Raw genomic sequence first — 57,671 nt, forward strand, 5'->3', positions numbered from 1 at the left:
ATTCGTAATGGCTTAAGCTCTAATCTCACCCGCATAGCGGGTGGTTGTTAAAGCCGATGCTACGCATCGGCTTCTTACCTAAAGGACTTAATAAAAAAGGCTCGACATTTGTCGAGCCTTTTGCACACTTGTAATTAAATTACCTTCCGGCAGCCTTGCGAAGCATTTCCTTGCGCTGGGCTTCGGCAAACATCTTGGCCATTTCCATGCGGTTGTCAAGGATTTCCTTTTTCTTGGTTTCTTCCTTGCAGTTCACGCACTTAGTTGCGGTCGGCACAGCCATGAGTCTTGCCTTCGGGATCAGCTGTCCGCAAATCTTGCAGACACCAAACGTTCCGTTCTTGATGCGCTTGAGAGCTTCTTCGAGATAAACAAGGTATTTACCTTCGCGAGCCGCCAGCGAGAGGTTGGTTTCGAGCGAATTGATATCCGTTGCAGAATCAGCACCTTCAGAATCGCCACCATCACCGGACTGGTTTTTCTGGTCTAAAAACACGTTAGCCTTTTCGGACTCGCTCTGGGCGGTCACAAGCTCACGTCTCTTTTCCAAAAGCATATCTTCAAAAAACTTAAGATCAGCATCGCTCATCTTTACGGGTTTCTTCTCAGCCATATTAAACTCCTTCTTTGTGAGTTACACTGTGATAAGCACCGCTTTAAATTATCTTTTTTTTACAAAAAAGAACAATTTAAATAATATTTTTTCAAAAAAATTGTTGATAAATCCAGTAACTACTCTAAAAAATATCCACATTGAGCTTGAGACCATTCTTTTTCAAGTCGCTGAGCATGGTATCAAAATCGTTTCGCAAAGCATCAAAGTCCACTTTCAATTTAGAAGCCTCATCAAGGAACATCTTTGCCGAACCTTCGCTTTCGTCAAATTTAGTCACAATCGCTACAGCCGCTTCTTTCGAAGCGTTTGCACGTTCCATAAAGGCTCGTGCTCGATCTATGAATTCGCTTGCCTTTGAAGCGCTCTCGCCGCTACGGTCAGAAAGTTCCTGCAAGGAGCGTTCCATCTTATCGGTAACTTCGTTGTAACCGTCAACCAATTCATCTACGTAAGATTTCCACTTGCGAACATCGGCTTTTGTCACGCGAACAAGTTTTTTGGCCTTGTTTGCAATGCGGTCCATTTGCTTGCCCGTTTCACCCACAGTAATCGAATCCACAAAACTGGTAATCATTCTCTGTGCATCGCCAATGTCATTAACGGCGTCGGTCAAGTTCTTTGAAATTCCAGAAGTTCCCTCGTCATAGAGACCATTAACGGTATCGCCCTCGGCAACCAGCTTGCTAGAATTCCCCGTTATAATACTCATCTCGCGTTCGCCCATGAGCCCGGCCGTCACCAAGCGAAATTCCGAATTCACAGGAATTTTTGCTTCGGCGAGCACTCGCGCCTTCACATAGACAGCGTCATCCGTCAATTTAACATCGACGATTTCGCCCATGGAAACGCCACGGACACGTACAAGATTTCCCGGAGAAAGCGTACCAATGGTCTCGTATTTAACAACAAACGTATAGCGCTTGAAGTACGGGCTTGCCGGATGATAATAATAAGCAGCCATGCCGCACAGCACGACGATTACAACAAAAACAAAAATTGCAACAAAGTTTTTCTTGATTTTAATCCACAAACTATTCATAGAAAGACCAGCTCTGTGGATTGAAATCTAGTAAATCATCTGTAAATTCGCCTTTCGCCTTAGCCTTAATCTTTTGCAACAACGACTCATTGAACTCTTGAGCCACGTTCTGCCCGCTCATTTTCATGAGGGCGTTCATCGCAATGACTTCAGAAATCACGGTCATGTTCTTGCCAGGAGCCACAGGCAATACCACCTTCGGGATATTCACGCCCATGACGTTCTCTTCCATTTCGTTAAGGCCGGTACGTTCGTACGATACATCCTGGCGCCACTGCTGGAGTTCGACAATCATTTCGATCTTTTTCACCTTGCGAATGGCATGGATACCAAACATCGAGCGAATGTCCAAAATGCCTACGCCGCGGATTTCCATGTGATGCCGAATTAGCGGATCAGGGCGACCAATAATAGACTTACCCACATGGCTAATGTGAACAACATCATCAGCAACCATGCGGTGCCCGCTTTCGACAAGGTCAAGCACACATTCGGACTTACCCACATTGCTATCGCCCACATAGAGCATGCCCACGCCATAAACATCCACAAGGCTTCCGTGAATTACAGCATGCGGAGCAAAGAACTCGTCGAGAATTCTCTGGCTCATCTTGAAAAATTCAAAAGTATGGAGCGTTGTCGAGAATATCGGGATATGCAAACGATTGCACATCGCCTTGAGTTCATCATGCGGAGTCTGAGCGTGAGTCACCACCCACATCGGCGCACGGAATACAGACAAATTTTCAAAGATTTTTGTTCGCGCTTCAGGACCTACCGATTCCAGATAATTCCATTCCGTATGGCCAATTACCTGTATTTGCGTCGAACTATATACTTTGGTATAACCCGCCATGGCAAGACCAGGGCGGTGGATTCCGCCTTCTTCGATGCAAGCGTCCATGTCCTCTTCAGGACAGTGCGGCAGCATCTGCAAATCCTTGCCGTAGCGGATAAAAAAGTCCCGCACCGGGAAACGTTCCCGGTGCAGGATCTTTAAGTCTTTCAATCTATCAGCCATTACGTGAGTTCAGAAATGGGCTGTGCTCTATGATCGTTCTGCTTGTCGTTGGCCTTCTTGAGCTGGACCTTGATACGTTCAAGCGTTACATCGACTGCCTTACCCATGTTCTCTTCGTCGGCAGAAGCGACAACGACGGAACCTGTAATGTTGACAGAAATTTCGCAATGACGCTGGTGTTCGACTTCGTGGTCAAGAATAACAGAGGCACTAGTGATATTCGGGTAAAATTTGGCCAATTTGTCCATTTCTTCCTGAATGCGGTCCTGAAGACCTGCCGATGCGTTAAAATGACGAGCAGAAAACTGAATATCCATGATGAACCTCCGTATGTTAATGTTAACATTTATTAACGTTTAAAAACACTTTGGAACTTTCGTTCCGCAATTAAAGTATATACATCTTTTTATTTGAAAAATCCACAACTAATTTGAATTTTAATCAAATAATCGTTCCATTTTGGAATATTTACTAGGGCAAATTGCCCCAAAAACGTTTTTTTGGCGATTTTATCGTTTTCTTTGGTTTTTGGGCAATATTTTGAGTTCTTTTTCGCGGTATTTTGCCACTGTACGGCGTGCCACCTTGATTCCCTGCTTCAAAAGTTCATCACTGATGTCCTGATCGGAAAGCGGAGAAGACTTGTCTTCTTCATCAATGAGCGTCTTGATGGCATCGATAATCATCGCAGAGCCCACTTCTTCGGCATCCGGGGCTGTGCCCTGCTTCACACCAGAAGTAAAGAATTGTTTAAGTTCATAGATGCCATAAGGCGTTTCCACGTACTTCTGGTCGGTCGCGCGCTGCACCGTGCTCACCGCCAAATGGACATCGTCTGCCACATCCTGGAGAATCATCGGCTTGAGGAATGCGGGACCGTTTTCAAAGAACCCGCGCTGGCGCTTGACAATCGCACGCATCACAAGTTCAATCGTCGAGAAGCGGTTATCGACCGCCTTGATAAGGTCTGTCGCCTTCGCGAGTTGCGCCTTTACATATTCCTTGTCTTGCTTGGAAGCTGCCGGATCCGTTAAGATAGCCTTATACGTTTGATTGATGCGCAGCGACTTTTGCATTTTCGTCTTGAAGCAGACAACTTCATAATGGCCCTTCTTTTCGACAACTTTCAAGTCCGCATTAATAATATGCGAATACGAATGCGAAAGCTGGAAGCCCGGGTGCGGGCGTAATCGCGAGAGACTCGCGATTGCAGTCTTGACCTCATCGGCGGAGACGTTGAGGGCCTTTGCAATTTTGGCATAACGGAGCTGCAAAAGATTCTCGTATTCCTCTTCGAGAATGCGAATCGCAAGACTCGGGAAATTCGGAATCGCGTACGCCTGAATCAAGAAGCATTCACGCTGGTCGCGGGCGCCAATGCCGCTCGGCTTGAACGACTGCAAAACGTGAACCGCTTCACGCACTGGGAGGCTTGCCTCTTCAAGCACAAGTTCTCCACGAAGCACACGCTCGATTTCGTCGATGTACGTGTCATCGGACTTTACAATCATGGCTTCGGATGCGCTGTCGCGATTGGTATCGCACAGGAAGCCGTCATCGTTAATCGAGTTGATAAGATACTGGACCAACTTGCGGAAATGCTCTTCGGTCACACCGCATTCTTGCAACTGTTCCTGCAATTCGCGAGTGCCGTTCCAAAGGCGGAGCTGATCTTCGAGCTGTTCTTGCAAGCTTTTGCCTACATCCTTGATGGGGCGATCCCAATCTTCGTCCGGATCCTTGGAGCCCGAATTCAAATCGTTAAAGGGAGCATCATCGTACGATGTTCCATCGCCCAAATAGCTATCCCAATTCACGTCAGAAGAATCGCCGTCGAGATAACTGCTATCCACTTCAGCGGTATCGTCCAAGGAACCGCGAGCCATATCTTCGATATCTTCCGGATAATCCTCAGCATCTTTCGAGCGCGGGTCAAGTTCTTCCGGATCCTTATCGACGGGCGCTTCCAATTCATCAAAGTCGCCATCGTCCACTTCCAAAAGCGGGTTGACTTCAACTTCTTCCTTGATGGCGGTCTCCAATTCCTGCGAAGTTTTCTGAAGCATTTTCACGGACTGCAAAAGCGCAGGCGATAAAGTCTGCTCCTGCGTTTGTCCGATATTCGCTTGCATCCCGAGATTCATAAATCGCTCCTAATCCAAGCGGAAAGAATCGCCAAGGTAAATGCGACGCGCTTCCGGGTCTTCGGCCAGATGTTGCGAAGAACCTTCGGTAAGCACTTGGCTCTTGTACATAATGTAAGCGCGGTCCGTAATCGAAAGCGTTTCGCGCACGTTATGGTCAGTAATCAAAACGCCCATGCCGCGATCCTTGAGTTCCGAAATGATGGACTGGATGTCAGCAACAGCAATCGGGTCAATACCCGCAAAAGGTTCGTCGAGCAAGAGGAACGACGGATCGCTAGCAAGCGCACGAGCAATTTCAAGGCGGCGGCGTTCGCCACCAGAGCAACTCATGGATTTCGTCTTGCGGATGTGCGTAATCTTGAATTCTTCGAGAAGCTGTTCCAATTTCTTTTTGCGTTCGGCACGCTTCATGTCTTGCGTTTCGAGAATCGCCATGATGTTGTCTTCAACGGAGAGCTTGCGGAAGATGGAAGCTTCTTGCGGGAGGTAGCCCACACCCAAGCGGGCGCGCTTGTACATCGGCTTGTCCGTCATTTCGATATCGTCCAAGAAGATGTGGCCTGCATCCGGGCGGACCATACCCACAATCATATAGAACGTGGTTGTCTTTCCGGCACCATTCGGGCCAAGCAGCCCAACGATTTCACCTTGCGAAACTTGAATGGAGACATCACTCACCACCTGGCGGTGGCCATAAATCTTGCGCAGCTTGTCGGTGCGTATCGTGCTGACCAAATTTTTCACTGTGCATCCTCCGTTTTCACAGTTTCGTCCGCCGGCTTTACTTTTTCTTTCCGGCGATTGAAAAGACCTCTCAGCTTTCTTTCGTTCAAAGACTTTTGGATATAGGCCGAATCCGCTTTAGTCTTGGCCTTTTTCATATCCAGTTCTTTGCCAAAAAGCGAATCGAGTTTTGCCAAGGAATCTCTCTTAGCGTTTTCCTTGATGCGGTTCGCCTTTTCCAAATCGATGTATCGCCCGCTCGCGTTCGTCTTGTTGCCCATAAGCCTGAGCGACTTCACAGCATTTTTCTGAGCATCGAACAAGATGTGGATGGTATCACCGGTCGCTTCGTTTTTGCCAGAAACTGTCCTATCTTTTTTCACATAGAAATAAGTGCTCTGCGCCTTACCCGAAACAACCGCGCGGTCCATTCGGCCTTTTTTAAAATACAAATCGAGGCGGTCGCCGTCCATCAAATTTCGATATTCCTTCAAATCCGTTTCGTAGAAAAATCCCTTAGCGTTCACATTCACGTAAAGGCGTTCAATTTTACCTTTTTTAAATTCGCAATAGAGCGTGTCGCCAAAGGCTTCGGTCACGTTGCCGGGATTGCCGCGTTTGGGTTCTTCGTTCTGGACGCCGTGAGCGTTACGGATTACAAGTGCGGACTTGAGCATTTTGCCCGTCTCGTCAAGCACGAGGAAAATGGAATCGCCCGTGAGGTGGTAATTCTTCATGTCGCAAGTCGGGTGGCCCTTCATGCTAAGCCAGTTATCTTTGCGATTAAAGTAACCCGTATCGCAAGTGACGACCAAGTCTTTTTGCGTGAGCTTCACGTCTTGAAAGGCTTGCGCAAAACTATTCTTCTTGTCGAAAATGAGGGAACGCGATGAAATCGTTACCGTATCAATCGTACCATTCTTCTGCTTTTCGTACTGATAAAGTTTCGGCGCCATCGGAATTGTCACGATGTCTTCTTTGCGGTCGTACTTTAAATACTGACCGGTCATGAGATAATTACCTGCGGAATCGCCAGCGCTCACTTCGCCGGAGGCAATTGCAATTTCGCTCTTTCTCTGATAAGAGCCGTTCCGCGCGCGCACGAATCCAGACGGATGCGTGAAGAGGAAACCACCGCCACATTCGACCGTTTCGGTGTTGCGGTTCCAGGAAGCGCGCTGAGTCTTGAAGGCTACACTGTCATGGACAAAGTGGACATTGCCAGTCAAGAGGAGAGTTCCGCGCTTGCGGGACACATCGAGGTTATCGGCGTGATACATGATCAACGGCGAGGACTGCGCAAAAGCGAGAGTCGATGCAAGGAAGGTCGCGGCGATGAAGAGGAATGCGCGGAAATTCATCACGGGTTCCCTGCCTTTGGCTTGAGCGGGAGACCGCGTGGCGGAACATTCGGCTTCGGATTCTGGGAAGGAGACGAAGTAGGCTTGGCCGAATTTGGTTTTGCAGCCGGAGCAGGCTTAGCTGCTGGAGCCGCCTGCGATGACGAGGACGGCGGATTGTTCAGACGTTCCGCCTCAGCCTGTCGTTTGTCTTCATCCTTCATGCGCTTTGCCGCATCCTGAAAAATACCCGTCACATTCGAAAGAATTTTCCAGTTGTCGAACTGCGCATCGCTTTCAAAACCGACTCCCTGCAACACGTCGCCATCTTCGGAGACAACGCGTACATAGCTTGCAGTTCTGACCAAATTATCTTTCTTGTTCCAGAGGAGCGAATCAGCACGGACCGAGGCGCCCTTGGGAGTCAGCGCATAAACGTGACCGTAAGCGTAAACGTACGTGAATGTCATGTCGAGACTGCCGGAGTCCGCGCGCAAGAACGCCACGCGCTCGCCGATGGAATCGTAAATGTCCACGAACACCGGACGCACCGTCACAATTTCCTTGTCGGCCCAGCGTTCCAAATAAGCGGTTTTCAGGCGCCAGTTGAGCACGCCCTTGTCGTAGCTGTCGAGAAGCGTCGTATCGGTAAAAAGCATCTGCGGGCGCTCGACGCGAATCCAAGGCTTGGGTTCCTCGATTTCTTCGCAACCGAGGAAAAGCATGGCGCAAAGGGCACAGGCGAAAACCCCGCAAAGACGGGTCGCCGAGAGGATGTTCCATGATATGTTCTGCAAAAATTGTGCCACGAATACAAATTACAAATAAAAAGGGGCAGGAATTGGGAAATTATGCTTATTTTGCGTTGTTTTAGCCCTTAAAAACGAAAAAAAGTAAAATGACTTTCAATTTCAAATGTACATCATGCGGGAGGGGCCCAAGCTCGGAGTTGCGAAGGCCGCACGGGCCCCTCCCTGCACCCTCCCCATCCTTGGCCGACGCTTTTGAGTTTCAGAAATTATTTAGTAGAAAAATTATTTTTCTACTAAATAATTTTAGATATATAATAAAGGTCTAATACTAATGGCATATTCGAAAGGAGTGTAGTACAATGTTATCCGTAATAGCAATTGCACAAATCGATGCTCTTTATCGAAAATTGCTCTCATATTCAAATGCATCAGACGATCTTATACAAAAGCACAATGAATATGTAAACAACAAATACGGAGACATTAGAATCACACAAAAAAATAATAACAACAATGATGTTGATTTACCGTTTTAAATAAGAGGTCTAGTATGTCCACTTTGCAAACGAAAACAGACAATAAATCAAACAATAACGCAATTGAATTATCTCTTGAAAAAGCAATCGACGATACAAGAAAGCTAGAGAATTTACATGGGCCTTTTTCTTCAGCAAAAGAAGCCCTAGCCTCTATGCTAGAAGATTAATCTTGTACGACAACGCAATCATATTCAGGATGACACACAAAAAAAGCGAGGAACATCCTCGCCAAAGATGGACCTGGGTCTTTCGACCAGCCCACTTGTAATTTACCAAATTCTTTGCTAAAAATCAACATAGAGAGCATATTCCAACTTGGAATACCGTCTGGCGTTCCCCAATGGGAAGTTTTTGCATTTTTTCGCACAAAAATAGCCTGCTTTATAAACTTTTTAAGCGGAATGCTCTTTTTTGAGTTATTTTTTAAGCGAAAAAGAGTTTAGCTCTTGTTCTCTAAGCGAAATCTGCAAATTTCAAGTATTCGAGGACAAGGCGAACGCTCACGCAGATATGCCGTTTTGCGGTGTATCTCGGTTTGCTGTACCGACTTCTTAGTCGGTCTTTGGTCGTATGACCAAAGGGCAACAGCCCTTTTGGGGCGTGGGGCGTTTGCGTTTATCGAATACAGGCATTGCAGAGCCTCGCTTAGGTAAATTGCAACGATCTACGCCTTTTTTGTATATCTGCATAATTGGCGCAAATCTTTGACGAACAGGGGAAAAACTCTAGGCTATACGCCTAGTGGACTTTTGCATATGCAAAAAACATCGTGCTGAAACCCGCGCGGCATGGTGTTTTACAACCTGCGGGGATTTTATAAGGAGAAATAATATGGCTATTGCGCTTGTGAAAAAAAATGGTGCTTACTACGAGGTAATCGATGAAAATGGCTATGTACTTTTTTCATGGGTGAAGGATGGTCTGCATGGATATACAAGTTCGACTGTCACCTTTAAAAATGGAGCTTATTTGGAGACGTATAACGCAGAGGGTGAACTCATTAATAGCGTTTTGGAGTGAGTTCTGGTGAAAAAAAAGAGCTTAATTAACATGACTCTTTTTTTATTGTCTAATAAACGGTTAAAGCCCTGCACTTTCTGTGCAGGGTAGTTCATTCAAAACAATTTACCATATCCGTAAAGGAGTAAAAATGAATGGAATACTTACCTTAAATGGAGTAGAAAAAGCTTCCGTTTCAAATTTGGAATTTGAAGATCTCGGTGTTCCTAATACCAAAATAAAGGGGGTAATAAATTCTCCACACCCTTTCAAATCTTCATCAGATCTTTTGAGGAAAGATGGATTCAATATAACTGGCATCCAGCTGGTCTTTTCATCTGTAGTATTCGTGAATATTCAAATAAAAGATGAAGTCTGGTATTTTGAATCTATTGGTTCCTTTAATATACAGTCTGAATCCAATCCGAGAGCAACTTTGAAAGACATACAAAATAATGTACAAAATTCTGAAAATGCATTTAGATTAAATTCGGAACAGAAAGATCCCCGTCGATTAACCAACATTGATTGGAGTAAAGATACTCCTAAAACAGTGGAGGCATGGAAAGCTCTTTCTCCTGAAGAAAAACTTGACTGGTCGATTTGGCATGAAATCAAACTTCAACATTTATTTGCTTCGATTGCCATTCTGTTAGAAATTATTTTGGCAATTGTAGCGATCGTTTGTTTGGAAACTGGTGTAGGCATGTCAATACTGATTTGCTTGGCAACCTTGGCTCTTGCTATCGTTACAGGCGTTTTCAGTAGTTTTTTGTATCGTGCCCTGCGCGCTTGTGTAGCAGGTGGTTTGATAGGCTCAGTAGTTGCCTTTATTGTTTTGGCGGCGACATCTGAGGGAACTCTTCGTACGCTGCTAATAATTTTAGGCTATATTGGAAGCATTGCTCTTATGGGTTCTATGGAAGCGAAGGGTGCCATTGGAAAAAAGATTCCTGATTTTCCTGGGCCAACGGAACCCAGTCTTATAGAAGACATGAAAGAACTTCGTAAGCAATTTAAGAAAAATATGCCGAAAAGAACTAAGAAACCGAAAAAAAGTAAACCATCTGAAAACTTTGGACAGTATATGGATCGTCAGGTAAAGAGCGCCGAAAAGATGAAAGACACTTTCGGTTGGTAAAAAATGCAACAGGTGGTAGCTTGGTTTGGGTGGGGTGATGGCATTGGCGCCCTAGCGGGTGTCAGTGCCGTTTTAACTATACTCGTTGTTATTGTTCCTGTTGTTATTGGAATGTTGCTTTCTAGTTTGAAACGACTGGAAATTAAAATGATTGCTGTGTTTAGTCACAGTCTAGTGCGCTTTTTCATGCGTTATGTCACGTTCCCAGGAATCGTTATTCATGAATTATCGCATTTTATTTTTGCCGTAATTACGGGTGCTGAAGTTCGGGATATAAGCTTTTTCGAAGACGATGACGGTCGGCTTGGACATGTAACAACTCACGCTCGTGGGCCTTGGTTTATTGTTGCAATTCAATATACTCTAATTGCTATAGCTCCAGTGGTTGTGGGCCTGACTTTAGGATTTCTTTTGCTGCGGTATATTTTTGCAGAACAACATTCTTTGGGGATGAATATCGGTTTGTGGTATTTGGTTGTTTGTCTTATAAATCATTCTACCATGAGTAAATCCGATATTGAAGGATATTTTCGAGGCGTGTGGATTTTTATAGTTCCTTTTTTCACGCTGTTTTTGATGATGGGAATATATGCTTAAATTGCAGGTTATGACAATAAAACTATTGACAATTGTTTTCTTACTAGTGATTCCTCTTTGGGCTGTTGTTATTAAGCCGCCCTTTTCGAATAGAGATATTCTGATTTATCTTCAGAATTCAACAAGGACCAGTACTGTAGCGGTTCTCAGTACGATGCCCATGGTTGTTGACGGGAAATACAAATGCCCTTACATTGGTTCTGTGTATGGTCCTATGGACAAAGATTTTACCTGTGCCGATGCATTTGTCTATCATCTAGTAAGAGTAGCTGCAAACAATAAAAAAACTTTAGACTGTTACTATGATTACGACCAACTTAGCGGCGGTCATCCTGTTTCAGTCCCAAATCAAAAGGAATGTCCCGACATTCTTGTCAGCTATGCTGGAATGAAATTTTTTGCAGCCGTTTACTTCGATGAACTTGATGATTACCGACTGTATTACTACGATATGGAAATTCCGAAACAAGTTTTTCAAGGAGATCTTGAAAAATTCCCTAAAGTACAATCACAAATACTGTATCGGCAAAAGCACATGCAAAAAGATAAGCCTAAGAAAGAAATTGTTTTTTAAGTGCATTAGGATTTATCTTCCCATAGGGGGAACACACATAAAAATGAGACCCCGGCACGGTGGCCGGGGTGACAATGTAATTCGAGAATTTACTGGGTCCTTCCGCCTACGGCGTCAGGATGACGCTATAAAAAAGGCGACCCCGGCATGGTTCGGCAGGCTCACCAACCTTAGGCCGGGGTGACATTGTAAAGGCGATCCCGCAACAAGTGCGGGATGACAATGCTAATTAGCCTTCGCGGCCAAGCATGAACGCCTTCTTGTTGCCTTCGTGGAACTTTTCAGCGAAGAGCTTGTTCAAAGCGACGGTCCACTGTTCGACGGTGAAGTCGAAGTACTTGGAGAGCTTGCCGAGCATGGCGACGTTCAAAGCCTTCACGTTTTCGAGCTTGGAAACATCGATGTCAGCCGGCGTGAGGAGCACGCCACCCTGCTTCATGTAGGCTTCGTTCACGACAACCTGCGTTTCGTCAAAGACGACGAGGTAGTCGGCTTCGCCGGTCGGGATCATCGGGGACTGAACTTCTTCATCCTTCGCAAAGCGGACGTCAGAAGCGATGGAACCGCCGCGCTGGCTCATGCCATGGACTTCGGCCTTCTTCACGTCATAACCTTGTTCGAAAACAAGTTCGGCCATCACGTCACTAGCCTTGATAACACCTGTGCCACCGAGGCCTGCAAATTTAACGTTAATTACGCTCATAATTATTCAACCTCTCTATTAAATGTTTCCATTCTTCTTGGCAGCGGCTTCTGCTTCGGCGAGGGCCTTTTCTGCCTTTTCCTTGTTAGCCTTGTCCCAAGCGAGGATGCTCTTGAGAGCGAGAATGCACGGGCTCTTCGCGACGATGAGCGTGAGTTCGTCCTTTTCAAGGGATTCCTTCACGAGGCGCTTGAATTCTTCCGGTTCCTTGACCTGGTTCACTTCGTAGACGTTGTCGAAACCGGCGGTCTTTGCAATGGCACCGTAGTCGAGCTTGTATGCCGGAGAGTGGTCGAGGTGACGGCCCGTACCCGGATGTTCCTGCTGACCGGTCATAGCGGTGATGCTGTTGTCGAGAATGATGACGACGTGGCCGGTTTCCGGGCGGTTGTAACCCGCTTCCACAAGACCAGTAATACCGCTGTGAACAAACGTAGAGTCCCCAATCACGGAGACAACGCGCTTTGCCTGTTCGCGCGGGAGCACGTTGCGGAGGCCGATACCCATACCGATAGCGGCACCCATGTCAATCATGTAGTCCATGGCGCTAATCGGCGGAAGAGCGGCGAGCGTGTAGCAGCCGATGTCACCGGAAACGATGCAGTCGAGTTCCTTGAGAACTGCGAAGGAGCTGCGGTGCGGGCAGCCCGGGCAAAGCATAGGCGGCTTACCCTTGACCGGAACCGGATCCGGGCTCTTGTCGCCAGCGATAATGCGGCGGACGCGATTCACGTCGAGTTCACCAAAGCGGAAAATCGGGTCAAACTTGCTTTCGCACTGGATGCCTGCGGCCTTGATGTTTTCAGCAAGCCACGGGTCGTTTTCTTCGATGACCATGAGGCGCTTGCCTTCGAACTTCTTCGCGAAATCCTTGATGAGCTGCATCGGCAGCGGGTAGGTCATGCCGAGCTTGAGGATACTTGCTTCCGGAGCGGCTTCACGAACGTGGTGGTAGCTGATGCCGCTGACGATGATACCGAAATCAGCGCTGCGCATTTCGACCTTGTTCGGGCCTTCGGCAACGTTCCAGGCTTCCATTTCGTCCATCTTGGCGCGGAGGCGACGGCCAGCCGGCTTGGAAAATCCCGGTACCATCACGTGCTGGGCGATATTGCGTTCGAAGTTCGGCACCATAGCCGGGAGTTCTTCCTTCGGCACGACGATAGACTTGGAATGATCTACACGGGTGGTCATGCGGAGGATGACAGGAATCTTGAACTTTTCGCTCGTCTGCATGGCGATGCGGAAGAAGTCGTATGCTTCCTGAGAGTTGGATGGTTCGAACATCGGGCAAACGGATGCCTTCGCGTGGTTACGCGTATCCTGTTCGTTCTGGGAGCTGCCCTGACCCGGGTCATCGGCAACAATCCACACCATGCCACCATCGACACCCGTGTAAGTTGCAGTATAGAGAACATCACTTGCCACATTCAAGCCAACCATCTTCATGGTGACAACACTGCGAGCGTGACCAAAAGCGGCACCGAGAGCAACTTCGGCAGCGACCTTTTCGTTCGGAGCCCACTGGGCATAGCCACCCAGTTCAGAGTAATCTTCCAAGATTTCGGTGGACGGAGTTCCCGGATAACCTGCGGCAAGCTGCACATTGCAATGACGCATGGAAAGGGAAATGGCTTCGTTACCCGAAATCAGCATCTTTTTCGCATTTGGATCAAAAGCTGGCATGATATTCCTTTTTTGTTTTAATCGTTTTTTAAACGAACGCAAATATAGAAAAAAGGATTGCGCGGGATCCTCGCCGATCCTTGCAACAACACGTTTGGACTACATTTTCGTATTTATCAGTCGTAATCCAACACATCGATGTACTATCTAGCAGCCATTAAACAAAAAATCTACAAATCAACACACTCAGCAAAATTGGTCTCGACCACTTCCTTTTTTGCTATATTACAACCAAATGAATAATGAAAGAAAAACATTCTACACCTTTGCTGTTTTTGCAGCACTATTCCTCACCGGATGCGCATCTATCTTTTTCTCGACTTTGAATCTACAACATGTCACTGTCGTGGCTGATGACGATGACGCATACGACTTTTATGTAAATGGAATCCTTAAATGCGAAAATACGAACGAGTGTGACTTTTACCGTTCCACGATTTCGCGATGCCAGTTGACCATTGAAGCAAAAATCGACGAAGTAGTCTTGGGCACGGAAAAATATGGCTACTGGAAAGAATATTCCTTCATCGAGCAGATGTTTCGAAACAAGGATGATGACGAAAAGGAGAATAAGTGCCCCGAGGGCCTCTTCAGCGGGGCTCAAGCGGTTGTGAAAATCGATCAAGAAACAAAGAAACGCGAGAGTGCCGCCAGGGAAAGGGCATGGCTTAAAAATTCTGATACACAGTGGGAGGCATCCCCTCACCGTTCAAATTTTGCAAAATAGGGTCTAATAAAATACTATTATTCCTACAAACCTTTGGAGGTATTCATGATTGTTTCAGATTTTAGTGAAAACATCAAGTTTGTCGGTGTGGATGATCGCGAGATTGATCTTTTTGAAGGGCAGTATAAAGTTCCCGATGGAATTTCTTACAATTCTTTTGTGATTTTTGATGAAAAGATTGCTGTGACGGACTCGGTCGATGCACACAAAGTATCGGAATGGTTGCAGAATATCGAAAACGCATTGCAGGGCAAAACGCCCGACTACTTGATTGTCCACCATTTGGAACCCGACCACGCTGGCGGTTTTCTCGAATTCATCAAGAAGTACCCGGACGCAACTATCGCCGCATCTGCAAAAGCGCTTGCGTTCATTCCGCAGTTCTTTAAGCTCCCCGAAGGCACAAAAACGCTTACGCTCAAGGATGGCGACACGCTTTCGCTCGGCAAGCACACGCTAAAGTTTATCGCAGCCCCGATGGTCCATTGGCCCGAAGTCTTGCTCAGCTACGATGAATCCGAAAAGCTTCTGTTCTCGGCAGACGCATTCGGCACATTCGGACTTTCTGGAAAACTCGGCGAAGACTGGGTCAGCGAAGCGAGACGTTACTACATCAACATCGTCGGGAAATACGGCATGCAGGTACAGAGCGTTTTGAAGAAGCTCGCCGGTATCGAAGTCAAGACGATTTGCCCGTTGCACGGTCCCGTTATTACGGACAATTTAAACTTCTACATTGACAAGTACAACACTTGGAGCAGCTACACGCCTGAAACGCAGGGCGTGTTCGTCGCATACGCAGGCGTTTACGGTCACACGGCAGAAGCCGCAAAGAAGCTCGCCGAATCGCTCCGCGAAAAAGGCGTTGACGTGACGATTATGGATTTGGCCCGCACGTATTCTTCGGAGACGGTCGCACAGGCGTTCCGCTACAGCCATCTCGCCGTATGCGCAACAACGCTTGATGCAGGCCTCTTCCCCGCTGCCGAAAAGTTCCTCACGCACATCAAGGCGAAAAACTACTGCAACCGTAAAGTCGGCATTGTCGAAAACGGCACTTGGGCTCCGATGGCCGCAAAGAAAATGCACGAGATTCTCGACACGCTCAAGAACGTGACATTCTGCGAAACGACGGTCACGCTCAAGTCCGCACTCGACGAGACTTCAGCCGCGAAGCTCGAAGAACTCGCCGTAGAATTCGCGAAGGATTTGGGGAAATAGAACTTAGTTAGCAGAACTTAGAAAAATTGTGCAAAAAAGTCGGCGGAAGCCGACTTTCTCGTTTTCAGAGCAGGAGGTGGTAAAAGCTATTCGTAGGAATCTGATTTGACTTCGCTCCATTTGGCGTTATTGCCGATGTTGCGGATGAGGCGGAAACCGGCTGCCTGTCCCCCATTGTAATTTGACATATAGAATCCATAGTGAATCCATTTCCAATAAGGCGATGTATCGTAAGAATTGCGTACATAAATTTTTTTGACATAATTATCCCCACCCTTTAAACAAGACGGTCGACCTTTAAGAAATCGAAAAGGATTTTTTTCTTCAAATAAAACATGTTCTTCAACAAGACCAAATATGTCGTATAGGCCATATCCATTTGGAAGCAATTGTCCCACGGGTTCTGAAACTTCAAATTCTTGCCATGTGTCAAATCGAGCGTATTTGGAAGCTTCTTCAAATGTAACAGAAGAGTCTCCCCAAGGTGCACTATTTTTTTATCTCCGCCACGAGCAAATATCATCCATTCATCATAATAAGGAAGCCTATATCCATCAGATGATTTATCTACAGTAACTTGGATTAACCGGTCTTTACTCTTACTTAAATCAAAAAAGCCAATAATATAATGACCTTTTGATAAAATTTTTTGTTCTTCTTGTTCGTCTGTTTTAGAAAATTTATAATACGGTTTTAGTCCTTCTCTAATGCTACGTGCGTTTGCATACTTCATCGCTTGTAGCAAGAAAACTGTACACGCAGCAGTATCTTTGGGCATGCAATTTTTGTTTCGTTCACTTCTTTTTTTCCTTTCCATCCATTGATTTGCGTATTTTTGAAGTCTTGAATTTGCAAGAGATGGTTCCATAGAAATCGAATCCCACATTAATTGTGTGATTTCACAGTTTGTTACTGGGTACTTATCTACTAAATAAGAACCTGTAACTGATATAAGTCTTTCAGGATCTTCTTCAACTGGATTGTTGCTTATTATCCGTTTTAATACAGAGTCTTTTCCTCTGAATTCGTTATAACCTATGAGAACCTCTTCATTCTTGAAATCCAGATACTTCATCCCGACCGCTAAATTGATTTTGTGGAAACTATCAGTGTCGAAAAACTTCACATTGATTGTGCTAACACCAATAAGCGTTGGAACTCGAACTTTCAAACAAGATTCACCAAGAACTATAGAATCTAGCGTAGTATTCCATACTCGTACTTTGGAGTCTATGCAGATTTTTACAATTTCGTTTTTTTCAACTTCAAGCCAAGTTTCGGCTTTTAATGAATCACGTTTTAAAGCGATATATTTTTCCTTATCCGAGCAGGCTGTACAAAACAATGAACAAGCAATGCAGAAAAACACACATAAAGCCGACATTTTTATTTTCAAGATATTCATCAAAAACCATTTATCAACTATTTTAAAAGTTCATAATAAAATCTATCCGTACTATCTTTTATACATAAAATAACAGCATCTTCATAATTTCCGGCATCGTCTTCGTTTTTCGTGAACAGCAACGGTTTTCCTTTTGAATTGGTCATCGTCTGATATATATAATAACCTTTCTCCTCGCCATTTCTATAAAGCACAAGATTCACCGGTTTAAAATCGTATGGAGTTTTGTCTTCTTTCCAAAGGTTCAAACGAACTTTCAGCGACTTTTTTCTAGTCTTGGGACTTTTTTTCACATAGACCTTGGCAACTCTCGCAAAATTGCTATTCGCAAAATAGGAACGAATCCAATCGTTTGGGATAGCATTGATAAGCGGAATCGCGGGAATTTCAGGAGCTACCGTTCCGTTTTCTTGAAGATTCCCATATACAATATTTGAGGAAGTCACAGAAACCAAGCCCGTAAGCAAAACTTTGCCTTTACGTACAACAGCAGAATCAACTTTCGGTTTGCTATCGGTTCCCAATATCAAAGGCAAAGACTCGACAAGAATTTCGCTCTTATCTATTTCCACTTTACCTTTTTGCGATGAACTATCAGAATTTGATTCATCCGTTTTATTTTCGTTCCATTTGGCGTTATTGCCGATGTTGCGGATGAGACGGAAACCGCCTGGATAACCTCCGTTATAATTGGGTTCGTATAAACCATAGTTCGCATTTTTCCAGTCAGTGGCTTCATCAAAAGGATAATCATTAGGATTTTTTTTGATATGGTTGTCTCCGCCCTTCAAACAGGAAGGACGGTTTTTTAGATAACTGAAATGGTTCTTTTTTTCGAAAAGAACATGCTCCCATACTAGTCCGAAAATATCATATAGACCATATCCATTGGGTTTTAATTGTCCTACGGGTTCTGACTTGCCAAATTGCACCCATGAGTCGAATCGAGCGTATTTGGAAGCTTCTTCAAATGTTGCGGAAGAATCTCCCCAAGGAGCTTTGTTTTTTTTGTCACCACCTCGAGCAAACATCATCCATTCGTCATAATAAGGTAGTCTATATCCATCGGAAGAGGAATCAATAGTGACTTTGATGAAGACATCTTCGTGGTCATGAAATGAATAAAAACCGGTGACAAAATGACCTTTTGATAAAATTTTAGATTCTGAAATGAATGCTTTTGAAAACTTGTAGTATGGTTTTAGTCCTTCGCGAACACTGCGTGCGTTTGCATACTTCATTGCTTGCAGTAAAAAAATGATGCTTGCTGCGGTATCCTTAGATATGCAATTCTTATTGCGTTCGCTATTTTTCTTTCTAAGGGCCCATTCTTCGGCATATTTTTTTAATCTTCCTTTCCCAAAGGAAGGGTTCGTTGGTATGCTGTCCCACATCAATTGCGTAATCTCGCAGTTTGTTACGGGATATTTATCTACTAGGTACGATCCTGTTATTACCTCTAACCTTTCCGGGTCTTCTATTTTCTGATATATCCCTGTGATTTTGTTATACCCTAATAGCACTTCTTCATTCTTGAAATTTAAGTACTTCATCCCGACCGCTAAATTGATTTTGTGGGAACTATCAGTGTCGAAAAACTTCACATTAATTGGATAGACTCCTATAAGCGTCGGAACTCGAACTTTCAAACAGGATTCACCAAGAACAATAGAATCTAGCGTAGTATTCCATACTTGTACTTTTGAGTCGATGCAAATTTTGACGGTCTCGTTTTTCTCAACTTCGAGCCAAGTTTCGGCATTTAATGAGCTGCGGTTTAAAACGATATATTTTTCCCTATCTGAGCACGCTGTACAAAATAGTGTGCAAGCCATGCAGAGGAATATACCTAAAGCCGATATTGTTATTTTCAAGACATTCATCATAGTCAAACCATCCGCTATTCTAGCAAGTCATAATAAAATCTATCCGTAGACTTTTTAATGCACAAGACAACGGCATCATCGAAATTCCCGATATCATTTTCATTTTTCGAAAACAGCAATGGCTTGCCTTTTGAATTTGTCATCGTCTGGAATACATAAAAACCATCTTCTTCGCCATTTCTATAAAGCACGAAATTCACCGGTTTAAAGTCGTATGGAGTCTTGTCTTCTTTTCGCATAAACAAGCGAATTTTCAACGAGTCTCTATCGGTCATGGAACTCTTAATCACATAAGCCTTGATGACCCTCGACAATCGGCTATTTATAAGCGTTGATCTTTCCGTAGCAGAAGGAATCGAATCCATCAATGGTATTCTAGGGGATAAGGGTTTAACAAATCCATTTTCGCGAAGTTCACCATATACAATACCGGAGAACGTCAAAGGAACGGATTCTGTCAGCAAAACTTTTTCACCAGAATTTTTATCCGAGCATGCAACGCAGAAAAAAACATATAAAGACAACACTACAGTTTTCAAGATATTCATATAAACACCTCCCAAATTGATTTTATAAAAGCAACCTACAAAATCAAACTCAAGAGAAGCGGCATTCTAAATGAATTAGTGTGTAAAATTAAATTGTATTTTTTTCGTTTTACAAGATGCAAAAAAAGTCGGCGGGGCCGACTTGTGCGTTAAAGAATGTGACTGGATCCCATCGCAAATGTAGATACTAGAAATTATGGATCCCCTACGCTACGCTCCGAGGATGACAAGATGCATGGATTGCTTCCACCACGCTTTGCTCGTGGCAGGCTTGCTATGCTCCTCGCAATGACGTTCGCCAGTTACTTTTTGCCTGCGAGTTCTTCTTCGAGTTTCTTGTTGCGGCTATCCTGCATTTCGCAAACATTCTTGAGGTTATTGATCTCGGCGTTCTGCTTTGCCACTTGCTCCTTGAGATCTTCACACTTGGCAGCAAAGGTTTGCTCGGATTCAATGCGGCTGTTCAGCTCTTTGCGGAGACTATCTACAGAATTGCGGAGCTTTTCAACAGCATCATCGGCATCTTTCAAAACCGGATTATCGCAAGCTTCGTTTTCTTCACAAGAACTGCACTTAAAAAACTTCTTTGTAACCGCAACCGTCGCAGCTGCACCGAGAATGGCACCGACCAAAAAGCTATTCGTTTTCATGGTCAAACTCCTTTTTTTACATATCCGTCTAATAATATCCATAAAAAAAGAGCAAAAGTCAAGAAGATTTTTCGCCCAAAACGTCAAAATAGCGACAAAAGCCTCAAAAACAGTCTAAAGTTGCAAAGCATTTTTTAAATTCTTATATTGCGTACAGTTTTTTACTAAGATTTATGGCAAATCCACTTTATTCAGTTCTTTCGTTTACTTGCGCTCTGGTGCTGCTGATTTTCATGAATCAGTTCAAGATTGTATTGGACAAAAGCGAAAAAACAGACAAAGACTTTTCACGTCTTTCAAACTGGGTGACTTTTTTTTGCATCCAAGACGGAATTTGGGGCATTTTCAGCAGTGGAACAATCCTCAATCCTTACTACTTTTTCATTTCATCATCTATTTCCCATGCAGCCGCGGCCATACTGGCCTACATTTGGTTAAGTTACATCCTCAACTTTATCAACATCGAGCGCGACAAAGCAATCCCAGCCAAGGTACTTTCAATTCTGCTAGTCATTTTCCAGATCGTATTACTTGTCATAAATTACGAATCCAGATTTATTTTTGACATCTCGAACGATGGCGTTTACGTCGCCCGCTTAGGCAAGAATCTTCTCTACTACAGCCAATACTTCACGTTCTTCGTCATCGGGCTTTTTACAGCATACAGAACCACACACGCCACAAATGCCGGAGACTGGCGCCATTACGCTACAGGATTTTTATTTATTCTTGCGCCGGTCCTTTGTGGCCTGCTCCAAAAGGTGTACCCGCTAGCGCCCTGCAATTCCATCGGATCGATGCTCGGGTGCTGCACAATCTATGCGTTCTTCATCTCAAAGATTAGCAGAAACAGAGACCTTTCGCAAAAGGCGGTTATCATTTCAGGGCTTTCCGCCGATTACGACTTGGTCGTGTACGTAAACATCACCAAAAAGTTCGCAACATACTTTCAGGTCAGCGAAAAATTCGCTCCGCTCCTTTGGGAAGGCCGCAACGCCTCAAGCCTACAAAGTTTCGACAATTTCATGAAACGAATTTACGTGCCCAATGAATATTGTGAATTTATCGAAAACTCAACTATCGAAAAGTGCGCCGAGATTTTGCAATCCGCCCCTTACTATACGATTCCGTTTCTTGCCAATATAGACGAGCAAATCGAGCATTGCCGCTTAAAAATTGCAAGCGATAAAAGCAACTCAGAAGCGTTTATTATAGGAATCACCAGCGTAGAACAAGAATACCGCCTTATAGAAACGACTCAAAAGCTAAGGAAAGACCTACAGCAAACCCAAATCATAGCAAACCAAGATCCGCTCACAGGTATCGGGAGTGCTGCCGCGTTCAAGACTATGAGCATTCTTATAGACAAACAGATTAAAGCAGGGCGCAGCATCAAATTTGCAGTTATAGAATGCGACGTCAACAACCTGAAATACATCAACGACAACCTCGGGCACGACAAGGGGAATGAATATCTCCAAAACTGCTGCAAGGTTTTCAGTAACGTATTTAGCCAGAATTCAATATTCCGCATTGGCGGCGATGAATTTGTCATCGTCCTATATGATGCTCAATACGAAAAGCGTACTGAACTTTTCAAAAAGCTCAAGCTGTCGATAACCGACAATTCAAAATCACCAACGCAATGCGTTTCATTTGCAGCAGGAATGTCTGAATACAACAAAGAAACCGACAAGAGCATCAATGATGTTCTCAAGCGTGCCGACACGCTCATGTATCAAGACAAAATCAAGATGAAACAGGGGCGTTAAGATTCCCGCCTGCGCGGGAACGACAACTCACGAGATGGACTCCGCCCCAAAACAAGTCCGGGGACAATATAATGCACGAAAAAACCCCGAGTCGCATGACTCGGGGCTTTTCAGCGGGAAGAGCGAGATTCGAACTCGCGATAGGATTAAGTCCTATACGTCCTTAGCAGGGACGCGCCTTCGGCCAACTCGGCCATCTTCCCATCTTGGTTTTTACATAATGCGAGCCGTTTCGCAGGACGCAGCCCCAAAACTTTTATATTTTGTAAACCGTTATCAGTCAACAAGTTACGCAGAGCATGAATAAGTTCGTTAAAATTACAGTCGCTTTCTTTCTCGTAGCCCTTATTTGCTACATTCCCTTTTATATAGTCGTGTTCAAGATTCTCCCCGAACGCGATCCGGACAATCTTTTCAACCGTTCCACCATTTTGCAGGTACTCTCTGGCGAAACGCGCGTTTTCTATGAAGACGGCGAAAATCTGCTGGGAGCCTTCTTCGACGCCAACCACCGCGTGTACGTTCCCTATGGTGATATCCCGGTAAACCTCATCAACGCCCTTATCGCCGCCGAAGATTCCCGTTACTGGAGTCACAATGGCTACGACCTCAAGGGTTTTATGCGCGCCATGGTCAACAACATCAAGGCCAGGAGATTCGTCCAAGGCGGCTCCTCGCTCACGCAACAGGCGGTCAAGAACATTTTCGGTCGCGAAGAACGCAGCATCAAGGAAAAGCTCAAGGAATTTTTGAACGCGCTCCGCATGGAAAAGCATTTTTCCAAGGAAGACATCCTGGAATTTTATCTGAACCAGTTCCACGTTTCGGGCACGGGCAAGGGCGTTGCCATCGCCGCGCAATACTTCTTTAACAAGGAACTCAAGGATTTGACGCTTGCCGAATGCGCATTCATTGCAGGCTCCGTCAAGGGACCGTTCAACTACGATCCGTTCATCCAGCGCACCGAAGAACGCAAGCAAAAAGCAATCGAACGCGGAGAAACGCGACTCAAGTATGTGCTCGGACGCATGGTCGAAGAAGGCTACATCGAGCAAGCCGAAATGGACTCGGCGCTCACAAAACCGTTGGAATTTAACCACGGCAATTTCCGCTTTACAATGAGCACGACGCTCGAACGCTTGGAAGAACGCCTGGACAGCGACTTTTTCCACGATTTATTCAAGGAAGAAGGCATCGAAGACTGGCGCAAGGCCCAGCTCGAAATCACAACAACTTTGAACGCCAAATCGCAGGACGCGGCAAAACGCGCTTTACAGACAAACATCAGCAACCTGCAATTGCAACTGGGCGGTTTTGTACTCCCGAAGGCGCAATTCGCAAACCGCGCCCGCAACGCCCGCAAAGGCGATTACCTCTACGGCGCCGTGGATAGTGTTTTCTACGACTCCACGGGCAGGCTCCAATCGCTCAAGCTCAACTTCGGGCAGCTCAAAGGCATTGTCACAGAGCAAGCGGTCAACGATTTTGCAAAACTCGCCGGCGGCGACGTGAACAAGATTCTCGCCACCCAGCTCAAGCCGGGCGCCATTCTCCTCGTGAGCATTATCGACGAAACTCCAATCGACGGTTACGCCCCGTGCAAAATTGAAACGGAACCGGTACTGCAAGGCGCTCTAGTCGCTATCCAAAACGGCAAGGTGCTCGCCAGCCAAGGCGGATTCCACAACACCGGATTCGACCGTAGCTTCAAGGCACTCCGCCAGCTCGGTTCTAGCTGGAAGCCCATTCTTTACGCACTTGCACTCAAGTACCACTGGAACTACCTCGACAATCTCGAAAACGAATTCAACGTTTTCCAATACGGCAACCAGTTCTACTTCCCGCGCCCGGACCACAAGAACAAGGGTGATGTCGTAAGCATCGCCTGGGCCGCCACGCGCTCCGAAAACATTGCAAGTATTTGGCTTTTAGAACATCTTTTAGACAAACTCTCGGACAAGGAATTTGAAGATGTCGCACGCCAAAACGGTTTTGCACGTGAACCGGGTGAAGAACGCATCCGATTCGTCGAACGTCTGCGCGATAAATCGGGACTCATGATGAAGGAAGAAGTCAAGCGCGAAATCGAATTTACGAAGGCACGCGATGCACTTGTAGAACGTTATATGAACGACGGCAAGATTTTGCAAGCTCGCGCCGTGCAGAATTTGCGCTACGGCATGTTCAACGATATCGGGCTAAAACAAGCAAAGAGAGACCCGAAGGTTACAAAGTACGTCAACCACAACTTCAAACGTTATTCCGAAATTTGGCGCGCTCGTGAAATTCAGGAGCTCGACCCGGATGAATCCGCAAACTTGCAGCCGCTCGATTCCGTACAGCTTATAGACAACTTCACTCTCGCTGACTTTAAGCGCTTGAACGCCATGATCGAACCCGTCGATAGCGATGCCGATTACTACGATATGGCGCACCTACGCTATTGGCCGGATTACCGCCGCGCACTCTCGATGGCCGACTACGCACGTTTTGCAAACGAAATCGGTATCCGTCAGAAATTGCAGAAAGTGTTCAGCATGCCGCTTGGCGTGAACGACATTACACTTGCCGAAATCAGTACCGCCTACCAAACCATCCTCACGGGAAAAATTTTCAAGTGCAAGGACGCCGATTGGACAGAACCGTGCTTTATCAAAGAAATCCGCAACCGCGATGGGCGCGTTATCTTTAGAAATAAAATGGAATCCAGAAAAGTGCTTGACGACACTGTAACGACTCAGGTGGGCGTAATGCTCCGCTCCGTATTTACAAACGGTACAGCGCACAGCCAGCTCAAAGCACTCAGCATCAAGAATCCCGAAGGCGCCGCCAAGCTCCGCTTCCCAGTGATGGGCAAGACGGGTACGACAAACGATTACAGGAACGTGGCGTTTTTGGGTGCACTCCCGACATACGTCAAGGAAAAGAACGGCATTGCATTGGATAGCGTTATCGCCATCGGAAGCTATGTGGGCTTTGACGACAACAAACCTTTGAAATCAGGACGCACACGTATTGCAGGCGCTTCGGGCGGTCTCCCGCAATGGGCTACATTTGCAAAAGAAGAAATGGACATTATCGGGCTCCCGAAAAAGATTGACTTCCTCGACATTTCGATGCTTGCCACAGGCGAAGTTCCGCTAATGCTAACAAACGAACGCGGAGAATTGACCGTAGATCCGATGACCGGTGAAGCGCTCGTGAATGGCGAAAAGGGCCGCCCGCTCCCATGGATTGATGTACCAGGATTCACGCCACCGCAAGTGCAGAAAATCGCCGCAGAGACAATTGCAAAATCTGGAATTGTCGTAAGCTTGCCGATGCCGCAAACAGAAACTGTTCCGGCAGAAAATGCACCGCACGGAACAACGCCTGATTCCGCAGCCGTTTCTGCACAAGGAACCACAACGTCTCAGCAAGCCATTCCGGCAGATGCAAGGCCAGTTTCAGAAGTCATGAAGGCAGATTCCTTGAAGAAAGCCGCAGAAGCAGCGAAGAACGTTCCTGCAGAAACGCAAACCCCGCAACCGAAGCCGGCCGCAACACAAGCGCCACAAACGGCAACGCCAGCAGTCAAGGAAATCCAGCCGCCCAAACCGCAGGCCGCCATGCCTAAGGACGATGATTGGGATTTACCGGAAAACTTCAACAGCAAAAACGCATTCGTTCCTATCGAAGTTGATACAGAATAGAATATTCGAAAGTATAGCGAAAACCCCATAAACGCATCAAAAAGGGCAAATAACAGAAAAAGTTAAGAAAAGCCACCCGTGACTCGAATCACGGGTGTTTTATTAAATTGCAATTCAACATATATATTTCAGGTTACCCATAGAATAGAGGTAACCCAATGAATTTTTTGAAGAATATCATTTTTATATTCTTACTAACAAGTTCACTTCTTTGCAGTGCCAACGCCGCACAAAATCATCAAGTTTCCTCTAAAGTCGAATCAAAGCTCGACAACATTGATTTTTATAAAAATTCCGTCGCCAATAAAACAACAGCCCAGCCTGAAGAAAAGGGAATTGTTCTTGGAAGCGAACTCACCGTTTTCGGGATTATGTGCCTCATGTCGGCAACAGCAAGCCCTACCGAAGCCAAAGACAAATCGAACAAGAAATCTGCAGAAAGCATTGGGGATGCCATGGGAAACGCTGTAGAAGCAGGCGCGCTGACTGTCATGGGAGTCATTTGCACACTCATCGGGTTACCTATTTTGATATACAATGGATATAAATACAGCCAAGCACAACAAGACCAAAAACAGGATGAACAAAAAATAACCCTCGAAAAAAGCAAGCCTCAAAAACAATTTGCGCAGTTCATTCCATCCTTATAAATCCGATAATAGTCCATTTCATCAAAAAGGCATATTCTTTTCTGTAGCATCGTTTTTCTCAAAAATAGATCTACTATTTCTGACATTACATATTTTTAACAAGAAAGGGGAGCATCATTATGATATTTTGCAAAAATACCATTTTCGCCTTTTTATTAATAGGGGCGCTTTTTTGTTACAGTCATGCGGAACTGTATCCGGACGAAGTAGTTCTTGATACCAACTACAACGAATCTTCTTCATCAAGTAAAACCGGCATAGTCATAGGAAGTGTCCTTACTGGCTTAGGTGTTGTTTTTTTCATCTCGGCCGCAGTTTATACTCCGGAAAAAGAAGAAAACACCTCCTTAAAAGACTGTTTAAACAACAATAGTTGCTCATTAGTGGGAGACTTAACCGTTCCTGTGCTCGGAGGAGCTAGTCTACTCTTTTTACTTATTGGAGTTCCCATACTAATATACAACATTGGCAAGAACTCTATTACACCAAACCATCCTCTAATGAACGAAGATTTTGTGTATTCTCCAGAGCGCTACAAGCCTCAAAAAAGTTCCGTACAAATAAAGTTCACCCCAACCGTGAATTTTATGAAATCTAGTGCAGGATTCAATGCGACTCTAAGATTCTAATAAACTTTCAAATTAAGAAGGAGGAGTAATAAAATGAATTGCTATAAAAACATCATTATCATGCTATTACTCATCGGTTCGTTATTTTGCAATACATTTGCTACAGAAAGCGAGCCTGATCCTCTTAAATCGGAGACAGAACTAAGCCAAAACAATTCCAAAACAGAGATTGATAGTATCGCCGTTTATGAATATTTAATTAGAGAATATAGTGAAGACGCTTCATACGCTCAAAATATTGTTGGCATGATTATTGGACTTCCTTTTACTATCGCAGGATCCGTAATTGTCATTGGCGGATTAGCCTTGATATCATCGGGCAACGCCTTAGCAGGAGTTATAGGAGTCATTGCAATTCTCATTTGTGCATCTCCAGCTCTTCTTATAGGAGCACCCATTCTTATATATAATTACAAAAAATATAAAGTTCACAAAAGAAACGCCGACAAACGAGACGAACTTCAAGAAGCATTAGAGCAATACAAGCAAAGGCAACACTCTATACAAGTTGTAATTACTCCTGTTACAAATTTAGAAAGTTCCAGCATTGGCTTAAATGCGACTTTAAGATTCTAATTAATGCCTGCAAGGATTGTCTTTTCAATTTCGAAAGCGCTAGGCTTGTCTTTAGGCGTAAGGCAGGGGCCGGTACCGTAGAGGTGGCGCATCATTTCAAATAACGTGTATTCGCGGTTAAAATAGCCAATGTCAGGATTTGGGCAAATTGTGACCGGTTCGAGAGTGCGAGCGGGCTGCGAGCCACGAGCAACGGCAACGAATTCCGGCTGGTAATGGAGCGAGGGATTTTTCTCTCGGATTTCTTCGCGACCCGCATTCCCGAGGAATCGGCAAATGCACTCGCGTTCTAAAGTTTCGCGACGGAGCGCATTGTACCTCTCATGAATTGTATGGATTCCGTCGGTCGCTACGCTCCCTCCAGAATGACAGCTCATTTGATTGCCAACAGGCGTAATATTAGTGCAATAAGAACTGTATGGATCCTCCTTCGGAGGATAACAGCAATTGTAACGTTTATCGAGGTCTGCCGCCTCTCCAGAATGGCAAATTGCGCGAAGTTCATCTTTTTCCAAAGTATCGATTTCGGCTAAGCGCTGCATCACGTACTCGCGGGAAGCCCGACACACGGGGTGATCAAAACCTGAAATTTTTTGGCAAAGGTAATGCTGACGGCACGGGAATCCCGGTTTCAATTCCGGCAATCCAGACTTTTCATTTTCAGGCGCAAAAAATTCTTCGACCTTTTTACGGCAAAGTTCTGCCGCAGTAGACGTTCGCAAATTCACAAACGGAATCCCAAGCGGAGACGCATGACTGATATAAACGTCTTCCGGCGTCGCAGCCGCAAGCATGCGGCGGGTGGCTTTGTCCATGCTTGTCGCTTGGGGCACGAGCAAGAACGGAGTTCCAACGCCCACGCCATCAATCCCAAGCGACATGATTTTCTCGATATCCTCGGGGGTGCAAAGCCCACCCTGCGCGGTAATCCGCGCAGGCGCCGTCGGCGGAACAATTCCCTGAACCGGCGCATTCGAATTAACAAACTGCGCGGCAGTTCCACCCGCAGAAAAAATCACATTTTCAGCAGACTGCGCAAACTTCGCAATCATAGCACGCGTTGTTTCGAAAAGTTCCTTGCGCTTTTCAACAAATTCTCGAACAACATCAAGCAGCAACTTTTTCGATTCAAAGAACGCATGGCCACCGCAGTTCACGCCCGATTCAATGCGGTATTCGTAAACTTCTAAACCCTTCTTCGCCAAATAGCGCCCTTGCACAAGCGCCGAGCGGTAATCCGAAACTTTCAGAATAATCTTCTTCGTTGGCGCTTTATCACGAGTTCTATAAAAATCCTTATACTTAGCGATTTCTTCGAACACCGCCAAGTTCACGCCCGCACTCAACACAAGCGATCCCTTGACCTTCGAAGCAGCAAAGCCGCGCACAGCATCAAACGCCGCTTCATCGTGATTGAGGCTCACCATGATGTTTGCCTGGATTTCGCCTGGTTCCATTTTTTCGGTAAGCGCCGCCTCAGCCGCAATCCGAGCAAGTCCCGTCTTTGCAAAAATGCCGTCATACTCTACGCGGAGCCTTGAATCTAACGGCAACATCAAAAAATAAAGGTCCTTGTCGCTACCGCCATCAAAACGTTCCGCACAAAGTCTCGTAAACTTGCGGTCCACTTCGTCCGCCACAAAATCCAAATACGAACGAATGCGCCCAATGCGAGTCGTCTGCGGAGAGCCCAAGTCAAGGCCCAGGCGTTCTGCATAAGCCATGCGGTATTCTTCGAGAAGTCCATCGTCCACAAGCGAAATCACGGAGGTAATGCCCAAATGCGCCACGCGAATCGGCGTATCTGCCGTATAGCAAATCCCCATGACCGGGATGTGAATTTCGTGAACCATGACCCTCGAAAACCTCGCGAATACCCAAAATGCGATGGACAATATAAAAAAGAACTTAGAACTTAGAGCTTAGAACTTAGAGAAAATATCTAAGTTCTGCCAACTACGGCGAAGCCGGTACAACCACGCCCATGCTAGGGTAGATTTCAAAGCTAATGGAGCCATGCAAATCCGTGCGGTAAAGTTTCGTCGAGTCTTCTAGCACAACGTTCAATTTACGAACAACAGATGGTGCCGGGTGCCCATAGCGGTTCCCCGCTCCAACGCTTACAAAAGCGTACTTCGGAGACACTTGCGATAAAAATTTTAGCGTGTTGCTCCCCGCCGATCCATGATGCCCCACCTGCAAAAGTTCCGCCGAGAGCGTCGGGTTCATCTCAAGTAGTAGCCGTTCCCCCACCGAATCCAAGTCGCCCGTCAACAGCAACTTGCCAACGCCCAATCGTCCAAGAAACACCACGCTCGCCCGATTCTCGCCAACTCGCGTGTATCGCGTTGGCCATAGCACATCAAACCGCGGGCATTCATCAAGCGCGCATCCCGCCCCTGCAACAACATCCCCGCCAGCAGTCATGCCGTTAACCCCCTCCCCAAAACTAACGCTCTCGCCTCGCAATAGCGTATCCACAAACGTCCCAAGCGTTCTCGCTACCCGCAACACGCTATCGCAAAAGAAACTGCAAGCAGTATCCGGCCCCACATAAAGCCGCCGCACAAAAACGCCCCGTCCGGGGAGTTCCATAAACCCGCCAATATGGTCCCGATGGAAATGGCTCAGCACCACCCAATCCAGCGTATCTACCCCGCGCGCCACAAGCGAATCCACCACACCGACCGAATCTGGCCCGAAATCGTACATTGCATACCGCCCGTTCCACTCCAAAAGCACGGCAAGCCCCTGCCCCACATCAATCGCCGTAAGACGCATCGGCGCCTCCTCCGCTGCCGTTTCGCTCACGTACATGCAGCCGCCAATAATCGCCGACAACGCCACCACAAAAATCCACAAACGTTTCATAAACATTCCTTTTTTAAGATTCCTACTTATATAACACGTTTTTTTCATGGATTTGGCCTAAAACAGCCTTCATAAAATTCAACTTTTTTACAAAACCCCCGTTTTTTATTATCTTTACGGCCAATTGAGGTCACTATGCAATTACCTAAGTACAAAAAGAAGAAACGCATCAAGCTCAAAGTCTGCCAGGAACCCGGTTGCGGCCGCGAATTCTGGGGTCACCCGATTGCGAAGTATTGCGAACTGCACCGCGACATCAAGCAGCGCCAAAAGCAAAAGAAAGACATCGAGAACATCGAATCCAAGAACATCATCTTCCGTCACAACTACACGGAAGCCATGGACCTCGAATTCAAGTGCTGCCTCGATGGCTGTGACAAGACCTTCACGATCCGCATTTTCCCGAAGCAGTACGTGTACCCGCGCTTCTGCATGGAACACAGGAACGACTTTAAGCGTGCCAACTTCCTCAGAATTATGCAGAAAAAGTAGTCGCTACGCACTAAAAACAAATTTTTTAGAAAAAAGTTGCTGCCATCCCTTGAAATTTGGGATGGCTTTTTTATATTTGGTCTCGCTACATGGTGGATGTAGCTCAATTGGTTAGAGTCCCAGATTGTGATTCTGGATGTTGCCGGTTCGAGTCCGGTCATCCACCCGCAAAAGTCCCGCGATTATTCGCGGGATTTTTTTGTTTTTTACAGTACCGAAGAAAAAGGCCCGCAACACAATTACGGGGCCTTAGTCTTTTGAGGTGCAAAGTTCGAGATCTAGTTTTTCACGCAACGGACATTTTGACCGTTATACTTGCTACCGCGATACATGTACGCCTTGGTATAGATGTTGTTCATATTCATGTATTCGGCTTCATATTCCGTATATTCGCTGGTGCTCCAGAAGTAATTATCAGTGGAGACCTTTTGATATGATCCTGATTCAAGTCTTCTGCCGACCGGTAGCGCCGTAAACCCATAAGCATCAATGCCGCGACCTTCCGCAGAAGGGCCCCATCCACTCAACGATTTGAGATTCCGGCCTGCAATTTCGCTATTGCCCAAGGCGACAATCAATTTTCCCAATTCATGTCGCGTCGGCAAGTGCCAACCATCCGGGCAAATTCCCTGCACACTGCGTGCCAGCCCGCACTCTTTGCCATAGCCACACACCAACGGATTAGCCGTATCCGCAGCAAGTGCCGCTGAATCGATTGCAGCCATCCATGTGTAATAGCGCCCCGAAACCTTGCAATACTTTTCATCATCATGGTAGCACCAACTTTGTTTCTTCAAGATTGGCATCTGGGCAGTATCGGCATAGTTCAAATTTTCGGCCATCCACACTTGAGAATAGTCCTTTCCCTCAGGCGCAATTTTCACGATTCTATACACCTGTTTATCGCGCGGGTCAATCATCGTGTCGTATTTAATATTTGGATTAAAGTAATCTTCCTTGGGGATATCCCAGTCCCAATTTTTCGAAGCAATCAAGCTACTGCTAGATTTGGCTTCACTGCTGCTTGAAACGGCAGAACTGCTGCTGGACTTCGCGGAACTGCTACTCGATTTTGCAGAGCTACTGCTGGACTTCGCAGAGCTACTGGACGACGCCGCAACAGGTTCGCCCTTCACGCAACGGACACTTTGTCCATAATACTTGTAATTCTGGTATATATAAAATTTGGTGTAAATGTTGTTTATATTCGAATATCGGGCATAATCGGCACTCTGTTCGGTGGAACTCCAGTAATAAACATCCGAGCCCACCTTTTCCCAACGAGTAGCAGAAATCCTTCTTCCAGTCGGGAGCGCCGTAAAGCCATATTTATCCGTACCGTTGTTGTCAGCCGTTCCGGCGTAGTTCCACCCGGTCAAAGCCTTGAGAGAATCGCCAGCTACACCAGCATTTCCTAACGCCACGCTCAACTTGCCCCATTCATCGATTGTCGGCAAATGCCAGCCATCCGGACAAATTCCCTGGATACCATGATTAAGTGCACATATCCTGCCATAACCGCAATTTAACGGTTCCTTCGGATCATTTGCCAAAGCAACTGAGTCAATTGCAGCTGCCCAGGTGTAATAACGGCCACCCACCTTGCAGTTTTTTTCATCATCGTTGTAGCACCAGTTGCTGCCCTTCAAGCTTGGCGTCTTGACACTATCGGCATAGTTGAGATTTTCTGCCATCCAGACTTGAGAATAGTTTTTGCCTTCAGGTGCAATCTTCACGATTTTATACACGTGATTATCACGCGGGTCAATCATCGTGTCATACTTGATTTCGGGATTCAAGCGAGCGGACTGCGGCACGTCCCAGCTCCATTCTTTAGGGATAGCCGAACTAGACGACTTTGCATCATCACGCAAAGCAGACGAAGACGATGTGGACTTCACACTACTACTCGACATTCCGACTTCCTTGCCGGAATCCTTCTTGCTGCTGCTCGATTTAGACAAGCTAAATTCCGATTTCATGGAGCTGCTAGATTCTATTTCCGAGCTGGACGAAACATCGTCTGCACCCGTCACCCCCTCAATTTCAAGTTCAGCGCACGCCCAAAACAACGACGTACACGAGACAACTGTCAGTAATTTATTCCATTTCATAGATTTCTCCTTTTTTTGAAAAATGTTCCCCTTAGCGAATGACAAATCCGCCATTCGCCATATTAATTTCAAAACTTATTCAAGCTATTTTAAAGAGCGCTACATTTGCTTCGCTAGTCTTTTACGCAACGAACACTCTGTCCATAATATTTTGCGCCTTGATACAGATAGAATTTGGTGTAGATGTTATTCATGTTCGAATATTGCGCTTCATTCGCACTATATTCTTGGGAACTCCAATAATAAACATCAGAACCAATATTACTCCAGCTAGTATCAGAGACTCTTCTTCCAGTCGGGAGTGCCGTAAACCCATAGGCATCCACGCCGTTATTATTTTCCGTCCCGGCATAATCCCAACCGGTCAGCGCCTTGAGGCTATCACCGGACACGCCCGCATTCCCTAAGTAAACGCTCAACCAGCCCCATTCATCACGGTTCGGCAAGTGCCAACCGTCGGGACAAATTCCCTGTATGCGTTGTTCGCCAATTTCGCACGTTTTGCCATATCCGCAATCTAAAGGAGCAACCGTATCAGAGGCAAGCGCAACCGAGTCAATCGCCGCCGCCCAAGTGTAATAGCGGCCGCTCACCTCACAATATTTTGCACTGTCGCGATAGCACCAGCTTTTACCCTTCAAGCTCGGAGTCTTGACGCTATCATCATAGTTCAAATTCTCTGCCATCCAGACCTTCGAATAATCCCTTTCCTTCACTTCGATTTTTACCACTCTGTACACACGCTTGTCGCGCGGATCCACCATTGAATCGTACTTGATATTCGGATTAAAGCGAGCAGCCAAAGGCACATCCCAGCTCCATTCCTTCGTCACAACATAGCCCTTCACGCAGCGGACGGACATTCCATCATCCCTGTAGTAGTCAACTTCATCCGCTTCGTCGTTTTGGTATTTCAAGAATATGTAGTACGAGCGATTTTTTCCGTACTCTGTAGAACTCCAGAAATACGCACCACCATCACCACCATAGAAACTTTCATTGGTACTCCTGCCACCAGCAGGCAACGCAGTAAACGAGTAATCATCCGTGCCGTTGCCGTCTTTTATCCAGCCGCTGGCTGACTTGAGTTTCTTGCCCGCTGTAGATTGTCCGCCGACCGTAGTGAACAATGTTTCAAATTCATCTATTGTCGGCAAGTGCCAGCCTTCAGGGCATGCTTTATTCGCAGCAGCCCATGAGTAAAGGCGACCGTACTTTGTACAATATTCAGCGGAATCATTATAGCAGTAACTAGAGTCTGTTTCAAAGTTCAGGTTTTCCGCCATCCACACCTGATTACCGATCTTGACCGTCTTGTATGTCTGACCGTCGCGGGCATCCGTCATTACATTCGAGTCATTAGTTGACGAATCGCCCACAAACTTTTCTACGACCTTTTCAAAATCGGGAATTTCGTTTGCGAATCCCCAATTTTCCATATTCTTGCGAATTGAATCCATCACATCCGTCGCCACAGCATCTGCAATCCAGTCGGCAATCGCTGTTTTCGTATCGGAGTCGTCCCACTCGCCACTTTTAGCAAAGGAATCGCTGAACTTATCCAGACGTTCCGCAAGCGTTTTCACATCGACATCGCCTTGCATCAACACACTTATAGCAAGGAGCGTCGCATCTGCATCGCTTGTTCCAAAAATATCCAAGCTTTCAAACTCCGTCGATTCGCCCGCCATGCCAAACGCAGCAAGTACATCGTTTTCAGCCAATTCCTTCGCCTTGTCGAAAGCCTCGCCCTTTTCTGCGACATAGTACATCACGCGCTCGTATTCCAGGTTCGTAAGCAAGTTGACATTCACATACGTACGGTCCTTGAGATTCGTCAACGCACGGAGCGTCAATTTATCCGAGACCTTCTTCCCTGTCATTTCACTACGGTATTCACCAGTGACTTCAACAACAGCACAAGTCGTCGACAAGTTCACATTATTAACAACAAATTCACCCATATTGTTTTTGACAGAACCCTCAAAAATTTCATCCGTGAATTCCATCGTCTTGCAGTCAATTCCCCGTACCGTCACTTCAGAACCCTTAGCAAACGGACCCTTCTGCGCCACGCCAGCCACATTCAGGTCAGCAATGATGCCTGCATCATCCGAAGAACCGCCCGCGACTTTGTCATCGGAGCATGCCGAAAACATCGACACAATGGCAAACACCAACGCGAAAGTAAAAACATCCCTAAACATTCTAGGCTCTTTTCTTTTCATTTCCCTCTTCCTTATTTTTTAAAGTCTTGTTTGCAACTTCCAGATTTTCGCTTATCGGAAACAGTTGCAAGTTCAAACGGTACACACGCTGCGTTTCGTTACTTTCCGTAGCAATCGCAATAATGCGGCGGCGAAATTCCAAAAGTTCCTTCTTGATTCGTTCGTAAGAATCTTGCGTCAGTCCAACTACAACTCCCGACATAGAGCGTTCCGCAAGCGGCAAGTCCAATGCCTTCACGGCAAGCTCGCCCATTTGGCGCTGCAAATCTTTTGCAGCAATCGGCACCGCATCCACGGAGCCCATCGATATGGACTTATCCGTCTGCACATAATTTCCATTACGGTCTTTTTTCAGGAGGTTCGCATCTTCCAAAAAATCAAGCGTCTCAACGGCTTCCGCTGTAGAAATTTTCGGCTTGCACGCACGCGCCATTTCGGCAGGTCTTGCACCAGGCATATGCGGAGCGAGTTCACGGAGCAACGGATTTTTCCAGGACTTGTAGTAGTCAAATTCTTCGCCACCGAGCACACGAACCTTATGAGCCCTCGCCAACGCACAGCGTTTTTCGAACGCTACCATTTTCGCCTCGTCCCCTTTGGCATGGGCGTACGTTACCATCAAAACAAAATATGTCTTTTCAAATCCGGCAAGTCCCATGGCGTTCGCAACTGAACTTGCGGCACTGATGCTCAGATTCTTTTTTCCTTCAGCAACATACTTCAGAAAAATTGCCGATGCAAAACCGGCATTCTGAGCAAACTCACGCCAAGTAAAAGCGGATTCGCGTTTGCGTTCATCATAGTAATCCTGAATGAACTTGCGATAATCTGTATATTCAACAATCGCCTTCATGATTACAAATATAGCTTTTCAATATTATTAGAATACAAAAATTGCCGTTTTCAGCATAATTTTTACGTTTTTAGCCATTTTTAAACTAATTTCACAAAATTCTAGAACACAAGATGTGTCCCTGGGACACAAAAAAAGACCCGCAACCAAGTGCGGGCCTATGATATCGTCAATCAAATAAAACTTTTAAAATCTATTCTGCTATCATCATTTGAGCAGCACAGTTTTTTCGACAGCCTTGCCGCCAACCTGCAAAAATCCGATGTAACGCCCGCGAGCAATTTCCGCAGCATCGAGCGTTTCGAAGTAGCCACCCGCAGCACGACGGCCAAGGTCGAACGCCCGCACAACACGTCCCTGCATATCGACGAGCGAGAACTTTACATTACCCGATTTCGGCAATTCGTAGCGAAGCGACACAAGATTTCCATTGAAAGCAACATTAAAACGACCGCGAGATTTCTGTGCAATCAATTTTACGGAGCCATTCAAAGTAAGCTTTGTCTGCGCAGCATCACTCCAAAGAGTATCGCCCGCAAATACAATCCCCACGCGATAATCAATATTGAAGTTCCCTGAAGCGACAGCCCCTGCCTTTTCCAGCGAATCAAGGCGTTTTTCGCTCGTTGAGTCGAACTTGACAACCAAAGTATAAGATGGATCGAAGACAATCGCATTTTTCTGCAAATCAGCACGAACCGCACTAACCTTAAACTTATCTGCATCGTACTTCAAGTCAACTTTACCTGCATAAAACACGTTTGGCAAACCGCGCAACATCGGATAAGTAATTCCTTCCTTAATATCCCAAATTGATTCAAAGTCAAACCCAGTAAAATTATTTTTCGTTCTTATTCCGATAGAATCAAGAGCTTGGCCATAATATTTTTCATCTTCGATATAACAAAATTTTGAAGATGTTTCGAAAAATACGTTTTCAAACGTTTTTGAATCATTCAGGGCGTGATAATTAAATTGACAGGAGTTGCTAGCAATAAAGCTATTCTTGATACCATCCTTCTCATTTTCAGGTCTATTGGTATAAACAAAATATTGCACCCCTATAGCATAGCAATTTTCAATGGATTTATTGTTTTGATTGACAAAAACATCGTTTTCATGTCCAATGATATAAGCTCTATCAATAGTCCCATAGTTTTCGTAAACCAAAGCTTCTGTTGAATCAATCATAGCGAACGATTTTATAATAGTCCCCTTGTTGGTATCCACTAAGCCGCTTCTTCTCCCTCCATGGAAAATAAAGGCTCCCGTAGTATGGCAGTTTTCTATAACGCCGTTATTTTTGTAAACAAGGGCTGCACCACTTATGGAACCTTTAGCAACAGTAGTCGAACTGTTCACGATAGTTCCATTATTCTCGAAAACAAGACCCGCTCTTTCTATAGGGCCTTTTACATGGACCGCATTAACAAGGCCATAATTTTTTTGAGCAAGTATCCCAGATACGCGAGAACTGTCCGTAAGCACAATGCTCAAGCTGTCAACTTTCGCTTCTTCGCCAATCGTTCTGAACAGTCCCACATTACCCATATGCAAATTCTTTATCGAATAGCCATTTCCATGGAACACGCCCGTAAAAGTCGATTCCCCATCACGATCGTACAAAGCTCCAAACAGCTTATAACAATTATCTCGATAAACACCAATAGTCGCAAATCCATGCCACACAGAGCACCGAGAAGACCCATCTGCATAATGTATATAATACTCTTCATTTAGCGATGCAGACGCATCAATGTCATTTGCAAGGCTATAGATTGCAGACATTTTATATTTTCCATAACCAATAACCTTTAAATCATCGTATGTTTTAACAAGGAATGGATCCTTTTCTGTACCAGAGCCTTTCATTTCATATTTTAATTCACGCTCACCATCTCGTACAGGACGGACATCTGTACCAGCCCAAATAAGTCGTGGATAATAATCTGCATCTTTTTTTGTCCATACATTTTCAAAATCCCAGTCCTTATACGAGGAAACATCCAGCATTTCTGCGGTAGTCAAAGCTTTACCAACAGAACTTTGATTATACTGCCAAACTTCCTTATCGTAATAAACAGAAGTAAAAGTGGAGCCCGAACTAGAACCAACTAGATTTCCCGTTTTAGAATTCCCCTGTACATGACTAATAGCATAAAGGTTTTTATATGTAGATGCAGAATCTATTCCAGAAAAACCTCCAACATAAGATTCGCCTGTCACCGTTGCCATAGCAATATCATTCATATATGAAGCTTTTTGAGATTCTCCAGCAACTGCCCCTACATATTTTTCGCCTATAGCATTTCCATCCGCAATAACTAGACTTGCGGAGCCACCCTTTTTGGAACCAAAAAGCATCCCAACATAACTATTTCCTTGAATCGTAGAATTAAAAATCCACACACGTTCAATCGAGGCTCCCTTGTCAACGCCAGCCAAACCGCCCGCATAGTTTTTGCCCTTGATAACCAAAGAATCCAACATCAAGCCCGTTACCTTGGCCGTCGGCGAAAGCGAACGGAAAAGGCCCACAGAATCTTCATCTGGACGATTGATATATAAGCCTGTAATCATTTTATTATCGCCTATAAAGACACCACTAAATTCAGGAATCGGTTCAAAGCCCTTGCATTCCGTTCCATCACTGTTGCAGTCTTCTCTCTCATTTTCCCATACATAAATATTATCTGTAAGTTTGTAATAAAGGTCTGTTTTGTACTCATACTTGCCAATATACTTGAGGTCATTGTAACGAGAAATAAGATACGGACTTTCTTCTGTACCTTCACCAAGCAAGACATTTACAGAACCATCATCAACAAACTTTCCGGGAAGCACCGCATCCGTCCCCTTGAAATAAGGATACGACTTGCCTTCCTGAATTGTCCATACGCCATTAAAATCAAAATTCTCGAACGAGGCCTGATGCAACATCTGCTCACTTGAAAGCACAGTTCCTTCAGTCACATTCCAATTATAGGCATGAACTATCTGCGTCAGGCCGCCATCATAATACAGATTTTCAAATATGCCATCGTGATTGTTGATATGATCCCCTATAACTCCATTTAGATTGTCTTTAGGACCTTTTAAGATACTTGCGGAATAAACGTTGTACACAGTATCACCTATCAGCAATCTAGCATTAGCTCCACCGATAGCGCCACCAACATCTTCATGGCCTTTGACTACACTCACAGCATACCCATCTTTAAGATAAGAGGCAAAACAGCCGATAAGGCCTCCAACATTCCTCGCCCCCTTGACAGAGCCCGTGCTACCCACCTTGAGAATGCTGTCTTTATATGCGGCACCAATAAGACCACCCACCTGATCATCCCCTTTAACATTGCCATCATACGAAACAACATTACTTATAAAAGATTTCTCTATTTGACCGCCAAGTACACCTGCATATTCCCCACCACTAACTTTTGAATTTTTGAAGACAAGATTTTTTATTGATGATTGACTTGCAAATCCGAAAAGCCCTGCATAAAATTGGTTTTGCGTATCGACAGTCAAACCTTCAATAACATGATTATTCCCTTCAAAGGTTCCCGTAAACGGTTTACGTTCTTCTCCTATAGGGGTAAAGTTTGAGGAAGAAGCATCGATATCTTCGACAAGTTCATAATTTGCAAACAACGGATGACTCATGAAATTGCCTATTTTTTTAAGATCATCAAAAGTTGCAATTTCAATATGGTTCGGCACCGCCATATAACTGATCGTTCCCCAAACTGTATCGGACTCATTGGCGTAACCGATTCTATAACTGTAATAAATGGAATCCTTCGCTTCGTTCAAACGAACAAGTTCCAGCCACTTACCAAACAGTTCGTAACCGACATCTTTTTCAGCGGCAACTATAGGTTTCTCTTGCCATTTCGCCGCTTTTGTGGGGACAGCGACAGCAATAATATTTGCGGTAGCCTTTGCATTTTTACCCAAGTTCGCCAAATAAGGATAAGACTCGCCTTCATCAATATTCCAAATGCCTAAAGTATCTCTTGTACCAAGCTCATAGAAATCGCACGTTTCATAAATATCAAATACAGTTCCTTCGTATTCTATTTTAAAATTGCATTTTGACATGTTTTCCCAGCCGACAAAACTGGACAAATGCTTCATGGCAGAATCCGAAAGCCCAATACCGACCTTGCTCGTATCAATTCCAGCCAAATCAACATTCCAATAGCAACTATTTACAGAATCACCCTCGCTAAAACCGCTGACATACAAATACGCAGTATCCCTATCATCGGGCAATTCAATCTTCCCGACAGAATAGCTCCCATAAATCGATCCCCAGTTACCGCCAGCAAAACCACCAATTTCCATATACTTGTTTCTCAACACCTTTACAGAGCCCGTAGCATACGAATATTCAATTTGTCCACCGCGAGAATTTTTACCGACCAAGCCACCAACAGTTTCATACCCCGTAACATTTCCCGTCGCGTAAGCTTCGGATATTTTAGCCTTATTCAATCCAACAAGCCCACCAATACATTCCGAAAAGTATCCCTGATTAAAGGACATGATATCAACAGAGGCATAGCTCAGCTCAACAAAGCCATCTTCATTCAACCCGACAAGGCCACCAATGTTCGACGCAGCCTTTTCAACCTCAGGAACAATAATCCCCATAGCATAGCTTTTAGTAATTGACGGGTAAACACGAGAATTACTTTCACCAACAAGACCACCTACATTCTTAGATTCATTATTAATCCCTACAAATATTTCAACATCGGCAAAACTTTCTTGAACATGACCTTCAAGGGTACCGATTAAACCACCCACATTTCTTCGACCTTGAACAACCCCTTCAAACGATGAGTTGCTAACAAATGATTTATTCGTTTCCAATTGACCAACAAGACCACCGACATAGCGCAAGCCTTCTACATGGCCATCCTTCACATGGACATTTGTAATTTGCCCCTTAGATAAGCCTACAACACCGCCAACATAATCCGAATGAGGAGCGTAATCCGTATCATATCCACCATACACTCTCAAATGTTCGAATTTTAGATTGGATAAAGAACCTTCCAATTGTGCAATAAAACCTACATAGTGAAGGCACGGTAGCCATATACGGAGATTCTTGATAACGTGATCCTGCCCGTCGATGCTCCCGGAAAATGGGATAATAACTGTCGAGTTTTGAACTTGACCAATGGCAATAAAACTATTGCACACATGACCGTTACAGTATTCATGCTCCGATGCCGATGCATCAATATCTTTTGTCACGATGTAATTTGACGAATAAAGATAGGCGTTCTTGCCAATAGATTTCAAATCTTCATAATCTTCAATTTGGAACGGCTTTGCTGTGGAGCCGTCACCTTTCATAATGCCGTTCGCGGCAAATGCCTGAACAGCAAATAAAGCTACTGCAGTTGCAAAAATCAACCTCATATTTTCACCATTCCTTCTCATTTTATCTTATTTAAAATATAAAAACCTTTAATGTTTATTTAGCACTGTTTTTTCGACAACCTTACCGCCAACCTGCAACACGCCGACATAACGCCCGCGAGCAATTTTCGCAGCATCGAGCGTTTCGAAGTAGCCACCCGCAGCACGACGGCCAAGGTCGAACGCCCGCACAACACGCCCCTGCATATCGACGAGCGAGAACTTTACCGCACTTGCAGTTTGAATTTCAAAGCGGAGGGAAACAAGCCCACCATCGAACTTTGCGCCAAAGGAATGCGATTTCGTATTCAACTTGTTTTTTATTTTCGTTGTATACTCTTCATTAATTTCGGCATAATATATAGGTTTCAAATCCCTATTAATGTAGGGATAGGACAAGCCTTCATCAATCATCCAAACTTTAATAAACTTATCGGTTTGGCACATACAGTCTTCTTCTGGCACAAGCACATTACGCCATTCGCATTTTTTATTTACGCAAGGTTCAAATACAACATCTCTAACGGAATCCCAACCTACAAAAGAAGACCATGTTTTCATTTCTTTTGTCGTCAGTCCCTCACCCCAAGCACTGGAATCAACCTTAGAGACTTCAACATCCCAATAAGACGGTATATTACGGCCGGGTCCAAGCCAAAGAGAATCAACGTCTTCATTATATCCAGCAACACCTCCGATATTCTCAATGCCTTCGACAGCATTAGCAGCATAGCAGGCATAAATAACGCTATGATTTCGGCCAACAAGACCACCAACATTTTTTGTTCCCTTCACCTCACCAATAGCATAAGAGACTTCAACATAACCTAGATCGGTATATCCAATAAGGCCGCCAACCTCACTCGTTCCTTCAATAGTTCCTGTAGCATAAGAACCATACACATTTCCGAATTTAGAAGATCCGACAAGCCCTCCTATTTCATAACTAGACTTTTTATTTTCTTTTGTTGTTGAGTCATCTAAAATATTCATTGTTGAATAGCACAACACAATAGCACCAGAACTTAAAAGACCCGCAATTCCGCCCACCTGATTCACTTCTTTCGCAACATCATAAGACAGTGTAATCGTCCCATCAGAATGACTATTCATTATAAAATCATCATAGCTTTTACCGACTATGCCACCCACTTTCTGAGATTTTGCAACAATGTCCGCATCGACATACGCACTGTCATAAAAGACAGAATAAGATTCACCAGCAATGCCGCCAGTCGTTTTAGCACCTTCTACACGTCCGTGAAAAGACACATTTTTTATGAGGATTTTTTCCCATGATATATCTGTTGGCAAAATATCACTTTCAATATAACCTACAATTCCCCCGACATTTCCAACCCCCTGAACGTTTCCATTAAACACATGGATATTATGGATTTCACCTCCATAAGAATTTGCCACAACACCAGCAACATAAAAAGCACTATTCGCAATCACGCTCAAATAATCAAATTTCAGATTGCGAATGGAACCCGACAAAGAACAAATGAATGCGACAGAACTATGATCTGCACTCTTAATGTACAAGTTGTTAATTGAATGGTCCTGCCCATCAATAGTACCATAGAAAATAGTACTATCCACAACATCCTTCACTTTGCCGATAGGTATAAAACCTCGACAAATATCGCCACTGCAATTTCCATTCTTCGAAGCAGAAGCATCAATATCCTTCGTCAAGATGTAATTGGACGAATAAAGATAATCGCCCTTACCTATCGCCTTGAGGTCTTCGTAATCCTCAATCTGGAAAGGATTTTCAGCAGAGCCATCGCCCTTCATGGAACCATTTGCGGCAAACGCAGGAATTACAAACAAAATCAATAAAGTTTGAGCAATATTTTTGAATTTCATATCATACCTCATCCATCTTTAGTCCTTAATACAACGGATGGAGTATCCGTTATCCTTATAACCATCGACAAATGAATTTATCCTATTATTTCCTATATGGATGCTATAAACCTGAGCCGTATTTTCCGATGTTTTTTCAGTAGAAGCCCAAAAATAAGTGCTACCATCAATAGCTTCAAAATCTTTATTATGATCTCTTATACCTCCAGCAAGAGCCGAAAAACCGTAATCATCAGAGCCCTTAAAATAAGGCCAGCCAACTTGTGACTTTAGGACCTTACCTGCATTATTCCAGCCACCTACCGCAGCCACCAAGGTGCTCCATTCGGTCGTATCGGGTAAATGGTAGCCTTCAGGACAGATTCCTTGCACACGCCCCCAAAGGAAGCATCGTTTCCCGTATCCACAATCAAGCGGATCATCTAGATCTTGTGAAAGTTTTACAGAATCTATTGCAGCAGTCCATGAGTAAAGGCGTCCAAAAGTCTTGCAATTTATTGGATTATTACCATAGCACCAGTTTCGATTCAAAAGGCTCGGCGTTTGAGTACTATCCGCATAATTCAAATTTTCCGCCATCCAAGTTTGATCTCCAATTTTCACTATCCTATAAGTTTGTCCGTCACGAGCATCCGTCAATGAACCATATTCACAATTATCTTCTGTTGCAGTCTTACAAACGGGCAAAGAAGATTGAGTTTGAGGTTCAATTTCATTTTTGACGCAACGGACATACTTACCGCAATCCTTGAACGAACTTGTAATAGCCACCATATTATACGTATGAGCGAGGGCGCCATTATTCCCTTGATATTGTTCAGCAGTCCAAAAATCAGATGACATTCTGCCATAAGAATAAGTTCCATCTCTGTATCTATCACCAGCATAAATCACAGAAAAGCCATATTCATCAGCATACTCTCCATAATCCCATCCAATCTGCGATTTAAGCAAATCACCATAATGATTTTTTTCACCAATCGAAGCAAGCAAAATACTCCACTCCGTTGTATCCGGCAAATGATACCCATCAGGACAAATCCCCTGCAATTGATAAGGAAGCGTACACTGCTTAAACATGCCACATTCTTGCGGTGCGTCAGCCTTAGTATCGTTCGACGCAAGCTTTACAGAATCAATCGCGGCAGTCCACGAATACAAACGCCCCACAACTTTACACTTTTGGGGATCATCTTCATAGCACCAATTATTACCCAAAAGACTCGGCGTTTGAGTACTATCCGCATAGTTCAAATTCTCCGCCATCCATGTCTGGTTTCCAATTTTCACAGTTTTGTAAACATTTCCATCGCGAGCATCAACAATAGAATCATACTTTACACTTTGATTCAAATAAGCTTCTTTGGAAAGGCTCCAGTCAAAGCCGCTACTACTGGATTTTTTTTCACTGCTAGACGATGAACGGGGATTCTCGACCGAGTCGGGAATGACATCGGAAACATACGCCTCGAACGCCGGGACTTCAGCGGTATAGCCCCAGCTTTCGATGTTCTTGCGAATAGAGTCGAGCGTTCCATTTGCAGTAGCAACCGACGCCCAGTTCGCCATTCGCGTTTTTACGCTATCATCAAGCGTTCCGTTATTCACAATCGCTGCGGCGGATCGTTGCAAGTGTTCATAAACTTTTGCCTCGTCCGTACTCGCCGCCATCAAAACGCTCACCGCCAAGAGAGCCGCATTACCTTCGCCTTTTTCAAAAATATCTAAGTCTTCGGCTTTTGCAAAATCGCCCTTGATTCCAAACGAAGCAAACACTTCTTTTTCAGCTAGCGCCTTCGCTTCGTCCAAAGACATTTTCCGTTCCAAGACCAAACGCGCAACACGTGAGTATTCCAAACTTGTAAGCACATTGACATTCACGTTTTTGCGCTCTTTGAGATTTGCAATCGCTGTAAGCCTTACAAATCCCGAGGACTTTTGTCCGCTAACTTCGTTGAGATAATAACCAGCTACTTCGAAAACAGCGCACGGCGAAGACAAGTTTATATTCTTGACTTCAAAATCGCCCTTGTCGCTATTGACAACACCATCGAAGCGCTCGCCTGTCGACTTGAACGTTTTGCAGTCGATTCCCCGCACTGTCACCTCAGAACCTTTGACAAGCGGGCCCTTCTGCGCCACGCCAGCCACATTCAAATCGGCGATGATTCCCGCATCTTCCGTAGTGCCGCCAGCAGTTTTATCGCCATCGGAACAAGCACAAAGCATAATCGCTACGAAAAACGCTAAAAAAGCATTCAGATGACGGATCAAGTCCGCCATGACGTATTTATGCAGTTTATTCCATTTCATACGCATTTCCATCTAATGACCATTGACCAACCACTACTTACTAATTCTTTAAGCAACGGATTGAAAACCCGCTATCCTTGAAGTCGCCCGTGTAACCGGTACCACCATAAAAGATTCTGAACGAATAACCCAACTGTTTGTCACGCGTATTCTCAGTAATGCTCCAGAAAAAGGCAGTCCGATTATCAGGAGCGAATTCTGAAAAATCATAATCACGATACTTATCCCCAACAGGATACGCTGAAAATCCATAATCATCGGTGCCGTTAGCTTCTTCAAACCAGCCGACACGAGAAGCGAGCTTATAGCCAGCCACACTCGCATCATTCGAAACTTGGAAAATCAACGTACGCCATTCCGTCGTATCGGGCAAATGCCAACCTTCAGGGCAAATGCCTTGATACTTCGCGGGGAAACTACAATTCGTTAGGTATCCACAGAATTGCGGATTTTCGGCATCGTTTGCGAGCTTTATAGAATCAACCGCAGCAGCCCAAGTATAAAGTCGTCCACCAAATTCACAATTTTCAGGTTTATCGCCGTAGCACCAGTTTCTCTTCAAAAGGCTCGGGGTATTTACACTATCAGCATAATTCAAGTTCTGCGCCATCCAAATTTGAGTGCCGATTTTGACAGTCTTGTAAACTTGTCCGTCTCGTTTATCAACAATAGAATCATATTTAATGTTCGGATTCAAGTGATCTTCTTTAGGAATGCTCCAATTAATGTCACGTGGAGACACATACGCTTCATCGCTGCTACTGCTGTTCAATACAGCATTATTCGAAGAGCTCGACAACGACACCGCAGCAGGCTCATCCCTAACGCAACGGACAGAAAGACCATTGTCCTTAAAGCCACAGGAAAACCAAACAGAAGCATAAGAGAAATCTGCGGAACAAGAAGAACGATCATCTTTCGATTCTTCAGAAGCTGTCCAAAAATGAACATCTCGACTATCTTCAAAGAAAAATCGATCTCGATACTTTTCGCCAGCAGGGAAGGCTGAAAAGCCAAAATCATCAGTACCAGAATCTTCATACATTCCAATATGCGATTCCAGTCTTTCTCCGGCAATATCATCACCACCGGCAAAAGAAATCAGGGTTTTCCACTCGGTCGTATCCGGCAAATGCCAACCTTCAGGACAAATGCCCCGCACCTTTTCCGTAAACACGCAATGCTCACCAAAGCCACATTTCTGAGGTTTCTCGACATCTGTTGCAAGTTTCACAGAATCAATAATAGCAGCCCACGTGTACAAACGACCCGCGACATCGCAATTTTCAGATCTGTACGCAAAGCACCAGCTACGCTTCAAAAGACTTGGAGTTTTCACGCTATCGGCATAATTCAGATTTTGAGCCATCCATACCTGAGTGCCAATCGTCACCGTCTTGTAAACTTGTCCGTCACGGCTATCCACAATGGAGTCATACTTTATTTCAGGATTTAAGTACGCCTCCTTAGGAATACTCCAGTCAATATAGAAACCACTATAATTTACTGAAGGATACTCAACAAGTGCCGTTTCACCGAAGTTCTTTACGGATGTTTCAAATGAAGGAATTTCACTTGCAAAGCCCCAACTTTCAATATTCTTTCGAATCGAATCAAGTTTACCATCGGCTGCGGCATCTTGAGCCCATTTCGCGATTTCAAGTTTTGCATAGGAATCGTACCATACGCCATTCTTTGCAAAAAATTCATTGAATCTTTCAAAATGTTCTTCAAGAGTCGTGTCTTCAAATTCCGCCTGCATCATCACACTTATAGCCAACAAAGCCGCATTGCCATCACCTGCTTCAAAGATGTTCAAGTCTTCGGCTTCGGCAAAATCACCCTTGATATTGAACACAGCAAATATTTCTTTTTCAGCCTGTTTTTTCGCGTCAGCTAAAGACATCTTGTTCACGGTAACCAAATACATCACGCGTTCGTATTCCAAATGAGTGAGCACGTTGATATTCACACGATCTCGATTCTTGAGATTCGTCACCGCACGGAGTGTTAACTTTTCGGAAGACACCGCTCCTGTAATTTCGCTCAAGTAATAACCAGAGACCTCGAATACGGCGCATACCGAAGACAAATTAACGTCATCGACTTCATAGTCACCGCCGTTACTCTTGATAGTGGTTTCATAATACTCGCCTGTAGGCTCGAATGTTCGGCAATTAATACCTTGCACACTCACGACAGAGCCCTTGACAAACGGACCTTTCTGGGCAACACCCGCCACGTTCAACTCGGCGATGATTCCCGCATCTTCCGTGGTGCCGCCAGCCATGCCCTTATCATCAGAGCATGCCCAAAACATCGCCCCGACAATCAAGGCTTCTGCAATTTGGAACCATTTCTTAACCAAACACTTGTTCATACGAATCCTTCTCTTTTTTCCAAACACGAATTAATTTTTATTTGAGCCTTCTAGTTCTTGATACAGCGGACAGACCTTGCATTGTACTTATACGACCAAGCCAATTTTGCATATCTCGAAGAATAATCCATTGCAAGCGCATACCCATCATCATGATCGCGACTCACAATACTCCAGAAATACGTCAAACCTCCGGCGTAATCGAAATGAGGATTGATGGAGCGGTCTTCGTCTCGGTAATCATAACCACCGGCGGGTAAGGCAGAAAAGCCATACGGATTTTCATAGGATACACCCCAAGCCTCGTTCGCCTTCAACTTTGTAGCAGAACTATCGCCTACAAAATTGAGCAGCTCTCTAAATTCCGTCGTGTCAGGCAAATGCCATCCACTCGGGCAAACACCGCGAACTTTCCCTTCAAATTCGCAGACAACTTCATTACCGCATCCTTCTCCATCTTTACTGAATTGTGCAGCAGAATCCAGAGCCGCAGACCAAAGGTATAGACGTCCATACTTACCGCACGAATCCGGTTCATTCTTATAACAGAAACTAGAAGCGGAACCCGACCTAGTCTTTTGTTCATAAGCATAATTCAGATTTTGTGCCATCCAAATCTGATTACCGATTTTCACAGACTTGTATTTCTGATTATCGCGATCATCGACAAACTCACCATATTCAATCGAGGGGTTAAGGAAATCAAGTGCAGTCTTAGGCGGTTCCGCGCTGCTACTGCTTTCCACGCTAGACGAAGAAGCCACAGAGGAACTAGAAACGGCTGAACCCATGACGCAGCGGATTTGACTCATGCATATTGAGGGAGAAACCGAAGTAAAACCGCCCCCAGAAATTCCAATAGCATAATACATAGCACCATCGCCATCGAGAGAATCCGTCCAAAAGGTAGAAAGTCCATCATAACGGTCCCAATAACAATCTTCATACTTTTTTGAACTATCCTCCATCAAGGGTTCATAATACGGTAACGTCATGGAAAATCCATATTCATTAGTATATCGGTCCCACACCTTACTAGACGTAAGTGGACTAATAAGATCCATGTTGTGCTTATTCCATACATAACCGACCAAAGAATCCATTTCATCATACGAAGGAAGATGCCAGCCGTCAGGGCAAACGTTCACAGCCTCTTCCCATGTGTAAATAAGTCCATGAACTGGGCAAGATTTTTCAGTCGCAGATGGGCAAAGTGCACTTGACGCATTGGGAGTCGCATAGTTCATGCTCTGCGCCATCCAAGTGATTCCATTGATTTCTACATACTTATAAACCTGGCCATCGCGTTTATCCGTAAATTCACCGTAAACAATATCCGGGTTCAAGTAAGAGTCTTTTGAATCGTCACTGGATCCTATCGCTCCGCTCCAGGATGACGAACTGCTTACGTCATTGCGAGGAGTCGAAGACGACGAAGCAATCTCCTTGCCGCTAGACAAAGCGCCCGAACTGCTGGACGTTTCGGCAGGCTCAACGTTCTTGCTACTGCTCGTCATTCCGGCCTTAGTGCCGAACGAACTGCTACTCAGCGTAACACTGTCGCCATTAGCAACGGCTTTCACGTACGTTTCGAACAGAGGAACTTCATCAGCGTAGCCCCAGCTTTCGATATTCTTGCGGATTGTATCAAGTTTGCCGTTAGCCGCAGCACTTGTAGCCCAATTTGCAATTTCTCTTTTCGTATCGCCATCCAACGAGCCGTTCTGCGAAATTGCCGCAGAATATTCATCCAAACGTTCCGCGATTTGCGATTCCTTTGCATCGGCCAAAGCCATCACGCTCACAGCCAAGAGCGCCGCATTGCCTTCGCCCTTTTCAAGGATATTCAAGTCTTCGGATTTCGCGACATCGCCATTGATGTTAAACGATGCGAGAACTTCTTTTTCAGCCTGCTTTTTCGCTTCCGCAAACGTCTCGCCCTTTTCAGTCACCAAGTTCATCACGCGCTCGTATTCCAATTCCGTAAGCACGTTGATGTTCACATTCTTGCGATCCTTGAGGTTTGTCAGCGCATGGAGCGTCAGCTTTTCCGAAGACTTCTTTCCGGTGAGTTCGTTGAGGTAATAACCCGAAACTTCGAACATAGCGCATGTAGACGACAAAGTAACACTATCAACAACAAATTCACCTTTATCGTTCTTGACAGAGCCTTCGAAAAGTTCGCTCGTAAATTTCAACGTCTTGCAATCAATTCCCTGCACAGTTACGGCAGAGCCCTTGACAAACGGCCCTTTCTGCGTCACACCCGCCACGTTCAATTCGGCGACAATTCCCGCATCTTCCGTAGTACCGCCTGCAAAGCCGCCATCGTTCGAAGACGTGCAAGCCCCCAAAAGAGATAGAAACAAAAGAGTCGCTAAAAGTTTATTCAAGTTCATAAATTTTTTCTCCTTTCAACAACCCACAAACTTCACTGGATCTTTCGCCTTTACAGGCTCCGCTCAGGATGACACCTAAATACACCCTCATTTTCCAATCTCCTTTTCCTTAACACATACAACCGAACCCGGAGCATTTCCAGCATTCCCCGCGCATTCCGCATTTTCGCGGTGTTCATCACAGCCGGCACAATTATCAATTCGTTCGCTCATCGGGAACAGTTGCAAATTCAAACGGTAAACCTGTTCCGTTTCATCCTCTTCGCTAGCAATCGCCACAATGCGACGGCGACAATCCGCAAGTTCTTTTTTAATTCGTTCGTAGGCACGGCGCGTAAGCCCCATCGTAATGCCCGACATATCGCGTTCCGACAGCGGCAAGTCCAATGCTTTGACCGCAAACTCTCCCATTTGGCGCTGCATGTCACGAGCCGCCACCGGAACCGCGTCTACGCTCCCCATCGAAACAGACTTATCCGTCTGGCAATAGTTACCGCTCTTGTCCTTCTTCAAGAGGTTCGCCTTCACCAAAAAATCTAGCGTTTCAGAAACTTCTGCCGCTGAAATCTTCGGTTTACAGGCACGCGCTATTTCGAGAGGTTTTGCACCCGGCATGTGAGCGGCAAGCTCACGAATCACCGGGTTTTTCCACGATTTGAAGTAATCGAATTCCTCGTTCCCCAACACTCGGACCTTATGCGCCATCGCAAGCGCACAACGTTCTTCGAACGCCGATCTCTTCGCCTCGTCGTTTTTTGCATGGGCATAAGAAACCATCAGGACAAAATAGTCGTATTCAAAGCCGACAAGTCCCATGGCACCGGCAACCGACCCTGCGGAGCCAATGCTCAAATTCTTCTTGCCCTCGCAAACGTATTTCAGGTAAATCGGCGACGTAAAACCAGCCTTTCGAGCGAACTCACGCCACGTAAATGCCGAACAGCGCTTACGTTCATCGTAGTAGTCCTGGATGAACTTGCGATAATCGGTATATTCTACGATCTCCTTCATGTTTACAAATATAGCTAAACAAAATCATTTAGGAATACAAAATTGGCGTTTTTAGTCAAATTTTACCACTTTTAGCGTTTTTATAAAAATTTAAGCAATTTAGAATACAAACATGTATTCCAAGAATACAAGAAAACCCCGCGGCACTTTGTCCGCGGGGGCTTCCCTCCTTATTTAAAAGATTTTTTATTCGGCGTCTTTCACGCAACGAACACTTTGTCCATAGTACTTGTAATTCCGGTACGCATAAGCATTGGTGTAGACGTTATTTAGTTAGAAGGCCTTACCGGCGCAGTCGAAGGATCCCCTTTGACGCAACGGACACTTTGTCCATAAGACTTGCTATTCTGATACGTATAAGAATTGGTATAAATGTAATAAACATCCGAGCCCACCTTTTGCCAACTCGTTGCAGAAATTTTTCTTCCGGTCGGGAGTGCGGCAAAGCCGTAAAGATCCGTACCGTTATTGTCAGGCGTTCCGGCGTAGTCCCACCCGGTCAAGGCCTTGAGAGGCTCGCCAGCTACGCCGCCAGATCCTAACGCCACGCTCAACAACCCCCATTCATAGATTGACGGCAAATGCCAGCCATCAGGACAAATTCCCTGCACAGCGCGATCAAGTCCGCACTTTTTACCATAGCCGCAAACCAACGGTTCCTTCGAATCATTCGCCAAGGCAACAGAGTCAATTGCCGCCGCCCAGCTGTAATAACGACCGCCCACCTGGCAATTTTTTTCTTCATTATTGTAGCACCAGTTGCCGCCCTTCAAGCTCGGAGTCTTGACGCTATCGGCATAGTTCAGGTTTTCAGCCATCCACACCTGCGAATAATTCGAGTCTGGCACTTCAATTTTCACGACCTTGTAAACTTTCTTGTCGCGCGGGTCAATCATCGAAGCGGTCCCAAACTCTTCAACCACCTCTTCAAACGCAGGAATTTCATCGGACCCGCTCCACTTCTCTAGATTGTCGCGGACTGTTTCAAATTTACCATCGTCCTTAGCAGCGCTTGCCCAATCCGCCATTTTCGTTTTTGTTTTTTCGTCGTTCCATTCACCAGTCTTCGTGATAGACGAAGCAATAGCATCTATACGATCTGTCAATTCTTCGGCATTCAAATCCGATTGCAACAACACACTCGTTGCAAGGAGGGTCGAGTTTCCATCGCCCTTTTCATAAATGCTCATGCCTTCAAACGACTCAAAAAGGTCCATTATGCCCAACGAAGCAAGGACTTCTTTTTCGGCCTGCATTTTCGCATCGGCAAAGGACATTTTTTCTTTAGAGACAAGGTTCATCACGCGCTCGTATTCCAGTTCCGTGAGCACGTTGATGTTCACAGACTTTCTGTCGCTCAAATCCGAGATTGCATGAAGCGTCAACTTATTCGAAGACTTCTCACCAGTAAATTCATTGAGGTAATAGCCGGAGACCTCGAATAAAGCGCAAGACGCCGAGAGGTTCACATCGTCAACGCCAAAGTCACCCTTGTTGCTCTTGACTTTTCCCGTGAATTTCTCCTCCGTGAATTCCATGGTCTTGCAGTCAAGGCCTTGCACCGTCACCTCAGACCCCTTCACGAACGGCCCCTTTTGCGCCAAGCCGGCCACATCCAGATCCTTGATGGCTACAACACCCGCATCACCCGAAGCACCGCCCGCGACCTTTTCAGAAGAACACGCCGCAAGAATCAAGGATACCACAGCAATGGCCGGAAAGACATTGCCAAATAATTTATACAAGTTATTTCTCATTTTTCTCTTCCTTATTCAAAACTGTTTCACTTTTATTCAGCCATTCGCTCATCGGGAACAACTGCATATTCAAACGATAAACGCAATCGGTTTCGTCATCGTCCGTCGCGATAGCCACCACACGCCGCCAAAAATCTTCCATTTCCTTTTTTATCCGTTCGTAAGCGCGATGCGTAAGGCCAAGCGTGTACCCCGACATCACGCGTTCCGAAAGCGGCAAGTCAAGCGACTGGATTGCAAATTCCCCCATCTGGCGCTGCAAATCACGAGCCGCCAAAGGTACCGCCTCCACAGGCGCCATCTTAATAGCCTTATCCGTTTGCTGGTAGTTTCCGCTCTTGTCCTTCTTCAAGAGTTTCGCCTTCACCAAAAAATCAAGCGTTTCAGAAACTTCGGCCGCCGAAATCTTTTGCTTGCAGGCATGAGCTATTTCAAGAGGCTTTGCACCAGGCATGTGCGGGGCCAATTCGCGAATCACGGAATTTTTCCATGACTTAAAATAATTGAACTCTTCATCCCCAAGAACACGCATCTTGTGCGCCCGCGCCATTGCACAACGTTCTTCAAACGCGGCACGCTTCTCCCCATCGCTTTTCGCATGCGCATACGACACCATAAGAACAAAATAATCATATTCAAAACCGACAAGCCCCATGGCATTCGCAACTGAGCCCGCCGATCCAACACTCAGATTTTTCTTGCCTTCGCAAACATACTTTAAATAAACATCCGAAGAAAAGCCCGCCTTCTGGGCGAACGCATGCCAAGAAAACGCTGAAGTACGCTTACGTTCATCGTAGTAGTCCTGGATGAACTTGCGGTAATCTGTATATTCAACAATTTCCTTCATGAGTACAAATATAACTTTTCCGGCGTATTTAGAACATAAAATTGGCGTTTTTCGTCAAATTTTACCATTTTTCGCAATTTTACAAAAATTTCAGCAATTTAGAACATGACACAAATGTTCTAGGAACATAAAAATCCCCGCGGCACTTTGTCCGCGGGGAGTCCTCCTTACAAAAAATCACTTTTACTGTTCAACATATCTTATGCAACGGACAAAAGCGCTATGCGGCGCATTACTACTACACGTCACTTTTATGGAATAATCGACATCCACCGTCATCCAATATCGACATCCACCCCAGTGCATGCCGGGACCCGATATATTGGAAACCCAATATGGCACAACGTTGCCGCCATCCGCAAAAATAAAGTCCCTTTCAGCATCCGAAAAAAGTTGTTTTTTGTCATCTTCGGAAGCGCGATTCAACAAGATGTCAAAATCACCGCTCGTCGGAACACGCCATCCACTAGGGCAAACACCTGCAGCAGGGTCATCAGGATTATAACCTCCATAATATTCTACACCATCATAAGTATATGTTCCTGGACCGTCATAGAGATAACCATAAGCATCACAATTTCCACGGAAGCACTCATAAGCACCTTCATAAGAATCGTCGTCATATCTAAGATTTGAAGCCATCCAGTCAACGCCATCTATATTCACAACCTTATACACACGGTCATCTCGAGGATCTCTCATCGCACGGCAAGTATCACAACCAATAAGATGTCCATTAACATTCGCCGTCCAACCAATATCCTTTTCACAAACAAATTCCAACCCAGAGTAAATACTAAACGGATTATTATTTTTCGCACTTTTCCCCACATTCGACGCATCGCACTTTCCAAGGCCATACTGTTTAGCCCAGAAATATTCCACATAAGGTTCAAATGCCGGAACTTCTGCAATTTCCCACGACTCGATATTCTTGCGAATTACTCCCAATTCGTTATTGCCCGAAAGACTCAAGCCACAAGCAACATCCGCTATTTTCGTTTTTAGAGCAGAATCACTCCAAACGCCGTCATCAGCAAGATCATCGCTGATTTCGGTTAAACGTCCCAATAACGCAGCTTCCGATTCCTTTCCAAGCAAAAGAATATTAATTGCAAGTAAAGCCGCATCGCCTTCGCTATTGCCAAAAATATCCAAATGCTCAACATTTTCATGCACAACATCATCATAAAAAGTGGCAAACACTTCACGATCCGATTGGCGTTTAGCCTCGGCAAAAGATTTATTTTTTTCTTGCACAAGATTACGCATTCTTTCGTATTCAAGATGCGTCAGCAAATTGATATTCACTTGAGACTGGCCATCCAATTCAGCAAGAGCTTTTAAAAAAATCGAGCCATTTGAATTAGCACCCGTCATCTCATTGCGATAATAACCATACACCTCAAGTAGAACATACGGAGATTCCAGTTTCAAATAATCAATAAAGAACTCTCCCTTATTGTTATTGATTTTTCCTTTAAAGTTTTTCCCAGTCTGTTCAAGGGTGCGACCATCAAGTTCCCGTACAGTCACAGATGAGCCTACTAAAAGAGGACCTTTTTGAGAAACACCTTCAATAGAGCCATTAAACAGAACCACCGAATTCGAGAAATCAGATGATTCTTCTAGAGCGCAGCCACCAAACAAGCTTACCAAAACAAACTCAATAAAAAACAGCATCTTTTTCATTTTAAAATTCTCCCATTTACAAATCCTTTACACAGCGAACCGAATAAAGTCTATTAGCTCTTGTTATACTCATATTAATCTTCAAATATCCATCAAATTCAATAGCAACGCCACCCTGATATTGAACTTCAACACCATTTCTATTTACACCCCAATCATTAAAAATGCCGCTAGAACTTGTCCAAAATCCAGAAAATCGTTCATCGCGAAGCCCATCATAAAACGAACCCACAGGTTTAACGCTAAAGCCATAAGGATCATTCACTTCATGAATAACATAACCATTTTCAAACCAATCATGAACATCACTTAAGTCATTATTAGCTCCATAATAAGTTTTTTCAATAGAACCAATCCTACTAATTTCAACATTGTCAGCAACCATCGTAAGCAAAGAATCCCATTCATCGCGACTAGGGATATGCCATCCTTCAGGACAAATTCCTCTAGCCGAATCAACTCCCACAGCATCTTTCCACAAATAAAAACATTCTTTCTCATACGGCATACACAAATTACTTGTCGAATCGCCCTTATAACGCAAATTTTCCGCCATCCAAAACTTGCCCGCAATTTCGGTAAAACGATAAGTATTTCCATCGCGAGAATCTTTCATATAACTATTGGCATCGTAAACCTTTTCCTTTTTTTCAATGCACCGAACAGATGCCTTAAAAAACAAATCCTCTTTCGGTATGGAATCCACGCTAACACCAAGAGAATCAATTCTCAAAACATATTTCCCATCAATCCAATATGTTCCAAACTCATATATTCCCTTAAACTTGTACACAGAATCGTAAGTCATCTGTCCACCATATTCGAGTCCTAGGCCCGACGGCGAACGAAGTGCCGGCAACACTTCCTGATTCAATCCTTGATAATATTGCAAAAGAGCTTTAACTTCATCAAGATTCGGCACACGATATCCAGTCGGACATGAAGCAGAGGCACCTTCGAAACTATACAGTTTCCCCAAAGTATTACAATACGATTGTTTAAAATCATAACAATAGCTTTTCAAATGGTCATAAGCAATATAAAAAGCACTAGAGTCCTCTCGTCTCAAGTTTTCGGCCATCCATTTTTGATTACCAATCATAACAGTTTTGTAAACATTGCCATCTTCCGCATCATTCAGCAAGCCAAATCCATCATTCAATATTTCCCTATTCCGAATAAAAGACCAACGGCCATTTGAATTACAGATAAAATTAATATTATAATACTGACTCAAAATATTCTCATTCTTTCGTATTTCATTTACATTATTGACAGAGCATTCACCAAGACCATATTCGTGAACCCAGAATTTATATATGGCGGTTTCAAAGTCAGGAATTGTGGTTCCATCTTTCCAAGATTCAACATTTTTACGGACCCGACGCAGAATATTTTTATCATTAGATGAGTTATACCAATAATCACGTTCAACATCGAAAGCCCAATCCGCTATTTCCGCATCAAAGTCCGCATATTCAGCAAATACAAACACCGCTTTCGACAGCCGTTCCGACAGGTCAGCTGCAGAACCATCTCTTTGCATCATAATACTCAAGGCCAAAAGTATCGCGCCCTCCTCTCCAGCAAATAAATTTGCATCTTCGGCTTTTCCCAAATCATAGGTTGCACCAAATAACGAAAACAGTTCTCGTTCCGCCTGCACCTTGGCCTCATCAAAAGTCATTCCCGCATAATCAACAAGACGATGAATACGTTCCACTTCTAAATGAGTAAGCAAATTTACATTCACATGATTACGAC

General features: G+C 44.9%; 42 protein-coding genes and 2 tRNA genes (1 of these 44 running past the window's edge). 14 read left to right on the plus strand and 30 right to left on the minus strand.

The annotated features are described in order from the left end of the window. Positions 1-139: 139 nt before the first annotated feature. From HUF13_RS10805 to lptC, 8 genes are all read right to left on the minus strand, one after another. On the minus strand, positions 140-613 hold the full coding sequence (locus tag HUF13_RS10805; protein ID WP_173389899.1) for a TraR/DksA C4-type zinc finger protein: 474 nt from the start codon (positions 611-613) through the stop codon (positions 140-142). Positions 614-737: 124 nt separating this feature from the next. After that, a complete protein-coding gene (locus HUF13_RS10810; RefSeq protein ID WP_173475147.1) occupies positions 738-1,655 on the minus strand; it encodes an MlaD family protein in 918 nt (305 codons plus the stop codon). Further along, entirely contained in the window at positions 1,648-2,676 is a 1,029-nt protein-coding gene (hprK, locus tag HUF13_RS10815; RefSeq protein ID WP_173389901.1) for an HPr(Ser) kinase/phosphatase, read from the minus strand. Before hprK ends, HUF13_RS10810 begins: the two co-directional genes overlap by 8 nt. Beyond that, the gene (gene raiA / locus HUF13_RS10820; protein ID WP_072829913.1) at positions 2,676-2,993 is read right to left on the minus strand and encodes a ribosome hibernation-promoting factor, HPF/YfiA family; all 318 of its coding nucleotides are present in this window, start codon (positions 2,991-2,993) and stop codon (positions 2,676-2,678) included. Before raiA ends, hprK begins: the two co-directional genes overlap by 1 nt. Before the next feature lie 192 nt (positions 2,994-3,185). Next, positions 3,186-4,820: an RNA polymerase factor sigma-54 gene (gene rpoN, locus HUF13_RS10825; RefSeq protein WP_173475148.1), complete on the minus strand. Its 1,635-nt coding sequence runs from the start codon at positions 4,818-4,820 to the stop codon at positions 3,186-3,188. Between the two features lie 9 nt (positions 4,821-4,829). Beyond that, complete coding sequence (lptB, locus tag HUF13_RS10830) at positions 4,830-5,567, minus strand: LPS export ABC transporter ATP-binding protein (protein WP_015731958.1); 738 nt, start codon at positions 5,565-5,567, stop codon at positions 4,830-4,832. Further along, complete coding sequence (locus HUF13_RS10835) at positions 5,564-6,907, minus strand: hypothetical protein (protein WP_173475149.1); 1,344 nt, start codon at positions 6,905-6,907, stop codon at positions 5,564-5,566. The genes lptB and HUF13_RS10835 overlap by 4 nt, the downstream gene beginning before the upstream one ends. Then, positions 6,907-7,683, minus strand: a complete 777-nt coding sequence (gene lptC / locus HUF13_RS10840; protein WP_304039092.1) for an LPS export ABC transporter periplasmic protein LptC — start codon at positions 7,681-7,683, stop codon at positions 6,907-6,909. The genes HUF13_RS10835 and lptC overlap by 1 nt, the downstream gene beginning before the upstream one ends. Before the next feature lie 505 nt (positions 7,684-8,188). Here lptC and HUF13_RS10845 point away from each other — a divergent pair. The 5 genes from HUF13_RS10845 to HUF13_RS10865 all read left to right on the plus strand — a co-directional run bounded on the left by HUF13_RS10845 (position 8,189) and on the right by HUF13_RS10865 (position 11,488). Then, positions 8,189-8,344 carry a hypothetical protein gene (locus tag HUF13_RS10845; RefSeq protein ID WP_173475151.1) on the plus strand — a complete coding sequence of 52 codons (156 nt, stop codon included), beginning with the start codon at positions 8,189-8,191 and terminating at the stop codon, positions 8,342-8,344. Between the two features lie 664 nt (positions 8,345-9,008). After that, a complete protein-coding gene (locus HUF13_RS10850) occupies positions 9,009-9,197 on the plus strand; it encodes a hypothetical protein (protein WP_173475152.1) in 189 nt (62 codons plus the stop codon). A gap of 130 nt (positions 9,198-9,327) precedes the next feature. Further along, positions 9,328-10,317, plus strand: a complete 990-nt coding sequence (locus HUF13_RS10855) for a hypothetical protein (protein WP_173475153.1) — start codon at positions 9,328-9,330, stop codon at positions 10,315-10,317. Between the two features lie 3 nt (positions 10,318-10,320). Then, complete coding sequence (locus tag HUF13_RS10860; RefSeq protein ID WP_173475154.1) at positions 10,321-10,914, plus strand: hypothetical protein; 594 nt, start codon at positions 10,321-10,323, stop codon at positions 10,912-10,914. Beyond that, entirely contained in the window at positions 10,907-11,488 is a 582-nt protein-coding gene (locus tag HUF13_RS10865; RefSeq protein WP_173475155.1) for a hypothetical protein, read from the plus strand. Before HUF13_RS10860 ends, HUF13_RS10865 begins: the two co-directional genes overlap by 8 nt. Positions 11,489-11,717: 229 nt before the next feature. On the opposite strand, the gene HUF13_RS10870 is transcribed toward HUF13_RS10865, so the two are convergent. Continuing rightward, entirely contained in the window at positions 11,718-12,191 is a 474-nt protein-coding gene (locus tag HUF13_RS10870) for a 2-oxoacid:acceptor oxidoreductase family protein (RefSeq protein ID WP_173475156.1), read from the minus strand. Between the two features lie 18 nt (positions 12,192-12,209). Beyond that, positions 12,210-13,877, minus strand: a complete 1,668-nt coding sequence (locus HUF13_RS10875; protein ID WP_173475157.1) for a thiamine pyrophosphate-dependent enzyme — start codon at positions 13,875-13,877, stop codon at positions 12,210-12,212. 235 nt (positions 13,878-14,112) lie between these two features. Between HUF13_RS10875 and HUF13_RS10880 the strand changes: the two genes are divergently transcribed. Both HUF13_RS10880 and HUF13_RS10885 read left to right on the plus strand, forming a co-directional pair. Continuing rightward, on the plus strand, positions 14,113-14,604 hold the full coding sequence (locus tag HUF13_RS10880) for a hypothetical protein (protein WP_173475158.1): 492 nt from the start codon (positions 14,113-14,115) through the stop codon (positions 14,602-14,604). Between the two features lie 45 nt (positions 14,605-14,649). Then, positions 14,650-15,825 (plus strand): FprA family A-type flavoprotein, encoded by a 1,176-nt coding sequence (locus HUF13_RS10885; protein WP_173475159.1) that lies wholly within the window; start codon positions 14,650-14,652, stop codon positions 15,823-15,825. Between the two features lie 277 nt (positions 15,826-16,102). Here HUF13_RS10885 and HUF13_RS10890 read toward each other — a convergent pair whose 3' ends face one another. The 4 genes from HUF13_RS10890 to HUF13_RS10905 all read right to left on the minus strand — a co-directional run bounded on the left by HUF13_RS10890 (position 16,103) and on the right by HUF13_RS10905 (position 20,314). Continuing rightward, entirely contained in the window at positions 16,103-17,230 is a 1,128-nt protein-coding gene (locus tag HUF13_RS10890) for an SUMF1/EgtB/PvdO family nonheme iron enzyme (protein ID WP_304039094.1), read from the minus strand. Positions 17,231-17,247: 17 nt separating this feature from the next. Beyond that, positions 17,248-19,116 carry an SUMF1/EgtB/PvdO family nonheme iron enzyme gene (locus HUF13_RS10895; RefSeq protein WP_173475160.1) on the minus strand — a complete coding sequence of 623 codons (1,869 nt, stop codon included), beginning with the start codon at positions 19,114-19,116 and terminating at the stop codon, positions 17,248-17,250. Positions 19,117-19,130: 14 nt separating this feature from the next. Beyond that, positions 19,131-19,664, minus strand: coding sequence for a hypothetical protein (locus tag HUF13_RS10900; RefSeq protein ID WP_173475161.1), 534 nt, complete (start codon positions 19,662-19,664; stop codon positions 19,131-19,133). Between the two features lie 302 nt (positions 19,665-19,966). Then, positions 19,967-20,314 carry a hypothetical protein gene (locus HUF13_RS10905; RefSeq protein ID WP_173475162.1) on the minus strand — a complete coding sequence of 116 codons (348 nt, stop codon included), beginning with the start codon at positions 20,312-20,314 and terminating at the stop codon, positions 19,967-19,969. A gap of 173 nt (positions 20,315-20,487) precedes the next feature. Between HUF13_RS10905 and HUF13_RS10910 the strand changes: the two genes are divergently transcribed. After that, positions 20,488-22,086 (plus strand): GGDEF domain-containing protein, encoded by a 1,599-nt coding sequence (locus tag HUF13_RS10910; protein WP_173475163.1) that lies wholly within the window; start codon positions 20,488-20,490, stop codon positions 22,084-22,086. A gap of 114 nt (positions 22,087-22,200) precedes the next feature. On the opposite strand, the gene HUF13_RS10915 is transcribed toward HUF13_RS10910, so the two are convergent. Beyond that, positions 22,201-22,289, minus strand: a tRNA-Ser gene (locus HUF13_RS10915). Between the two features lie 96 nt (positions 22,290-22,385). On the opposite strand from HUF13_RS10915, the gene HUF13_RS10920 reads away from it, so the two are divergent. The 4 genes from HUF13_RS10920 (at position 22,386) to HUF13_RS10935 (ending at position 27,633) form a co-directional block, all read left to right on the plus strand. After that, complete coding sequence (locus tag HUF13_RS10920; protein ID WP_173475164.1) at positions 22,386-25,778, plus strand: transglycosylase domain-containing protein; 3,393 nt, start codon at positions 22,386-22,388, stop codon at positions 25,776-25,778. A 158-nt stretch (positions 25,779-25,936) separates the two neighbouring features. Beyond that, positions 25,937-26,428, plus strand: a complete 492-nt coding sequence (locus tag HUF13_RS10925) for a hypothetical protein (RefSeq protein WP_173475165.1) — start codon at positions 25,937-25,939, stop codon at positions 26,426-26,428. A gap of 119 nt (positions 26,429-26,547) precedes the next feature. Continuing rightward, on the plus strand, positions 26,548-27,057 hold the full coding sequence (locus HUF13_RS10930; RefSeq protein WP_173475166.1) for a hypothetical protein: 510 nt from the start codon (positions 26,548-26,550) through the stop codon (positions 27,055-27,057). A gap of 33 nt (positions 27,058-27,090) precedes the next feature. Continuing rightward, entirely contained in the window at positions 27,091-27,633 is a 543-nt protein-coding gene (locus HUF13_RS10935) for a hypothetical protein (RefSeq protein ID WP_173475167.1), read from the plus strand. Here HUF13_RS10935 and HUF13_RS10940 read toward each other — a convergent pair. Both HUF13_RS10940 and HUF13_RS10945 read right to left on the minus strand, forming a co-directional pair. Further along, complete coding sequence (locus HUF13_RS10940; protein ID WP_173475168.1) at positions 27,630-29,486, minus strand: hypothetical protein; 1,857 nt, start codon at positions 29,484-29,486, stop codon at positions 27,630-27,632. The genes HUF13_RS10935 and HUF13_RS10940 overlap by 4 nt on opposite strands. A 103-nt stretch (positions 29,487-29,589) precedes the next feature. Next, positions 29,590-30,504 (minus strand): ComEC/Rec2 family competence protein, encoded by a 915-nt coding sequence (locus HUF13_RS10945; RefSeq protein ID WP_173475169.1) that lies wholly within the window; start codon positions 30,502-30,504, stop codon positions 29,590-29,592. A 135-nt stretch (positions 30,505-30,639) separates the two neighbouring features. Here HUF13_RS10945 and HUF13_RS10950 point away from each other — a divergent pair, with 135 nt between their 5' ends. Then, positions 30,640-30,996 (plus strand): hypothetical protein, encoded by a 357-nt coding sequence (locus HUF13_RS10950; RefSeq protein WP_173469737.1) that lies wholly within the window; start codon positions 30,640-30,642, stop codon positions 30,994-30,996. A gap of 92 nt (positions 30,997-31,088) precedes the next feature. Next, positions 31,089-31,162: transfer RNA gene (locus tag HUF13_RS10955), tRNA-His, on the plus strand. A gap of 112 nt (positions 31,163-31,274) precedes the next feature. On the opposite strand, the gene HUF13_RS10960 is transcribed toward HUF13_RS10955, so the two are convergent. The 13 genes from HUF13_RS10960 to HUF13_RS11025 form a co-directional block, all read right to left on the minus strand. Beyond that, positions 31,275-33,110, minus strand: a complete 1,836-nt coding sequence (locus tag HUF13_RS10960) for a fibrobacter succinogenes major paralogous domain-containing protein (protein ID WP_304039096.1) — start codon at positions 33,108-33,110, stop codon at positions 31,275-31,277. Positions 33,111-33,223: 113 nt separating this feature from the next. Next, positions 33,224-35,317: a fibrobacter succinogenes major paralogous domain-containing protein gene (locus tag HUF13_RS10965; RefSeq protein WP_173475171.1), complete on the minus strand. Its 2,094-nt coding sequence runs from the start codon at positions 35,315-35,317 to the stop codon at positions 33,224-33,226. A 1-nt stretch (position 35,318) separates the two neighbouring features. Then, positions 35,319-36,191 (minus strand): TIGR02147 family protein, encoded by an 873-nt coding sequence (locus HUF13_RS10970; protein ID WP_173475172.1) that lies wholly within the window; start codon positions 36,189-36,191, stop codon positions 35,319-35,321. A 207-nt stretch (positions 36,192-36,398) separates the two neighbouring features. Next, a complete protein-coding gene (locus HUF13_RS10975) occupies positions 36,399-41,630 on the minus strand; it encodes a GLUG motif-containing protein (RefSeq protein ID WP_173475173.1) in 5,232 nt (1,743 codons plus the stop codon). Between the two features lie 48 nt (positions 41,631-41,678). Further along, positions 41,679-43,505 carry a hypothetical protein gene (locus HUF13_RS10980; protein WP_173475174.1) on the minus strand — a complete coding sequence of 609 codons (1,827 nt, stop codon included), beginning with the start codon at positions 43,503-43,505 and terminating at the stop codon, positions 41,679-41,681. Positions 43,506-43,523: 18 nt separating this feature from the next. After that, the gene (locus HUF13_RS10985) at positions 43,524-45,818 is read right to left on the minus strand and encodes a fibrobacter succinogenes major paralogous domain-containing protein (protein ID WP_173475175.1); all 2,295 of its coding nucleotides are present in this window, start codon (positions 45,816-45,818) and stop codon (positions 43,524-43,526) included. A 40-nt stretch (positions 45,819-45,858) separates the two neighbouring features. Then, the gene (locus HUF13_RS10995) at positions 45,859-48,198 is read right to left on the minus strand and encodes a fibrobacter succinogenes major paralogous domain-containing protein (RefSeq protein WP_304039097.1); all 2,340 of its coding nucleotides are present in this window, start codon (positions 48,196-48,198) and stop codon (positions 45,859-45,861) included. A gap of 50 nt (positions 48,199-48,248) precedes the next feature. Continuing rightward, on the minus strand, positions 48,249-50,597 hold the full coding sequence (locus HUF13_RS11000) for an FISUMP domain-containing protein (RefSeq protein ID WP_173475176.1): 2,349 nt from the start codon (positions 50,595-50,597) through the stop codon (positions 48,249-48,251). Between the two features lie 87 nt (positions 50,598-50,684). Further along, positions 50,685-51,608, minus strand: coding sequence for a TIGR02147 family protein (locus tag HUF13_RS11005; protein ID WP_173475177.1), 924 nt, complete (start codon positions 51,606-51,608; stop codon positions 50,685-50,687). 269 nt (positions 51,609-51,877) lie between these two features. After that, positions 51,878-53,365, minus strand: a complete 1,488-nt coding sequence (locus tag HUF13_RS11010) for an FISUMP domain-containing protein (protein ID WP_173475178.1) — start codon at positions 53,363-53,365, stop codon at positions 51,878-51,880. Then, positions 53,355-54,215: a TIGR02147 family protein gene (locus HUF13_RS11015; RefSeq protein WP_173475179.1), complete on the minus strand. Its 861-nt coding sequence runs from the start codon at positions 54,213-54,215 to the stop codon at positions 53,355-53,357. The genes HUF13_RS11010 and HUF13_RS11015 overlap by 11 nt, the downstream gene beginning before the upstream one ends. Positions 54,216-54,398: 183 nt before the next feature. Then, positions 54,399-55,907: an FISUMP domain-containing protein gene (locus tag HUF13_RS11020; RefSeq protein ID WP_173475180.1), complete on the minus strand. Its 1,509-nt coding sequence runs from the start codon at positions 55,905-55,907 to the stop codon at positions 54,399-54,401. Between the two features lie 16 nt (positions 55,908-55,923). Continuing rightward, a protein-coding gene (locus HUF13_RS11025) for an FISUMP domain-containing protein (protein ID WP_173475181.1) crosses the window boundary here: on the minus strand, positions 55,924-57,671 show its 3' portion. 385 nt of this gene lie beyond the right edge of the window; only the last 1,748 of its 2,133 coding nucleotides appear in the window; its start codon lies beyond the right edge, outside the window; its stop codon occupies positions 55,924-55,926.

Origin of the sequence: Fibrobacter succinogenes (genome assembly GCF_902779965.1) — a bacterium.
Lineage (GTDB): Bacteria > Fibrobacterota > Fibrobacteria > Fibrobacterales > Fibrobacteraceae > Fibrobacter > Fibrobacter succinogenes_F.

Excerpts from the sequence above, each read along its gene's own strand:
- HUF13_RS10805 (WP_173389899.1), bottom strand. The coding sequence starts at position 613 with ATGGCTGAGAAGAAACCCGTAAAGATGAGCGATGCTGATCTTAAGTTT.
- HUF13_RS10810 (WP_173475147.1), bottom strand. The coding sequence starts at position 1,655 with ATGAATAGTTTGTGGATTAAAATCAAGAAAAACTTTGTTGCAATTTTT.
- hprK (WP_173389901.1), bottom strand. The coding sequence starts at position 2,676 with ATGGCTGATAGATTGAAAGACTTAAAGATCCTGCACCGGGAACGTTTC.
- raiA (WP_072829913.1), bottom strand. The coding sequence starts at position 2,993 with ATGGATATTCAGTTTTCTGCTCGTCATTTTAACGCATCGGCAGGTCTT.
- rpoN (WP_173475148.1), bottom strand. The coding sequence starts at position 4,820 with ATGAATCTCGGGATGCAAGCGAATATCGGACAAACGCAGGAGCAGACT.
- HUF13_RS10835 (WP_173475149.1), bottom strand. The coding sequence starts at position 6,907 with ATGAATTTCCGCGCATTCCTCTTCATCGCCGCGACCTTCCTTGCATCG.
- HUF13_RS10845 (WP_173475151.1), top strand. The coding sequence starts at position 8,189 with ATGTCCACTTTGCAAACGAAAACAGACAATAAATCAAACAATAACGCA.
- HUF13_RS10850 (WP_173475152.1), top strand. The coding sequence starts at position 9,009 with ATGGCTATTGCGCTTGTGAAAAAAAATGGTGCTTACTACGAGGTAATC.
- HUF13_RS10855 (WP_173475153.1), top strand. The coding sequence starts at position 9,328 with ATGAATGGAATACTTACCTTAAATGGAGTAGAAAAAGCTTCCGTTTCA.
- HUF13_RS10860 (WP_173475154.1), top strand. The coding sequence starts at position 10,321 with ATGCAACAGGTGGTAGCTTGGTTTGGGTGGGGTGATGGCATTGGCGCC.
- HUF13_RS10865 (WP_173475155.1), top strand. The coding sequence starts at position 10,907 with ATGCTTAAATTGCAGGTTATGACAATAAAACTATTGACAATTGTTTTC.
- HUF13_RS10870 (WP_173475156.1), bottom strand. The coding sequence starts at position 12,191 with ATGAGCGTAATTAACGTTAAATTTGCAGGCCTCGGTGGCACAGGTGTT.
- HUF13_RS10875 (WP_173475157.1), bottom strand. The coding sequence starts at position 13,877 with ATGCCAGCTTTTGATCCAAATGCGAAAAAGATGCTGATTTCGGGTAAC.
- HUF13_RS10880 (WP_173475158.1), top strand. The coding sequence starts at position 14,113 with ATGAATAATGAAAGAAAAACATTCTACACCTTTGCTGTTTTTGCAGCA.
- HUF13_RS10885 (WP_173475159.1), top strand. The coding sequence starts at position 14,650 with ATGATTGTTTCAGATTTTAGTGAAAACATCAAGTTTGTCGGTGTGGAT.
- HUF13_RS10890 (WP_304039094.1), bottom strand. The coding sequence starts at position 17,230 with ATGAATATCTTGAAAATAAAAATGTCGGCTTTATGTGTGTTTTTCTGC.
- HUF13_RS10895 (WP_173475160.1), bottom strand. The coding sequence starts at position 19,116 with ATGATGAATGTCTTGAAAATAACAATATCGGCTTTAGGTATATTCCTC.
- HUF13_RS10900 (WP_173475161.1), bottom strand. The coding sequence starts at position 19,664 with ATGAATATCTTGAAAACTGTAGTGTTGTCTTTATATGTTTTTTTCTGC.
- HUF13_RS10905 (WP_173475162.1), bottom strand. The coding sequence starts at position 20,314 with ATGAAAACGAATAGCTTTTTGGTCGGTGCCATTCTCGGTGCAGCTGCG.
- HUF13_RS10910 (WP_173475163.1), top strand. The coding sequence starts at position 20,488 with ATGGCAAATCCACTTTATTCAGTTCTTTCGTTTACTTGCGCTCTGGTG.
- HUF13_RS10920 (WP_173475164.1), top strand. The coding sequence starts at position 22,386 with ATGAATAAGTTCGTTAAAATTACAGTCGCTTTCTTTCTCGTAGCCCTT.
- HUF13_RS10925 (WP_173475165.1), top strand. The coding sequence starts at position 25,937 with ATGAATTTTTTGAAGAATATCATTTTTATATTCTTACTAACAAGTTCA.
- HUF13_RS10930 (WP_173475166.1), top strand. The coding sequence starts at position 26,548 with ATGATATTTTGCAAAAATACCATTTTCGCCTTTTTATTAATAGGGGCG.
- HUF13_RS10935 (WP_173475167.1), top strand. The coding sequence starts at position 27,091 with ATGAATTGCTATAAAAACATCATTATCATGCTATTACTCATCGGTTCG.
- HUF13_RS10940 (WP_173475168.1), bottom strand. The coding sequence starts at position 29,486 with ATGGTTCACGAAATTCACATCCCGGTCATGGGGATTTGCTATACGGCA.
- HUF13_RS10945 (WP_173475169.1), bottom strand. The coding sequence starts at position 30,504 with ATGAAACGTTTGTGGATTTTTGTGGTGGCGTTGTCGGCGATTATTGGC.
- HUF13_RS10950 (WP_173469737.1), top strand. The coding sequence starts at position 30,640 with ATGCAATTACCTAAGTACAAAAAGAAGAAACGCATCAAGCTCAAAGTC.
- HUF13_RS10960 (WP_304039096.1), bottom strand. The coding sequence starts at position 33,110 with ATGAAATGGAATAAATTACTGACAGTTGTCTCGTGTACGTCGTTGTTT.
- HUF13_RS10965 (WP_173475171.1), bottom strand. The coding sequence starts at position 35,317 with ATGTTTAGGGATGTTTTTACTTTCGCGTTGGTGTTTGCCATTGTGTCG.
- HUF13_RS10970 (WP_173475172.1), bottom strand. The coding sequence starts at position 36,191 with ATGAAGGCGATTGTTGAATATACAGATTATCGCAAGTTCATTCAGGAT.
- HUF13_RS10975 (WP_173475173.1), bottom strand. The coding sequence starts at position 41,630 with ATGAGGTTGATTTTTGCAACTGCAGTAGCTTTATTTGCTGTTCAGGCA.
- HUF13_RS10980 (WP_173475174.1), bottom strand. The coding sequence starts at position 43,505 with ATGAAATTCAAAAATATTGCTCAAACTTTATTGATTTTGTTTGTAATT.
- HUF13_RS10985 (WP_173475175.1), bottom strand. The coding sequence starts at position 45,818 with ATGAAATGGAATAAACTGCATAAATACGTCATGGCGGACTTGATCCGT.
- HUF13_RS10995 (WP_304039097.1), bottom strand. The coding sequence starts at position 48,198 with ATGAACAAGTGTTTGGTTAAGAAATGGTTCCAAATTGCAGAAGCCTTG.
- HUF13_RS11000 (WP_173475176.1), bottom strand. The coding sequence starts at position 50,597 with ATGAACTTGAATAAACTTTTAGCGACTCTTTTGTTTCTATCTCTTTTG.
- HUF13_RS11005 (WP_173475177.1), bottom strand. The coding sequence starts at position 51,608 with ATGAAGGAGATCGTAGAATATACCGATTATCGCAAGTTCATCCAGGAC.
- HUF13_RS11010 (WP_173475178.1), bottom strand. The coding sequence starts at position 53,365 with ATGAGAAATAACTTGTATAAATTATTTGGCAATGTCTTTCCGGCCATT.
- HUF13_RS11015 (WP_173475179.1), bottom strand. The coding sequence starts at position 54,215 with ATGAAGGAAATTGTTGAATATACAGATTACCGCAAGTTCATCCAGGAC.
- HUF13_RS11020 (WP_173475180.1), bottom strand. The coding sequence starts at position 55,907 with ATGAAAAAGATGCTGTTTTTTATTGAGTTTGTTTTGGTAAGCTTGTTT.